General features: G+C 63.6%; 52 protein-coding genes (2 of these 52 running past the window's edge). 17 read left to right on the forward strand and 35 right to left on the reverse strand.

The features are described 5' to 3' along the window. Positions 1-89 carry the final stretch of a DUF2293 domain-containing protein gene (locus FFS37_RS16185; protein WP_137931953.1) on the forward strand. 226 nt of this gene lie to the left of the window's left edge, so 89 of the gene's 315 nt are visible here — the last part of the coding sequence; its start codon lies off the left edge, out of view; its stop codon occupies positions 87-89. 4 nt (positions 90-93) lie between these two features. On the opposite strand, the gene FFS37_RS16190 is transcribed toward FFS37_RS16185, so the two are convergent. Then, positions 94-603, reverse strand: a complete 510-nt coding sequence (locus FFS37_RS16190) for a hypothetical protein (RefSeq protein ID WP_137931954.1) — start codon at positions 601-603, stop codon at positions 94-96. 159 nt (positions 604-762) lie between these two features. Between FFS37_RS16190 and FFS37_RS16195 the strand changes: the two genes are divergently transcribed. Beyond that, a complete protein-coding gene (locus tag FFS37_RS16195) occupies positions 763-1,734 on the forward strand; it encodes a D-amino acid aminotransferase (RefSeq protein WP_408631437.1) in 972 nt (323 codons plus the stop codon). Between the two features lie 131 nt (positions 1,735-1,865). Then, positions 1,866-2,705 (forward strand): SDR family oxidoreductase, encoded by an 840-nt coding sequence (locus tag FFS37_RS16200; RefSeq protein ID WP_137931955.1) that lies wholly within the window; start codon positions 1,866-1,868, stop codon positions 2,703-2,705. 72 nt (positions 2,706-2,777) lie between these two features. Here the strand turns inward: FFS37_RS16200 and FFS37_RS16205 are convergent, their stop codons facing one another. From FFS37_RS16205 to FFS37_RS16215, 3 genes are all read right to left on the reverse strand, one after another. Continuing rightward, positions 2,778-3,872 (reverse strand): serine hydrolase domain-containing protein, encoded by a 1,095-nt coding sequence (locus FFS37_RS16205; RefSeq protein WP_232375687.1) that lies wholly within the window; start codon positions 3,870-3,872, stop codon positions 2,778-2,780. 131 nt (positions 3,873-4,003) lie between these two features. Further along, positions 4,004-4,621: an MOSC domain-containing protein gene (locus tag FFS37_RS16210; protein ID WP_137931956.1), complete on the reverse strand. Its 618-nt coding sequence runs from the start codon at positions 4,619-4,621 to the stop codon at positions 4,004-4,006. A 4-nt stretch (positions 4,622-4,625) separates the two neighbouring features. After that, positions 4,626-5,399, reverse strand: coding sequence for a TetR/AcrR family transcriptional regulator (locus FFS37_RS16215; RefSeq protein ID WP_232375688.1), 774 nt, complete (start codon positions 5,397-5,399; stop codon positions 4,626-4,628). On the opposite strand from FFS37_RS16215, the gene FFS37_RS16220 reads away from it, so the two are divergent. Further along, positions 5,393-5,815 carry a hypothetical protein gene (locus FFS37_RS16220; RefSeq protein WP_137931957.1) on the forward strand — a complete coding sequence of 141 codons (423 nt, stop codon included), beginning with the start codon at positions 5,393-5,395 and terminating at the stop codon, positions 5,813-5,815. The genes FFS37_RS16215 and FFS37_RS16220 overlap by 7 nt on opposite strands. A 114-nt stretch (positions 5,816-5,929) precedes the next feature. After that, positions 5,930-6,496 (forward strand): methyltransferase family protein, encoded by a 567-nt coding sequence (locus tag FFS37_RS16225; protein WP_137931958.1) that lies wholly within the window; start codon positions 5,930-5,932, stop codon positions 6,494-6,496. Between the two features lie 9 nt (positions 6,497-6,505). Here the strand turns inward: FFS37_RS16225 and FFS37_RS16230 are convergent, their stop codons facing one another. From FFS37_RS16230 to ettA, 4 genes are all read right to left on the reverse strand, one after another. Beyond that, entirely contained in the window at positions 6,506-7,627 is a 1,122-nt protein-coding gene (locus FFS37_RS16230) for a beta-ketoacyl-ACP synthase III (RefSeq protein ID WP_137931959.1), read from the reverse strand. Between the two features lie 128 nt (positions 7,628-7,755). Next, positions 7,756-8,088, reverse strand: coding sequence for a hypothetical protein (locus tag FFS37_RS16235; RefSeq protein WP_232375689.1), 333 nt, complete (start codon positions 8,086-8,088; stop codon positions 7,756-7,758). Positions 8,089-8,203: 115 nt separating this feature from the next. After that, complete coding sequence (tam, locus tag FFS37_RS16240; RefSeq protein ID WP_137931961.1) at positions 8,204-8,974, reverse strand: trans-aconitate 2-methyltransferase; 771 nt, start codon at positions 8,972-8,974, stop codon at positions 8,204-8,206. Positions 8,975-9,021: 47 nt separating this feature from the next. Beyond that, positions 9,022-10,671: an energy-dependent translational throttle protein EttA gene (gene ettA / locus FFS37_RS16245; RefSeq protein WP_137931962.1), complete on the reverse strand. Its 1,650-nt coding sequence runs from the start codon at positions 10,669-10,671 to the stop codon at positions 9,022-9,024. A 257-nt stretch (positions 10,672-10,928) separates the two neighbouring features. On the opposite strand from ettA, the gene FFS37_RS16250 reads away from it, so the two are divergent. Continuing rightward, a complete protein-coding gene (locus FFS37_RS16250; RefSeq protein ID WP_137931963.1) occupies positions 10,929-12,215 on the forward strand; it encodes a GGDEF domain-containing protein in 1,287 nt (428 codons plus the stop codon). A 22-nt stretch (positions 12,216-12,237) separates the two neighbouring features. Here FFS37_RS16250 and FFS37_RS16255 read toward each other — a convergent pair whose 3' ends face one another. Further along, positions 12,238-12,849, reverse strand: coding sequence for a hypothetical protein (locus tag FFS37_RS16255; protein WP_137931964.1), 612 nt, complete (start codon positions 12,847-12,849; stop codon positions 12,238-12,240). A gap of 88 nt (positions 12,850-12,937) precedes the next feature. Beyond that, a complete protein-coding gene (locus FFS37_RS16260) occupies positions 12,938-13,945 on the reverse strand; it encodes a ribonuclease T2 family protein (RefSeq protein WP_137931965.1) in 1,008 nt (335 codons plus the stop codon). A 186-nt stretch (positions 13,946-14,131) separates the two neighbouring features. On the opposite strand from FFS37_RS16260, the gene FFS37_RS16265 reads away from it, so the two are divergent. The 3 genes from FFS37_RS16265 (at position 14,132) to FFS37_RS16275 (ending at position 17,979) form a co-directional block, all read left to right on the forward strand. After that, complete coding sequence (locus FFS37_RS16265; protein ID WP_137931966.1) at positions 14,132-15,064, forward strand: alpha/beta fold hydrolase; 933 nt, start codon at positions 14,132-14,134, stop codon at positions 15,062-15,064. A 93-nt stretch (positions 15,065-15,157) separates the two neighbouring features. Then, the gene (locus FFS37_RS16270; RefSeq protein WP_137931967.1) at positions 15,158-16,333 is read left to right on the forward strand and encodes a CaiB/BaiF CoA transferase family protein; all 1,176 of its coding nucleotides are present in this window, start codon (positions 15,158-15,160) and stop codon (positions 16,331-16,333) included. Continuing rightward, complete coding sequence (locus FFS37_RS16275) at positions 16,330-17,979, forward strand: thiamine pyrophosphate-binding protein (RefSeq protein ID WP_137931968.1); 1,650 nt, start codon at positions 16,330-16,332, stop codon at positions 17,977-17,979. Before FFS37_RS16270 ends, FFS37_RS16275 begins: the two co-directional genes overlap by 4 nt. Before the next feature lie 352 nt (positions 17,980-18,331). On the opposite strand, the gene FFS37_RS16280 is transcribed toward FFS37_RS16275, so the two are convergent. From FFS37_RS16280 to FFS37_RS16305, 6 genes are all read right to left on the reverse strand, one after another. Next, positions 18,332-18,787 carry a CHRD domain-containing protein gene (locus FFS37_RS16280; protein WP_137931969.1) on the reverse strand — a complete coding sequence of 152 codons (456 nt, stop codon included), beginning with the start codon at positions 18,785-18,787 and terminating at the stop codon, positions 18,332-18,334. A gap of 170 nt (positions 18,788-18,957) precedes the next feature. Next, a complete protein-coding gene (locus FFS37_RS16285; RefSeq protein WP_137931970.1) occupies positions 18,958-19,929 on the reverse strand; it encodes an ABC transporter substrate-binding protein in 972 nt (323 codons plus the stop codon). 41 nt (positions 19,930-19,970) lie between these two features. Next, a complete protein-coding gene (locus tag FFS37_RS16290) occupies positions 19,971-21,125 on the reverse strand; it encodes an ABC transporter permease (RefSeq protein ID WP_137931971.1) in 1,155 nt (384 codons plus the stop codon). Then, complete coding sequence (locus tag FFS37_RS16295) at positions 21,122-22,000, reverse strand: ABC transporter permease (RefSeq protein ID WP_137931972.1); 879 nt, start codon at positions 21,998-22,000, stop codon at positions 21,122-21,124. The genes FFS37_RS16290 and FFS37_RS16295 overlap by 4 nt, the downstream gene beginning before the upstream one ends. Further along, positions 22,001-22,525, reverse strand: coding sequence for an endonuclease domain-containing protein (locus FFS37_RS16300; protein ID WP_137931973.1), 525 nt, complete (start codon positions 22,523-22,525; stop codon positions 22,001-22,003). Next, positions 22,515-23,306, reverse strand: a complete 792-nt coding sequence (locus FFS37_RS16305; RefSeq protein ID WP_137931974.1) for an ABC transporter ATP-binding protein — start codon at positions 23,304-23,306, stop codon at positions 22,515-22,517. Before FFS37_RS16305 ends, FFS37_RS16300 begins: the two co-directional genes overlap by 11 nt. A gap of 130 nt (positions 23,307-23,436) precedes the next feature. On the opposite strand from FFS37_RS16305, the gene FFS37_RS16310 reads away from it, so the two are divergent. Further along, a complete protein-coding gene (locus FFS37_RS16310; RefSeq protein ID WP_137931975.1) occupies positions 23,437-23,841 on the forward strand; it encodes a cupin domain-containing protein in 405 nt (134 codons plus the stop codon). 23 nt (positions 23,842-23,864) lie between these two features. Here the strand turns inward: FFS37_RS16310 and FFS37_RS16315 are convergent, their stop codons facing one another. The 4 genes from FFS37_RS16315 to FFS37_RS16330 form a co-directional block, all read right to left on the reverse strand. Beyond that, the gene (locus FFS37_RS16315; protein ID WP_171026299.1) at positions 23,865-24,260 is read right to left on the reverse strand and encodes a hypothetical protein; all 396 of its coding nucleotides are present in this window, start codon (positions 24,258-24,260) and stop codon (positions 23,865-23,867) included. Position 24,261: 1 nt separating this feature from the next. Beyond that, on the reverse strand, positions 24,262-25,713 hold the full coding sequence (gene hydA / locus FFS37_RS16320; RefSeq protein WP_137931976.1) for a dihydropyrimidinase: 1,452 nt from the start codon (positions 25,711-25,713) through the stop codon (positions 24,262-24,264). Positions 25,714-25,778: 65 nt separating this feature from the next. Next, entirely contained in the window at positions 25,779-27,029 is a 1,251-nt protein-coding gene (locus FFS37_RS16325) for a Zn-dependent hydrolase (protein ID WP_137931977.1), read from the reverse strand. A gap of 71 nt (positions 27,030-27,100) precedes the next feature. After that, positions 27,101-28,429: an aspartate aminotransferase family protein gene (locus tag FFS37_RS16330; protein WP_137931978.1), complete on the reverse strand. Its 1,329-nt coding sequence runs from the start codon at positions 28,427-28,429 to the stop codon at positions 27,101-27,103. A 209-nt stretch (positions 28,430-28,638) separates the two neighbouring features. Between FFS37_RS16330 and FFS37_RS16335 the strand changes: the two genes are divergently transcribed. Then, positions 28,639-29,292: a TetR family transcriptional regulator C-terminal domain-containing protein gene (locus FFS37_RS16335; RefSeq protein ID WP_232375690.1), complete on the forward strand. Its 654-nt coding sequence runs from the start codon at positions 28,639-28,641 to the stop codon at positions 29,290-29,292. A gap of 121 nt (positions 29,293-29,413) precedes the next feature. Here the strand turns inward: FFS37_RS16335 and FFS37_RS16340 are convergent, their stop codons facing one another. After that, on the reverse strand, positions 29,414-30,286 hold the full coding sequence (locus FFS37_RS16340) for a helix-turn-helix transcriptional regulator (protein WP_137931979.1): 873 nt from the start codon (positions 30,284-30,286) through the stop codon (positions 29,414-29,416). 104 nt (positions 30,287-30,390) lie between these two features. On the opposite strand from FFS37_RS16340, the gene FFS37_RS16345 reads away from it, so the two are divergent. Continuing rightward, complete coding sequence (locus FFS37_RS16345) at positions 30,391-31,266, forward strand: SDR family oxidoreductase (protein ID WP_137931980.1); 876 nt, start codon at positions 30,391-30,393, stop codon at positions 31,264-31,266. After that, positions 31,263-31,985, forward strand: a complete 723-nt coding sequence (locus FFS37_RS16350) for an SDR family oxidoreductase (protein ID WP_137931981.1) — start codon at positions 31,263-31,265, stop codon at positions 31,983-31,985. Before FFS37_RS16345 ends, FFS37_RS16350 begins: the two co-directional genes overlap by 4 nt. A 1,011-nt stretch (positions 31,986-32,996) precedes the next feature. On the opposite strand, the gene FFS37_RS16355 is transcribed toward FFS37_RS16350, so the two are convergent. From FFS37_RS16355 to FFS37_RS16380, 6 genes are all read right to left on the reverse strand, one after another. Then, complete coding sequence (locus FFS37_RS16355) at positions 32,997-33,374, reverse strand: DoxX family protein (protein ID WP_137931982.1); 378 nt, start codon at positions 33,372-33,374, stop codon at positions 32,997-32,999. 70 nt (positions 33,375-33,444) lie between these two features. Then, complete coding sequence (locus FFS37_RS16360) at positions 33,445-33,903, reverse strand: carboxymuconolactone decarboxylase family protein (protein WP_137931983.1); 459 nt, start codon at positions 33,901-33,903, stop codon at positions 33,445-33,447. 12 nt (positions 33,904-33,915) lie between these two features. Then, positions 33,916-34,440 carry an RrF2 family transcriptional regulator gene (locus FFS37_RS16365; RefSeq protein ID WP_137931984.1) on the reverse strand — a complete coding sequence of 175 codons (525 nt, stop codon included), beginning with the start codon at positions 34,438-34,440 and terminating at the stop codon, positions 33,916-33,918. Between the two features lie 360 nt (positions 34,441-34,800). Beyond that, positions 34,801-36,114 carry an NAD-dependent dihydropyrimidine dehydrogenase subunit PreA gene (preA, locus tag FFS37_RS16370; RefSeq protein ID WP_137931985.1) on the reverse strand — a complete coding sequence of 438 codons (1,314 nt, stop codon included), beginning with the start codon at positions 36,112-36,114 and terminating at the stop codon, positions 34,801-34,803. Positions 36,115-36,126: 12 nt separating this feature from the next. Continuing rightward, positions 36,127-36,969 (reverse strand): class I SAM-dependent methyltransferase, encoded by an 843-nt coding sequence (locus FFS37_RS16375; RefSeq protein WP_137931986.1) that lies wholly within the window; start codon positions 36,967-36,969, stop codon positions 36,127-36,129. A 4-nt stretch (positions 36,970-36,973) separates the two neighbouring features. Then, positions 36,974-38,329 carry an NAD(P)-dependent oxidoreductase gene (locus FFS37_RS16380; RefSeq protein WP_137931987.1) on the reverse strand — a complete coding sequence of 452 codons (1,356 nt, stop codon included), beginning with the start codon at positions 38,327-38,329 and terminating at the stop codon, positions 36,974-36,976. Between the two features lie 245 nt (positions 38,330-38,574). Here FFS37_RS16380 and FFS37_RS16385 point away from each other — a divergent pair, with 245 nt between their 5' ends. Further along, positions 38,575-39,351, forward strand: coding sequence for a VOC family protein (locus FFS37_RS16385; RefSeq protein ID WP_137931988.1), 777 nt, complete (start codon positions 38,575-38,577; stop codon positions 39,349-39,351). Between the two features lie 40 nt (positions 39,352-39,391). Here the strand turns inward: FFS37_RS16385 and FFS37_RS16390 are convergent, their stop codons facing one another. Further along, positions 39,392-39,880 carry a hypothetical protein gene (locus tag FFS37_RS16390; RefSeq protein ID WP_171026300.1) on the reverse strand — a complete coding sequence of 163 codons (489 nt, stop codon included), beginning with the start codon at positions 39,878-39,880 and terminating at the stop codon, positions 39,392-39,394. Between the two features lie 201 nt (positions 39,881-40,081). Between FFS37_RS16390 and FFS37_RS16395 the strand changes: the two genes are divergently transcribed. Together FFS37_RS16395 and rsgA are read left to right on the forward strand one after the other, a co-directional pair. After that, positions 40,082-40,474: a DoxX family protein gene (locus tag FFS37_RS16395; protein WP_137932053.1), complete on the forward strand. Its 393-nt coding sequence runs from the start codon at positions 40,082-40,084 to the stop codon at positions 40,472-40,474. A gap of 313 nt (positions 40,475-40,787) precedes the next feature. Next, a complete protein-coding gene (gene rsgA / locus FFS37_RS16400) occupies positions 40,788-41,876 on the forward strand; it encodes a ribosome small subunit-dependent GTPase A (RefSeq protein WP_137931990.1) in 1,089 nt (362 codons plus the stop codon). Between the two features lie 97 nt (positions 41,877-41,973). Here the strand turns inward: rsgA and FFS37_RS16405 are convergent, their stop codons facing one another. Then, positions 41,974-44,400 (reverse strand): GcvT family protein, encoded by a 2,427-nt coding sequence (locus tag FFS37_RS16405; RefSeq protein WP_137931991.1) that lies wholly within the window; start codon positions 44,398-44,400, stop codon positions 41,974-41,976. A 238-nt stretch (positions 44,401-44,638) separates the two neighbouring features. Beyond that, complete coding sequence (locus FFS37_RS16415) at positions 44,639-46,177, reverse strand: trimethylamine methyltransferase family protein (RefSeq protein WP_137931992.1); 1,539 nt, start codon at positions 46,175-46,177, stop codon at positions 44,639-44,641. 217 nt (positions 46,178-46,394) lie between these two features. Between FFS37_RS16415 and FFS37_RS16420 the strand changes: the two genes are divergently transcribed. After that, on the forward strand, positions 46,395-46,985 hold the full coding sequence (locus tag FFS37_RS16420; protein ID WP_137931993.1) for a transglycosylase SLT domain-containing protein: 591 nt from the start codon (positions 46,395-46,397) through the stop codon (positions 46,983-46,985). Positions 46,986-46,998: 13 nt separating this feature from the next. Here the strand turns inward: FFS37_RS16420 and FFS37_RS16425 are convergent, their stop codons facing one another. The 5 genes from FFS37_RS16425 to FFS37_RS16445 form a co-directional block, all read right to left on the reverse strand. Continuing rightward, positions 46,999-49,329, reverse strand: coding sequence for a dipeptide ABC transporter ATP-binding protein (locus tag FFS37_RS16425; protein WP_137931994.1), 2,331 nt, complete (start codon positions 49,327-49,329; stop codon positions 46,999-47,001). 49 nt (positions 49,330-49,378) lie between these two features. After that, positions 49,379-50,536, reverse strand: coding sequence for an ABC transporter permease (locus tag FFS37_RS16430; protein ID WP_137931995.1), 1,158 nt, complete (start codon positions 50,534-50,536; stop codon positions 49,379-49,381). A 13-nt stretch (positions 50,537-50,549) separates the two neighbouring features. Then, positions 50,550-51,584, reverse strand: coding sequence for an ABC transporter permease (locus tag FFS37_RS16435; RefSeq protein ID WP_137931996.1), 1,035 nt, complete (start codon positions 51,582-51,584; stop codon positions 50,550-50,552). A gap of 150 nt (positions 51,585-51,734) precedes the next feature. Further along, positions 51,735-53,393: an ABC transporter substrate-binding protein gene (locus FFS37_RS16440; protein ID WP_137931997.1), complete on the reverse strand. Its 1,659-nt coding sequence runs from the start codon at positions 53,391-53,393 to the stop codon at positions 51,735-51,737. Positions 53,394-53,645: 252 nt separating this feature from the next. Continuing rightward, positions 53,646-56,764 carry the 3' portion of a translocation/assembly module TamB domain-containing protein gene (locus FFS37_RS16445; RefSeq protein WP_137931998.1) on the reverse strand. It continues 2,935 nt past the right edge of the window, so 3,119 of the gene's 6,054 nt are visible here — the last part of the coding sequence; the start codon falls outside the window, past its right edge; it ends in the stop codon at positions 53,646-53,648.

Below are 56,764 nucleotides of genomic sequence, written 5' to 3' on the forward strand. Positions count from 1 at the left end.
CGCGTTTCTTCGTCATCGAGCAAACCAACATCGTGCTCACCCGCTGGCGCGCCACACGCCTGCTCGATGCCGATGACGAGGAGGAATGAGCGACTACTGCCGTGTCAGCACCGCGATCGCATTGTAGGGCTGGCCGTTGGCCTGGCCGACCCAGGTCCAGGACAGGTTTCCCTTGAAAAAGCGCACGGTGATATTGCCGCCGTCGATGCATTTATCCTGGCCGTAGGTGATGTTCTCATGGAATTCGGCGGACGCGTCGTCCCTCGATGTCTGCGACAGCGAACCGCCGCAGCCGAGTGACGGGTAGTCGATCGACGCGCCGTCATCCCTGATCGTCATGGCGATCGACCAGTCGGCGCCGGCATCGCCCGCCGGGCTCTGATGGCCGCTGCCGACCCAGGTGCCGTTCAGGGACGCCGCCGGCGCGTTCACCGTGCAAGGCAGGTTCTGGAAGATCGGCGTCAGTTCGCTGCCGGTCTTCTCGCAACGATAGGTCTGCCCGTTCTGGCAGAGTTCCTCGCCCTCTTTCGCGCATTGAGCGCTCGCCTCGCCCGCGGCGGCGAAAATCGACAAGGCCGCAACGACGATCCCAAATCTGCCCATTTCCCCCTCCCGTTTCGAGCCATTGGATCATAAGGCAACTCTAATCCAATGTATCGGCCAGATCGTCGTGGAGGACGAACGGCGCCTGGCGGCTGGCCCTATGCTTGCTGCCCGGCGCCGCTAGCCTGCCGATCCCGCCTTGTGCGACAGGAGGCCCCTATGAACCAGCCCCCCATGAGCCAGACAATGCAGCAGGCAAGACCCCTGCCGGTGGTCAGCGACCGTCACGTCGATCCCCACGCCTATCCCGATGGCATCGCCTTCCTCGACGGCCAATACCTGCCGATGTCGCAGGCCAAGGTGTCGGTGCTGGATTGGGGGTTCCTGCATTCCGACGCCACCTATGACACCGTGCATGTCTGGAACGGCAGCTTCTTCCGGCTCGACCTGCATCTCGATCGTTTCTTCGGCGGCCTTGAAAAGCTGCGCATGACGATCCCGTTCGATCGCGCCGATGTCAGCGAAATCCTGCACAATTGCGTGGCGTTGTCCGGCCATCGCGCCGCCTATGTCGAAATGCTGTGCACGCGCGGCGCCTCGCCGACCTTCAGCCGTGACCCGCGCCAGGCGGTCAATCGCTTCATGGCCTTCGCCGTGCCGTTCGGCTCTGTCGCCAATCCAGAACAATTGCAGCGCGGCCTGCGCGTCGCCATCAGCGACAAGGTGCGCATTCCGCCGGCCTCGATCGACCCGGCGATCAAGAACTATCACTGGCTCGACCTGGTGCGTGGTCTCTACGACGCCTACGATCGTGGCGCCGAGACCGCGCTCATCCTCGACTTCAACGGCAATGTCGCCGAAGGCCCGGGCTTCAACGTCTTCTGCGTCAAGGACGGCAGACTGTCTACACCGGCCATCGGCGTGCTGCCCGGCATCACAAGGCGCACCGTCTTCGATCTCTGCGCCGAGGCCGGCCTCGCAGCGACAGCCATGGATGTCAGTGTCGCCGCGCTGCGCGGAGCCGACGAGGTCTTCATCACCTCGACCGCCGGCGGCATTATGCCGGTGACGGAAATCGATGGCACTGCAGTCGCCGATGGCAAGGTCGGGCCGGTCACGAGCCGGCTGATGGCGCTCTATTGGAAAAAGCATGACGATCCGGCGTGGACGTCTGAGGTCACCTATCCCTGACCGATCGAGGCGGCCGGCCAAAAAGATTTCCCCTCGCCTCTGGAAAATCGGAGGATCGACCGTATATGCCGAAAGCGGAGAAGCCTCCGCTTCACCAGAAATTGCGCCCGCAGGGGCAAGGATTCCACATAATGACAGCTAAGGTTTGGTTCATCACCGGATCGTCGAAGGGCTTTGGCCGCGTCTGGGCCGAGGCCGCATTGGCGCGCGGCGACCGCGTTGCCGCCACCGCCCGCGATGCCGGCACGCTCGCCGATCTCGTCGACAAATACGGTGACAACGTCGCCGCCATCAAGCTCGACGTCACCGACAAGAAAGCCGTCGACGCGGCAATCGCCGAGGCGCACAAGCGTTTTGGCCGGCTTGACGTCGTCATCAACAATGCCGGCTACGGCCATTTCGGCGCCATCGAGGAGGTCAGCGAACAGGAAGCGCGCGACCAGATCGAGACCAATGTGTTCGGCGCGCTGTGGGTCACCCAGGCGGCGTTGCCGATCATGCGGGCGCAGCGTTCGGGCCACATCATCCAGATCTCGTCGATCGGCGGCGTGAACGCCTTTGCCTCGCTCGGCCTCTACCACGCTTCGAAATGGGCGCTGGAAGCCTTCAGCCAGTCGCTCAGCATCGAGGTGGCGGAATTCGGCATCCATGTCACTCTGGTCGAGCCCGGCGGTTTCTCCACCGACTGGTCCGGAGCCTCCGCCAAGATCTCCAAGCCAATCGAGGCCTATGCGCCCGCCCGCGCCAAGATGGCAGAGCGCCGCGCCAGTTCGGTCGCCGGCGATCCGCAAGCCACCGGCCCGGCGATGCTGGCCATCGTCGACGCGGCCGAGCCGCCGCTTCGGGTGTTCTTCGGTGATGGCGGCCTGCCGATGACCAAGCAGGAATATGCCAACCGCATCGCCACCTGGGAAAAATGGGACCATGTGTCCGTGATGGCGCAAGGCGCCAACAAGAACCGCAAGGGCTGATGCAGCCGCCCGGCCGCGTCGCCTCGGGGCGGCGCGGTTGGACGACCCATGCCGGTTGCGGAATTGGATCGTTCAGCTGCCGGTAAGGCTGGGAAGAAAAACGTTGTACAAGATAGCGGCAGGCGCTCGCCATTGATCGGGGGAATTGTAATTTCCGGTCGTGATGGCGAGAACGAAATCGAGGCCGGGGAAAACAAACAGACGCTGTCCGCCATTGCCGAAGGCCGCGACAAACCGCTCCCCATACGTCCCTGCTTTGTCCGTTATGGCCTCTTCGCCCAGATACCAGAGACAACCATAGTGCATTCCCGGCCAGCCGATGTCGACCAATGCGGTAGGCTGGAAACTCTGCTCAAGCCAGGATTTTGGGACGACCGGGCGGCCTTCCCATTGACCGCCCTGCAGGATCATCTGCCCGATACGGGCCAGCGAACGCGGCGACAGCCGCAGCCCCGATGCGGCTGATGCTTCGCCATCCTGTCCGCGAATCCAGTCCATGGATTTGATCCCAAGCGGATCGAAAAGCGCTCCACGGGCGAATTCAGGCAAGCTCTGCCCGGTGCCTCTCTCGATGATCTTCCCAAGCAGCGCAACGGCTCCACCGCTGTAGATCCACCTCTTTCCCGGTTCAGCAAGGATCGGGCGATTCAGGATGAAGCGATATCGATCCGGCGCCTGCTCCATGGCGATTTCGCTGTTGGCCGGATCGGTGTATGGCGCGTTTTCATTCCACTCCATGCCAAGCGTCATGGTCAGCGCATGCCGAATGCTCAGGCGCTTGCGTTGCGGATCGCCAGCGAGGTCGGGATATTGGGGAAACTGCGCGACCACAGGTTCATCAAGTCCCGGCACCTGCCCGCGGGCGAGCGCTATGCCATAGAGCAGGCCAACGATGCTTTTGGTGACAGACCTGACGTCGTGCAGTGTTTCGGGCCCGAATGCCACATTCTCGAGCGGCTGCCCCCACCTCATGTCGTTACCATCCATGTAACGCTCGAACGCGATACGGCCGCCCCGAAGGGCGACGACACCATGGACACCTGCCAGTTTGCCCGTCTTTGCCAATTCGTCGAAACTCGCCGCAGGGTCGGATTTGAATCCTGCCGCCCCTGGCGCGACAACCTGCCAGTCCGCGGCATTCGCGATGTCCGATGTGTTGCTGACCACGAGGGCTGCTCCCATGAGTTTGAGGATATCTCTGCGGGTGGTTCCGGCAATCATGTGCAGCCTGTGAAAATGGCAAACCTACGAATAAGCTTGCGCTCGTCCTCGATCAGCCCCCGGCAACAGAGCAGGAGCTACGTTCTGTAAATCCACTGCTCCGGCACCCTTACCGAAATCTCTTCGCCGGCCTTGATCGTTCCCGGCTTTTCGACCCAGGCGACGAGACCGCGCAGCCGCTTCGCGGTTTTCGGAAACTGCAGCGCCCCGGCTTCGATGTCGGCCATCCCGGCGTGTTCGGCGATCGAACGGCCGGCGATGCGGCACGGTGCGTTCTGTGCATCGACCTTGATGGTCACGCCTCCCTTGAAGAACAGCAGCGTGCCCGCCGGCAGCATGGACAGGTGCCGCACGCCTTCGATCACCAGATTGGCGCCGATCCACTCCGGCCTGATTTCGGACAGTGCCATCCGTTCGGCGACGATGGCGAGTTCGTCCGCCGCGACTATGGAAAGCTGCCGCTCGTTGCGCATCTCGGTGCCGCGCGGATACCAGGGTTCGCGCCCACCGGAGCGCCGCGTCGGCCCAACATGGAAATCGCCCGATATGCCGTCGAAGCCAAGCTGCAATTCCGCCACCGGGCGCGTCTGGAAATGATCCGACGGCGCGACGTAGAGCGCTGCCGCGCGTGCCGAAAGCTTTTTCGCCGGGATGATGTCGATCGGTTTCTCGGCCTCGGGGAAGAGATCCAGCATGGCGTCATTCCTTGGATGATGCGCCTTGGTTCTGCCCTTGGCCCGGCAACGCCGCAAGAGCGGTTTGAGCCAAAATGCGCAATTCTTCGACCGAGGCGCCGTCCCGCGCCTGGATCGACATGCCGTTCATGACGCCGGCCAGATACTTGGCGAAGCCGTCCACGGAGAGGCCTTCGGGCAGGTCGCCCATCGCCTGCCCCTTGGCGAGCCGCTCCGCGATCGCCGCTTCACTCCCTTTGCGATAGGCCTTGAGCTCATCGGCAATGGCTTGCGCCTGCGGCGAGGCTGCCAGGGCGCCGCTGACGAACAGGCATCCGCCCGGCTTGCCAGGCCTGGAATAGGCCTCCGCCGCCCCCATGAGCAACCGCCGGATCGCCTCCCGCGTCGACACCGGTGCGCTCAGCGCGTCCAGCGCGAAACCGATCTCCGTCTGGTGGTAGCGCGTCAACGCTTTGCGGAACAACGTCTCCTTGTCGGTGAAGGCATTGTAGATCTGCGGCGGTGTCAGCCCCATCGCCTCGCGCAGCATGGCCAGAGATGTCGCCTCATAGCCATGCTCCCAAAACAGATGCATCGCCGCATCCAGCGCCCGATCAAGGTCGAACGCGCGGGGGCGACCGCCTTTAGCCTTTTCCGAATTTTTCATAGCGATCGATACGAAACCTGTTGACTTGCCCAATTCGCATAACGTATCAATTGATACGAAACATGGCAAGCCGGAAGACGATCGACCGGCTAGGCCGTGCAATCCCGAGGACATGGAGAGACCAGATGCCAATCACCGTAACCGCCCCGGAAGGCGTATTGACCGCGACCGGAGAGCGCGAAATCCTGCCGCGGCTCAGCGCTGCCCTCATCGAAGCGTCGGGCGCCAAAGGCAATTCATTCTTCACGTCGATCGTCGGCGGCACCGTCCACATCCTACCGCCCGGCCACATCTATGCAGGCGGCGCCAACCGTCCCGTCGTCATGGTCGAGTTGAAACTGCCCAATATCGGCCTCGGCTCGATCGAGGCCCGCAACGACTTCATTGCCGCCGCAGCCAAAATCGTCGCCGAACTCAGCGTCCCCGGGCACAAGCCCGAAAACACCTGGATCAACATCCTCAACGCGCCCGACGGCGGCTGGGGCATCGGTGACCGGCAGTACACAGGCGATGCGCTTGTCGCCGCCGCGACCGCCGCCGCGCATTGAAGCTGCGGCTCCCCGCCGATCACAATCTTCTGACCGAAGACCGGTGCGGCGCCGCATTGCCGCCGCGCTGCACCGGCTTCATGGTGGCGTCCAGGCGGTCGATGGAGGTTCGTGATGCGTCCCGGAGCGGCAATCGCAGCGCTTTGGCTGATCTGGGTGGTCACATGGATCGCGGCCGCCCTGTGGGCCGATCCGGCTCAAAAACGGGCCACCGTCGGGGAGGAGGTCCGCTACCGCATATTCTGGGCGGCCGGCACCGCCCTGCTACTCGTTCCAGCCCATGGCTATCAGGGCAGATTGAGATTGTGGATTCCGAGCCTCGCCGAGGCCTGGGTCTGCGTCGTGCTGGTCGCCGCGGGCATCATCTTTGCGTGGTGGGCGCGCATCCATCTGGGCAGGCTGTGGTCGGCTTCGGTGACCGCCAAGGCCGATCATCACGTGGTCGACAGCGGGCCCTACGGGCTGGTCCGGCATCCGATCTATACCGGCTTGCTTTTGGCCGTGCTGGCGACTATGGCGGCAAAGGGTACGGTCTGGGGCGTCGCGGGCACGGCCCTGCTCATCATTGGCGTCGTCATCAAGGCAAAGCTGGAGGAGCGCTTCCTGCGCGGCGAACTTGGGCCGGCCTATGACGATTACGCCACGCGGGTGCCCATGCTCGTTCCCTTCGCGCCAGCCTGACGGGCCGGCTCAGAGCATCCTCAGCAGCGCCCCGCCGATCGAATATCCCGCGCCGAACGCGCAGATCAGGCCGAAATCGCCGGGCGCCATGTCGGCATGGTTCTCCGACAGCGCCACGATGGCGCCGGCGCCCGCGGTGTTGCCCAGCTTTTCCAGCACCATCGGCGCGCGGTCGTGGCCGACATCATGACCGAACGCCAGTTTCAGGATCATGGCGTTCATGCGCGCATTGGCCTGGTGCAGCCAGAAACGGCGCACGCCCTCCGGCGTCAGCCCATGCTCGGCCAGGAATTCGACGATGAATTTGTGGCCGGCGACGGTGACTTCCTTGAACACCTTGTTGCCGACCTGCTTGATGAGATTGCCTTCAAGGTCGATCCTGTAGGGGTCGTCCTGGGCGGTGCGGGTGTGATAACCCAGATTGGTGCGGATGTTGTTCGACATCTGCGTCCAGAGACGCGTTTCGAGCACCTCGAAGCGCCCCGGCCTCTTCTCTCCCTGGGCAAGCCCCTCCACCACCATCGACACGGAGGCATCGCCGAAGATGAAGTGCGTTTGCCGGTCGCGGAAATTGAGATGGCCGGTGATGATCTCGGGCGTGGTCACCAGAATGCGCTTGTGCGCACCGGAGCGCACCAGATTGACCGCCATGTGCAGCGCCGCCGCGGCCGACGAGCAGCCGAGCCCCATGTCGAAGCCCGCGCCTGTGGTGCCCAGCGCTTCCTGCATCTCGATGGCGATCGCGGGATAGGGCCGCTGGTGATGCGAGGCCGAGCAGATGATCAGGTCGATCTGCGAAGGCTCGAGCCCGGCATGGTCGAGCGCCTTCCTGGCCGACGCGATGCCGAACTCGGCCTCCAGCGACAGTGCATCGTCGGGCCGCGCCGGAATGCGCGGCGTCATGCGGGCCGGATCGAGGATGCCTTCGCGCTCGATCACATGGCGGCTGCGCACGCCCGAAGCGTGGACGATGAAGTCGGCGTCGGATTTCTGCAGCAGCGCCTCGCCGGTGCCCTGGCGCCGCGCGTTCTCGACGTCGACCCAGCTGTTGAAGCTCTCGACCAGCTCTTCATTCGTGATGACAGGCTCAGGAATTTCAGCGCCGATGCCGCTGATGATGACGCGATGCATGTTTCAGTCCGTCCCATCCGCAGGCGTTGCGGCTTCATGTGGGCGCCGAAACGCTTCGGCGCAACACTTTTCTATCAGGCGAGTTTACGCCGGCTTAAACCAAAGGTTTGAGCCGGCTTGAACCCGGGTCACCAGGCGCACAGTTTTGTGTTGGTCTGCGGATTGCTCCAGCATGCGCCGTCGTCGCGGCTGCGCACATATTGGCCTGGCAGCGGCACATTGCGGCTGCCGAGATTGACATAGCCATAGGCAAAGCCCGGCGCGTCGATCTCCAGCACATAGGTCGGATAGCCAGGCGCCGAGATGCGGAAGCTGCCCGCGTCGTCGATCGCCCTGTATGTGCAGGCGAAATACCCGTCATCCGTCGTGAAGCAGCGCGCCCGCTTGGCCTCGGCCGAAACCGAGAGTGCCAGCAGCGCCGCCGCGCAGACACCGCCGCCATAAAGCAACTTTCTCAACATCACCATTTCCCCCTGCCACGCGGGCCATCATGACCCCACATCACGAATTGCGCATGGCGGCGAAACCGGGTCAAGCGGCGGCGGCAAAGCCCCGGCGAGGCGGTAATTTTCTTGTCTAACCGGCTCGCTTGGCGACGATGAAGATGCGGGGGAAACGCAGCAGCACCTTGCCGTCGGCCATATTCGGATAGGCCTTGGCGATCTTTGCGCCGTAGCTGTCGAGGAACAGCTTGCGCTCGTCGGCCTCCAGCGGATCGAGAAACGGCTTCAACCCGGTCGACTTCACCCACTCCACGATCGCCCCGGCGTCCGCGAGCGGATGATTGTAGACGGTATGCCAGACGTCGAGCCGGGCCGACAGCGGTGAAAGAAGATCGTAGTAGAACGACACCACCGGCAAGGGTGCCCGCGCCGCGTCTTTCAGCTTCGCCGCGAACGGCACTTCTGCCGCGGTTTCCCGCATCAGGCGATGCGAATCCTCACTCATATTGTCGGGCATCTGGACGGCGAGCGCACCACCGGGCGAGAGGAATCCCATCAGGCGCTGGAAGACGGCCGGGTGCGTGGGCAGCCACTGGAAGACCGCATTGGCGAAGATCACGTCGACCGGCTTTTCCGGCTGCCACGTGGCGGCGTCCGCAAGGCCGAAGGTCACATTGGGCAGGCGCGCCCTCGCCTTCTCGATCATGTCGGGCGAAGTATCGAAACCGCTGACCTCGGCATCGGGCCAGCGTTCGACCAGCAATTCGGTCGAATTGCCCGGCCCGCAGCCGATATCGACCACACGGCGCGGGAAATCGACCGGCACTTGCGCGACGAGATCGCGCGCGGGCCGCGTGCGCTCGTCCTCGAACTTCAGATATTGGGCGGCGGACCAGTCAGCCATTGGAGCTCTCCTCGTATCCCCGGGAAATTCGCCGCCCCTTGAAATCCTTACCGCGTCAGCCGCTTGTGCGTCATGCGGTGCGGGGCGGCCGCTTCGGCGCCCAGGCGCCGCAGCTTGTCCTTCTCGTATTCCTCGAAATTGCCCTCGAACCATTCGACATGCGCGTCGCCTTCGAAGGCCAGCATGTGAGTGGCCATGCGGTCGAGGAACATGCGGTCGTGGCTGATGATGACGGCGCAACCGGCATAGGCTTCCAGAGCGTCTTCGAGCGCGCCCAGCGTTTCGGTGTCGAGGTCGTTGGTCGGTTCGTCGAGCAGCAGCACGTTGCCGCCATTCTTCAGCATCTTGGCCAGATGCACGCGGTTGCGCTGGCCACCCGAAAGGTTGCCGACCTTCTGCTGCTGGTCGCCGCCCCGGAAGTTGAAGGACGAGCAATAGGCGCGGCTGTTGATTTCATGCTTGCCGAGCTTGATGATTTCGGCGCCGCCCGAGATTTCTTCCCACACGGTCTTGTTCCCATCCAGCGCGTCGCGGCTCTGGTCGACATAGCCGAGCTTGACCGTCTCGCCGATGCGCACCGAGCCCGCATCGGGCTTCTCCTGGCCGGTGAAGGTCTTGAACAGCGTCGTCTTGCCGGCGCCGTTCGGGCCGATGACGCCGACGATGCCGCCCGGCGGCAGGCGGAATGAAAGGTTCTCGATCAGCAACTCGTCGCCAAAGCCCTTGTTGAGGCCCTCGACCTCGATGACGACATTGCCGAGCCGCTCGCTCGACGGAATGACGATCTGCGTGTCGGTCGGCTTGCGGTTCTGCGACTGCTCGACCAGTTCCTCATAGGCCTTGATGCGAGCCTTGGATTTGGTCTGGCGCGCCTTGGGCGAGGACTGGATCCACTCGCGCTCGCGCCAGATCGATTTCTGGCGGGCGTCGTCCTCGCGGCCTTCCTGGATCAGGCGCTTGGCCTTGGCATCGAGATATCTGGTGTAGTTGCCCTCGTAGGGAATGCCGCGGCCGCGGTCGAGTTCGAGAATCCAGCCGGTGACATTGTCGAGGAAGTAGCGGTCGTGGGTGATGATCAGCACCGAGCCCGGATAGTCGCGCAGGTGCTTTTCCAGCCACGCCGTGGTCTCGGCGTCGAGATGGTTGGTCGGTTCGTCGAGCAGCAGCAGGTCCGGCTGACGCAGCAGAAGCTGGCAAAGCGCCACACGGCGACGCTCACCGCCCGACAGGTTGGTCACTTCCGAATCGCCCGGCGGACACTGCAGCGCATCCATGGCCATCTCGACCTGCTGCTCGAGATCCCACAGGTTCAGCCTGTCCATCTCGTCCTGGAGCTTGCCGGATTCATCGGCCGTCTCGTCGGAATAGTTCATCATCAGCTCGTTGTAGCGCTCGATGATGGCCGTCTTCCGGGCGACGCCTTCCATGACGTTTTCCATCACGGTCTTCTCGGGGTCGAGATGCGGCTCCTGCGGTAGGTAGCCGACGGTGGCGCCCTCGGCGAGCCACGCCTCGCCCTGGAACTCCTTGTCGAGCCCGGCCATGATGCGCAGGATGGTCGACTTACCCGAACCGTTGGGGCCCAGAATGCCGATCTTGGCATCGGGATAGAAGGACAGATGAACGTTATCGAGCACCTTCTTGGTGCCATAGGCCTTCGAGAGGCCTGACATATGATAGATGAACTGGCGTGCCACGCGCGCTTTCCCTGAAAAACTGACTGGATTTGCCGATTTGAATGAGGTTGGCCGCTATGTAGGCGATGCGGCGGCGAACGGCAATCGCTTTTGCCGGATCCGGATGGCCACACGGACATGTGTGCGGGAGCCGCTGAAGTTTTCCACCGCCTTCCGGCCGGCTGAAATCTCTGGTTAACCCTTGCGCGTCAAAACAGGATCGGGGTGGAATCGCCGGCTTGCCGCGATTTCTGGCGCGAGAGAATGGATCGACGGCAGTGTTGAACAGTGTCCTGCTCCTTGCCGAAGCGGTCGTCTACTTCAGCGTCATGGTCACGCTTTTCCGTTTCCGCAAGCGCATCGGCCTCGGCGTCTTCGTCTGCGCGCTCGGCGTCATGCATTTCCTCGAGACCTATCTCGCCAGCGTCTTCTACGTCGCCTTGCCGTTCGGCATGGTCTCGCCAGGCTCGGCGGTGATGTTTTCAGGCAAGCTGGTGATGCTGCTCCTGCTCTACATCAAGGAGGACGCCGCGACCGTGCGCCAGCCGATCTATGGCCTGCTGCTCGGCAATGCGCTGATGATCGGCCTGGTGCTCCTGCTGCGCATGCATGCCATCGCACCGCTCCCCGACGGCAGGTCGCCCGACATCGGCTTCATCGACGAGATGGGCTGGCTCATGGTGTGGGGCACGACACTGCTGTTCGTCGACGCCATCCTGATCATCCTGCTCTACGAAAAACTCGGCCGGTATCTTCGTCAGGCGCAATTCGCGCGCGTCCTGATTTGCGTCGCCTGCGTGCTCACCTTCGATCAGGCCGGCTTCTTCACCGCGCTGCACTTCGTCGCCGGCGCGCCGATCGCCGTGTTCTTCGGCGGCTGGTTCGCCAAGATGGCTGCGGCACTCGCCTTCAGTGCCATGCTGGTCGCCTATCTCAAATGGTTCGAGGCCCGCGACATCCAGGTGCCCCGTGGCCTGACCGACATTTTCGAGACGCTGACTTATCGGGAACGCTATGAAGCGCTGGTCGAGCATGTCGGGCGTGACGGCCTGACCGGCCTGCTGCATCGCGGCCGCTTCGACAGCGACGGCGAGGCCGCGGTCCAGGCCAGCCTGCGCACGGCCAGGCCGCTCAGCCTGCTGATCGTCGACGTCGACCATTTCAAGTCGATAAACGACCGTTTCGGCCATGCCGAGGGCGACAAGGTCCTGAAGGCGGTCGCGTCCGTGCTTGGCGAAGCGGCGAGCGCGCAGGACCAGGTGTTCAGGATCGGCGGCGAGGAGTTCGCCATCCTGAGTTCACGCCCGCATTCGGTCGCCAGGCTGTTTGGCGAAAGCATCCGCCATGCGGTCAAGGCCTCGGCAGCCACCAGCCGCTTCGGCGTTACCGTCAGTGCCGGCGTTTCCACCGTCAGCGAGACGACGCATTGCCTGGCCGACCTGTTCGCACTTGCCGACCAACGTCTCTACAAGGCCAAGTCGAGCGGGCGCGACCGCGTTGTCGGCGAACCGGGCGGCAGCGAGCACGAAGCCGCCATCTCCTGGACAAAACCGGCGCAAATCTAGCGCAACTCAGGCCGGAAATAGTCTAGCCCTGCCGCTGCCTGACTATACCGGTGGCCGTGGATACCGCCATCAGCGCGATCGCCAGCCATTTCAGCGCCGTGATGATCGGACCGGCCTGGATGTCGTAGGCGATGAACAGCAGGATGCCAGGCACCAGCAGGCCGCACATGATCAGCATGATGCGGTTGATCTGCCACGACACTTTCGCGGCCAGGGCTTCGTCGCCTTCGGCCGGAACCAACGCGGCACGCAATGTCTTGCCTCCGACCAGCATCGCCGCGAGGCGCATCGAAACCGGCAGGCCGAGGCCGATGATGAGAAAGGCGCAGGCGGCCAGCAAAAGCGAGAACTTCAACGCGCTGGTTTGCGCCGGTATGGGAAACAGCAATGTCGCCAGCGGCAGGAACACGCCGGCAATGCCCAGGGCGGCAATGGCGATGAAGATCACGGCATTGACCATGGTGAACAACTGGTAGGTGCCGGCGCCGATCGGCTCGGAGAGCGTGCGCATCCGCGCCCACTCGGCCTCGCTATAGGAGAAGCCCGGCCATTCCATGCGGGCATCGTTGATCGAAACCATGCCCTTGGCCCAGAATGCCAGCCGCGCCAGCGCACCGCCCGTGACGCCACTCATTGCAACCCCCGTCCAATGAAGTCAGGTCAGCATAGCCCGTTTCAGGCAAGTGGGACAGTCGCGCCGCGCCTCGCTACGGCTATCGTGCCTATTGGAACCCGATCGGATCGACCACGCCCACCGGGCAACCGGCCTTGTTGGTCGGGACCGAGGCCAGCATCAGATCCTTCAGCGCGCTGTTCGGGCCGATCGGACCGGCGAGGCCGAGGGTCAGTTCGCCGATCATGCGGCGCCCGCTCGACGGATCGATGAGGCAGGAGACGCGCACCCGGTCTCCCGCGCCGGCGCCGAAGGCCTGGTCGAAGGCGCCGCGAATCTGGTCGGCCGTCAGCTTGGCGCCGATGTTCTTTGCGAAGAGATCGCGCACCGGCGAGCCGTTCACCTGGCGCATCAGGTTGAGCGCTTCGGAGAAGTACTCCTGCTGACCCTTGCCGTAGCAGGTGCCGTGCTTGATCCACTCATGCCGCTCGAGCTTCGAGGCCGTGCCGGGCATCACCTTGTCGAGTTCGGCGCGGGTGCCGGCGTCGAGGTTGACCGGCGGCAAATCCTGCCAGTGGGCCGGGTTGTCGTTGGCCTTGTCGCCGGCCGAAACCTGGCAATAGAAATTGCCGTTCGGCTGCGGCCACAGGCCGTGCAAGGTGAAATTGGTGGCGTCGAATTCGTTCGGATTCTGCGCCCTGCATTCCGGCTTGTTCGACTTGGTCTCGCAGAACGCCGGCTGCCAGCTCAACGCGAACACATATTCGGGTTTTCCCGAAGGTGCCGGCTTGCCTTGCCCATCGGGCGCGGCCGGTGCCGCGGCGGCGCTGGCGCCTGACAGATGCCCGCAACTGACCTTGACCCAGCGGCGTTCCGGATCGGCGCCCGGCACCAGGATAAGATAGTGCGTCGGCACGTCCTTGTTGCCCGCCAGAAGCTGGTAGCTCTGCCCGGCGTCGGTCGAGACGTTGCCGGGGTTCTTTCCGTTCTTGATCGCCTGCGTCGCCGGACAGGATGCATCGGCGACGAAACTGCCGCTCATCTTGACCTCGGCATGTGCGACCCCTGCCAGCGATGCCGCCAGACCTGCCAATCCAAAAACAGAAGCAATGCGCATTAAAAATCCCCGCTGAATAAAGTGGGCGACAGACTGCCGCTGTCTCCATGTCAGAATTGCGATATTTTGTTGAACAAAGGCAAGAAACATCGTCGAGGCAAACGAAGCGCAATGGATTGACGCAAAACGGGCGGCAGCGCAAACAAAGCCTACAACAAGAAAATCAGAAGATGGGAGACGAGCGGCATGTCATTCAGCCAGCAGCGCCTGATCCGCTCGCCGACCGGCGCCGACCTCAACCTGTTCGTCAGAACGGCCGAGGCCGGTCAACGGGCGGTCATCCAGATCAACCACGGCCTGGCGGAACACGCCGCGCGCTATGATCGCTTCGCCGACTTCCTGGCCGCGCGCGGTTTTCATGTCTATGTCCACGACCATCGGGGTCATGGCGGCACCAGGGCGCCCGACGCTCCGCTTGGCAGGTTCGCCGACAAGGACGGCCCCGCCAGGGTCATCGCCGACGTCGATGCCGTCCACGACCTGATCGCCGGCGAACATCCGGGCCTGCCTGTCATCCTGTTCGGCCATTCCATGGGCGCATCCGTGGCGCTCAACTACCTTTTGCGCCACGCGCCCCGTATCCATGCCGCCGCCATCTGGAACGGCAATTTTTCGCAAGGCCTGCTTGGCCAGGTGGCCTTGGGCATCCTTGGTTGGGAACGCATGCGGCTGGGGTCGGATGTCCCCTCGCGCCTGCTGCCGAAGCTGACCTTCCAGGCCTGGGGCAAGGCTGTGCCCAACCACCGCACTTTGTTCGACTGGCTGTCGCGCGACGAGGCGGAGGTGGCGAAATACATCGCCGACCCGCTGTGCGGCTGGGACGCCTCCATCTCGATGTGGCGCGATGTGGTCTCGATGGCGCTGAACGGCGGCCGGGATGCCGCCTTCGCCAATGTCCGCCGCGACCTCCCGGTGGCCATCGTCGGCGGTGAGAAGGACCCCGCCTCGGACTATGGCAAGGGCATCGACCATCTCGCCCGGAGGATGCGCGCGATGGGCTTTTCGAATCTCGTTTCAAAGGTTTACGCCGACACCCGCCACGAAAGCCTGAACGAAGTGAACCGGGACGTCATCATGGCTGATTTCGCCGCCTGGGCGGACACTGTGCTGAAATCCTGAGTCTGCGCATCCGGCGCGTGGCCCATTGCAAGGGCCGTGACAGTCGCGGCCGGGCTTGATAGAGCCTCACCTTTCAATCAACCACGGTGATCCATGGCTGAACCCCCGCTGAAAGGCGTCCGCGTCATCGAACTCGCCCGCATCCTTGCCGGGCCGTGGGCCGGGCAGTTGCTCGCCGATCTCGGCGCCGATGTCATCAAGGTCGAGAGCCCCGATGGCGGCGACGATACCCGCAAATGGGGTCCGCCTTTCGTCACGAGCCATGACGGCGAAAACCTGTCGGCCGCCTACTACCATTCCTGCAATCGCGGCAAACGCTCCATCGCCATCGATTTCTCCACGCAGGAGGGCGCCGAAACCGTGCGCCGGCTGGTCGCGACGGCGGATGTGCTGATCGAGAACTTCAAGCTTGGCGGCCTGAAGAAATACGGGCTCGATTACGCCAGCCTGCGCGAGATCAATCCGCGCCTCGTCTATTGCTCGATCACCGGCTTCGGCCAGGACGGGCCGTATGCGCCGCGCGCGGGCTATGATTTCATCATCCAGGCGATGGCCGGCATGATGTCGATCACCGGCGAGCCCGGCCGCGAGCCGCAGAAGGCCGGCGTCGCCATATCAGACATTTTCACCGGCCTCTATTCGGTCATCGCCATCCAGGCGGCACTTCGCCATGCTGGCCAGACCGGCGAAGGCCAGCACATCGACATGGCGCTGTTCGATACCCAGATATCGGCGCTCGGCAACCAGAACCTCAACTACCTCGTCTCCGGCAAGCCGCCCGTGCAGATGGGCAACGCCCACATGAACATCGCGCCCTACGAGGTGCTGCCGGTCCAAGATGGCCACATCATCCTGGCGGTCGGCAATGACGGCCAGTTCACCAAATTCTGCGGCGCCGTCGGGCTGGACGAGCTGCCCGCCAATCCCGATTTCGCCACCAATCCCGCCCGCGTCGCCAACCGGGCGGACCTTCGCGCCCGCATCATCGAAGCGCTGAAGACCAGGGATCGCGACCCGCTGCTGGCCAAGCTCGAGGCCGCCGGCGTGCCGGCCAGCCCGATCAACAATATCGGCCAGATGTTCGCCGACCCGCAGACGGTCGCGCGCGGCATGCGGCTCGACCTCGATGACGGCCATGGCAACCGCCTGCCCTCGGTGCGCGCGCCGATGGTCATGTCAGGCACGCCGCTCGTCTATGAGCGCCCCTCGCCGCGCCTTGGCGAGCACACGCAGGAAATCCTTGCCGAACTGGAGAAAGCTGGAAAATGAAGACCGGCGGACAATTGATTGTCGACGCGCTCGAAGCCAACGGCACCGATCGCATTTTCTGCGTGCCGGGCGAGTCCTATCTCGCCGTGCTCGACGCGCTGCATGACTCCTCGATCCGCACCATCGTCTGCCGCCAGGAAGGCGGTGCCGCCATGATGGCGGACTGCCAGGGTCGGCTGACCGGCAAGCCCGGCATCTGCTTCGTCACCCGTGGCCCCGGCGCCACCAACGCATCCGCCGGCGTCCACATCGCCATGCAGGATTCGGTGCCGATGATCCTGTTCATCGGCCAAGTCGCCAGCCACGCCAAGGAACGCGAAGCCTTCCAGGAAGTCGACTACGTCAGGTTCTTCGGCGACATCGCCAAATGGGTGGTCGAGATCGACGACGCCTCGCGCATTCCGGAATTCGTCACCCGTGCCTTCGCCGTGGCAACCTCGGGCCGCCCCGGCCCGGTCGTCATCTCGCTGCCGGAGGACATGCTGACCAGCGAGGTCGAGGCACCGCAGGCGCTTCCGCACACGCCGGTGGAGACCCGCCCCGGCGAGGCCGAGCTCGATGCGCTGGAAATGCTGCTCGCCAACGCCAAACGCCCCTTTGTCATTCTCGGCGGCACGCGCTGGGACGAGGAAGCCGTGACGGGGATGCAGGCCATATCGGAAGCCTGGTCGCTGCCCGTCGGCTGCTCGTTCCGCCGCCAGATGCTGTTTGACCATCTGCACCAGAACTACGCCGGCGACGTCGGCATCGGCATCAACCCGAAGCTGGCGGCCGCGATCAAGCAAGCCGACGTCGTGCTGCTGATTGGCGGCCGCATGGGTGAGATGCCGTCGTCCGACTACACCTTGCTGAAGAGCCCCTACCCGGACCAGGCGCTGGTGCATGTCCACGCCGATTCCGGCGAACTTGGCCGGGTCTACCGGCCAACGATCGCCATCAACGCTTCGCCTGCCGCCTTCGTCGAAGCGTTCGCGAAACGCAGGCCGGCCGCCACGCCCGCGTGGGCGCAGGAAGCGGCCAGATTGCATGCCGCCTATCTCGACTGGTCGACCCCGCCGCAAACCGGCCCCGGCGCGGTCCAGATGGGACCGATCATGACCTATCTGGAAAAGGTGCTGCCCGAAGACGCCATCCTGACCAATGGCGCCGGCAACTATGCCACCTGGGTCCACCGCTTCCACCGCTTCCGCCGCTTTGCCACGCAGGGAGCGCCGACCTCCGGCTCGATGGGCTACGGCACACCGGCCGCGGTCGCCGCCAAGGCGCTTTATCCCGACCGGACCGTGGTCGCCTTTGCCGGCGATGGCTGCTTCCTGATGAACGGGCAGGAATTCGCCACCGCCGTGCAATACGACCTGCCGATCGTGGTGATCGTCGTCAACAACGGTATCTACGGCACCATCCGCATGCATCAGGAGCGCGAATATCCCGGCCGCGTCGTGGGCACCGATCTGAAGAACCCGGATTTTGCCGCGCTCGCCCGCGCTTATGGCGGCCATGGCGAGACGGTGGAAAAGACGGCGGATTTTGCGCCCGCTTTCGAGCGCGCGCGCGCCAGCGGCAAGCCCGCGATCATCGAAATCCGGCTCGATCCGGAAGCGATCACGCCGACCCGCACGATGACGCAGATCCGCGACAAGGCCTGAAACAGTCAAAAAGAAAAAAACGGGGCTGCCCCTGCCCCGTTGGGGTACTGGAGTTCTGGAGGCCGGCCCCGCGCGAAGCGAGGCCGGCTCCAACTGCTGGCCACGACCTGCCATTGGCAGGAAGGGCCCGTGAACCAGCAGGGTCTGCTTTGCCCGGCCGCCATCATTGCCCGGCATGTCTCCGAAGGCGACGGTCAGCCGCCGCGATCCATGATGCCCCGGCAAACTAGGCGTTCAGGCCTGTCGCCGCAGCGGACAAATAAGGACAATTGAGGACAATTGGCACCATAGCGGCGCGGAGCTGGGCGATCTGTCGCCCTACAGCCCTGCTCTCCGACATCGCCCTGCTCTCCTACATCGCCTTGTCGATCTGCCCGCGGATCTCGCCGTCCTTGTTGGCGGCCGTATGGACATTGACGTAGTACTTGCCGGCCTCCAGGTCGGCGGCCTGCGCGTCGGTCAACGTTGCTGATCCTTTGATCGGGCTCTTGAGTTTACCCTTGAACGGGATGACCGGGCTCGCATTCGCTCCCATCGCCGCCGGACCGTGGATGTGCGCGGCCGTCGCAGGCCCGCTGAGGCCGGAATATTTGACGTCCCAGCTGAGCTTCTTCTTGGCGGTGTCGAAGGTGAACGTGGCTGTGCCCTTGCCCTTTGTGGTGACCGGCGGGCTCTGCTGGCTGCCGTCGAGAGTGGCCTTGTATTTCACCACTTCGGCCAATGCCGGCGAGACGAAAAGCAAAGCGGACGAGACGGCCAGTGCCGAAAACACCGGCAGCAGGGCCGGCGACAGGAATTGTGTGCGCATGAAGAACCTCCGAGTGGCTTTCGCATGCGTCGCGGCTCCCCGACGCGCGCATGCCGCAACCTGAACGATCGGGCGGCACGATGTATCCCGACACACGTTTTTGTGACCGGGCGGCATGAAAAAGGGGCGGTCGCCCGCCCCTTCTCAATGCTTGCGCAAGACCGCTGATACTACTGAATCGCCTTGTCGGTGATCGCGGTCGTATAGGCGCCGGTCGGCTCCTTGGTGATGATCTTCTGGTCGAGCAACGCCTTGGCGGTGCGCTCATAGGCGGCCGGGATCAACTTGCCGTCGGCATTGTCGATCAGCTTGGCCACTTCCTTCATCATGAACTTCTGGTGGTTCTCGTCCTGGCCGCCGCCGTCCACGACAATGCCTGCGGCCTCGTCGGTGTTCTCGGTGGCGTATTTCCAGCCCTTCATCGAGGCGCGCACGAAACGCACCATCTTGTCGGAGAAAGCCGGATCCTTGAGCTTGTCCTCAAGTGTGTAGAGCCCGTCTTCCAACAGGTCGTTGCCCATCGCCGAGTAGTTGAAGACGATCAGGTCTTCCGGCTTGTAGCCGGCATCGAGGACCTGGCCGTATTCGTTGTAGGTCATGACCGAGATGCAGTCCGCCTGCTTCTGGATCAGCGGCTGCACGTCGAAGCTCTGCTTCAGCACGGTGACGCCGTCCGGTCCGCCATCGGTCTTGAGACCGATCTTGTTCATCCAGGCGTAGAATGGATATTCGTTGCCGAAGAACCAGACGCCGAGCGTGTGGCCCTTGAAATCGGCCTCGGTCTTGATCGGCCCGTTCTTGGGGCACACCAGCTCCATGCCGGCCTTCTTGAAAGGCTGGGCGATGTTGACGAGGTTCACGCCCTTGTCGCGGGCCGCGAGCGCACCGCCCATCCAGTCGACAATGACGTCGGCGCCGCCGCCGGCAATGACCTGCTCGGGCGCGATATCCGGGCCGCCCGGCTTGATGTCGACGTCGAGGCCTTCCGCGTCATAGAAGCCCTTGGCCTTGGCGACATAGTAGCCGGCAAACTGGGCCTGCGTGACCCATTTCAGCTGCAAGGTCACCTTGTCGGCGGCCATCGCCTGGAACGCGGCCAGCGACATCGCGCCGGCCAGGACAGGAATAATCAGTTTTTTCATTCTTTTACCCTCTGAAGTTAGTGCCCTTAAACCCACCGCCCCTATCCACCACGGACAGAGGGATGCCAAAACGTGACGGCTCTTTCGACAAGAGCGACCACGCCATAAAAGACCGAACCCGCAAGGGCTGCAACTGCGATTTCGGCCCAGACCATGTCGATGTTCATCCGCCCGACTTCGGTCGAAATACGGAATCCCATGCCCACGACGGGCGTGCCGAAGAACTCGGCGACGATGGCGCCGATCAGCGCCAGCGTCGAATTGATCTTCAGTGCGTTGAAGATGAAGGGCGCGGCGGCCGGCAACCGGAGCTTGACCAGCGTCGGCCAGTAGCCCGACGCATAGGTGCGCATCAGGTCGCGCTCCATGTGGCCGGAGGCGGCAAGGCCGGCGACCGTGTTCACCAGCATCGGGAAGAAGGTCATGATGATGACCACCGCCGCCTTGGACTGCCAGTCGAAGCCGAACCACATCACCATGATCGGCGCCACGCCGATGATGGGCAGCGCCGAGACCATGTTCCCGATCGGCAGCAGCCCGCGCCGCAGGAACGGCACGCGGTCGGCCAGGATCGCGGTGATAAAGCCGGCGCCGCTGCCGACGATGTAGCCGAACAGGACCGCCTTGAGGATTGTCTGCCGCACATCCGCGCCGAGGATCGGCAGGGAGTTGGCAAAGCGTGCGCCGATCGCGCTCGGCGGCGGCAGGAGGATGAAGGGAATGCCGGCGCCACGCGTCACCGCTTCCCAGATGATCAGGATCCAGGCGCCGAAGATCGCGGGGATGACGAGGCGCAGCGCCGTACGGCTGCCCTTGTGCGCCGGCCGGATATCCGACAGCACCGCCACGCATCGCCAGCCCAGAAGCCAGGCAGCGGCAAGGAGAAGGTAATAAGGCGCGAGCGCTGTACCTTCGAAACCTCCTATGCCTGATATCAGCAGCCATGCGGTGAGATGAGCGCCCACGAAAAGCACCCCGGCTTCTATCAGGGGCGCGATCCGGATCATCGAGACCAGCGCCGCCACCACGACCAGGCCCATCATAAGCAACTTCGTTGCGTGATAGGGATAGGCCGCACTTGCCGCCGTGTCCGCCAGCGCGGCCGCTTCCGGTTTGGACATCGCGCCCAGCACGACGGCAACCACGCACAGCGCAATCGCCAGCACGCCTTGCCAGGACGGTTTCAGCCAGTTCATGCCGGCCTCCCGCCCATGGCGCGGTCGACGAGACGACCGGCGACGCCGACAACCATCACCAGCAGCGCCGCCACGATCGAACCGGCGACGAGCGCCGACCAGATGTCGATGGATTGGCTGTAATAGGCGCCGGCGAGCAGCTTTGCGCCGATGCCGGCGACCGCGCCTGTGGGCAGCTCGCCGACGATGGCGCCGACGAGGCTCGCGGCCACGGCCACCTTCATCGAGGTGAACAGGAACGGCACAGAGGCCGGCACGCGCAGCTTCCAGAAGGTCTGCGCGCGGCTGGCATTGTAGGTGTGCATCAGGTCGAGATGCATGATCTCGGGCGAGCGCAACCCCTTCACCATGCCGACCGTCACCGGGAAGAAGGACAGGTAGGTCGAGATCATTGCCTTCGGGACCAGCCCGGTAATGCCGACCGCCGCCAGCACCACGATGATCATCGGCGCCACCGCAAGGATCGGAATGGTCTGCGAGGCGATGATCCACGGCATCAGGCTGCGGTCGAGCGTCGCCACATGCACGATGCCGACCGCAATGACGATGCCGAGCGCGGTGCCGAAGGCAAAGCCAAGCAGCGTCGAGGACAGCGTCACCCAGGCATTGTAGACGAGGCTGCGGTTCGAATTGATGGGCCGCAGAAAGGTGTTTTCGAAGAAGTTCACCGCCACCTGGTGCGGCGCCGGCATGGTCGGCTTGGGCTGCGACAGCGTCTTGCCGACGAATTCCATGGTTCCGGGCGTCGCGTTGGCGCGGCTGTCCATATCGCGCTGGAACGGCGCGTTGAGGATGACGGCGAAGACATACCAGAGCACCACGACGCCGGCGAGGATGGTGGTGACGGGGATGAGTTTGTCGCGGAAGCTATCCATCTAGAGGTGCCCTTCTCCTCTCCCCGCCGGGGAGAGGGTGGCCGGAGCGAAGCGAAGGCCGGGTGAGGGGGAGTGTATCTCACCCTCAAGCACCGCTAATATTGTATCCAAAACCGCCCGCCGCTCCGCCAGAACCTCGTGGTTCCAGAAACGAAGAACAGAATAACCATGGCTGTTCAACCAAGCGGTTCTGCTTTCATCAGTCAGGGACTCGGCATGTTGGCTGCCATCGATTTCAATGATCAAGTTCTTCTCGCGGCAGAGAAAGTCGGCGAAGAACGGGCCTAGCGGCACTTGCCTTACGAACTTGTAGCCGTTGAGGTGACGCCCCCGTAACTCGCCCCAAAGCCGGTATTCGGCTTTGGTTTCGTCAAGCCGCAGCTCTCGGGCGCGCTCCGTGACCCCGGCCTTCCTCTTGGTTGGATGCGTCGGCGCCGCCCCCTCACCCGACCTCCGCTTCGCTCCGGCCACCCTCTCCCCCTGGGGGAGAGGAGGAAGCTCTTCCCCCGCCCGCTCAATCATCATAGCTGTGCCCTGCCCGCAGGCCGTCGCGAACACGCGCCGCGATCGCCAAAAACTCCGGCGTTTCGCGGATGTCGAGCGGCCGCTCCTTCGGCAGCGTCGATTCGATGATGTCGCTGACACGGCCGGGGCGTGGTGACATCACCACAATCCGTGTCGACAGATAGACGGCTTCCGGAATGGAGTGGGTGACGAAGCAGATAGTCCTGTTGGTGCGCGCCCATAGCTGCAGCAATTGCTCGTTGAGGTGATCGCGAACGATCTCGTCCAAAGCCCCGAACGGCTCGTCCATCAACAGGAGGTCGGCGTCGAAGGCCAGCGCGCGCGCGATCGAGGCGCGCTGCTGCATGCCGCCGGAAAGCTGCCAGGGATATTTCTTCTCGAAGCCGGACAGGTTGACCAGATCCATCGTGCGCTTGATGCGTTCCGCCTGCTCGGCCCTGGACAGGCCCATGATCTCGAGCGGCAGCGCGACATTGCGCTCTATGGTGCGCCAAGGAAACAGCGCGGCCGCCTGGAAGACGTAGCCATAGGCGCGTTTCTCGCGCGCCTGCTCCGGCGTCATGCCGTTGACCGAAATCGTTCCCGAGGTCGGTTTCTCCAGATCGGCGATGACGCGCAGCAGGGTTGTCTTGCCGCAGCCCGATGGCCCGATAAAGGAGACGAACTCACCCTTGCCGATGGTGAGGTCGACATTGGACAGCGCCTGTACGGGGCCGTCATTGGTCTGGAAGGTAAGGCCCAGTTTGCTTGCCGCGACGACGGCTGGCGAGGTTCCCGTCATCGGCCGAGGCCTGCCTGTTCCCGCCGCCGCCGCGCCGGCCGGATTCCGATTGCTTTTATCGCGATGTTGTTTTCCACTCGCCCCGTCCCATTGGTCCTGTCCTGTCAGCCCGCCGCCCGGAGTTTCCCCGATGTCGCCCAAACCGACATGTCATCTTATCCGCCCTGAAAGCACTTATGAAGGCAAGCAGGGTTTGACCTATTTCGCCGGCATCGCCACCGAGTCCGTCGGCTCTTCCGGCATCTGCATGCATGTGCTCACCATGCCGCCCGGCGTCCGCGCCAAGGCGCATCTGCACGAGAGCCACGAAACCGCGATCTATGTGCTCTCCGGCGAAGTCCATACCTGGTATGGCGACCGCCTCGAGCACCACATCGTCGTCAAGGCGGGCGACCTCTTCTACATTCCGGCGGGCGTGCCGCATCTGCCGGCCAATCTCAGCGACGCCCCCTCCTCGGCGGTCATTGCCCGCACCGATCCCAACGAACAGGAAAGCGTCGTCCTGCTGCCGGAACTGGATGCGCTGGTCGCCTGATGTGAGTGGGTGGGCTCCCGCCGTCATTTGCACCGGGAGACTTCGCCCATCACATTGCCGTCCTCGTCGACGACAGACAGTTTCTTGGGGTTCTTGGCGCTGCGCTTGATGGTGAAGGTGGCTGGCGACTTGCCATCCTCGCCTTCGGCTTCGCACTCCGCCTTGATGGTCAGCGAACCGTCGGCCTGCGCCTTCTTGTCGGTGAAGGTGCAGGCGCTGGCCGCCGTGATCAGCTCCTTGTCGGTCAGAAGCAGCATCTGGTCGGCGGCGACTTCCTGGCCGTTCTTGTTGATGCAGCCATATTTGTCGCCATAGGGCTTGGACAGGTCGATGGCCTTGGAAAGGTCGATGGCCGTGGCCGACGCGTGGCCGGCGGCAAGAGCCAGGACCGCGGTGAAAACGAAACCCCCGAGACGCATCTCAGACCCCCGTCGCCGGGATGCCCGTCCGCTCCACCTTGCGCGGCGCGGTGATCTCCTTCCAGGCCGACAACGCCCGGTTGACCGCCGCGTTCGGCTCGCGGCCGACGAACTGGCCATGGCCGGGCTTGGCCTTCACATCCGCTTCCTCGATCGACAGTTCGCCGCGCGAGAAGACGAAGCGCGGCAGGCCGGTCACCTCGACGCCCTCGAACACATTGTAGTCGATGACAGACTGCTGTTTCTTGGCCGCGATCGTCTTCTTGCGCTTGGGATCCCACACGATGATGTCGGCATCGGCGCCTTCCACGATCGCGCCTTTCCTCGGATACATGTTGAGGATCTTCGCGATATTGGTTGAGGTCACCGCGACGAACTCGTTCATCGTCAGGCGCCCGGTGTTGACGCCGCGCGTCCACAGCACCGGCATGCGATCCTCAAGACCGCCCGTGCCGTTGGGGATCTTGGTGAAATTGCCGACGCCGAAGCGCTTCTGCTCGGTCGTGAAGGCGCAATGGTCGGTCGCCACCACCTGCAGCGATCCGGCCTGCAGGCCGGCCCACAGCGAGTCCTGGTGCAGCTTGTTGCGGAAGGGCGGGCTCATGACGCGGCGCGCGGCATGGTCCCAATCCTTGTTGAAATATTCGGTCTCGTCGAGCGTCAGGTGCTGGATCAGCGGTTCGCCGAAAACCCGCATGCCCTTCTGGCGGGCGCGGCGGATGGCTTCGTGGCTCTGCTCGCACGAGACATGCACGACATAGAGCGGCACGCCGGCCATGTCGGCGATCATGATGGCGCGGTTGGTCGCCTCGCCTTCCACTTCCGGCGGACGCGAATAGGCGTGGCCCTCGGGACCGTTGTTGCCGGCGGCAAGCAGCTTCTGCGAGAGTGCCGCGACCACATCGCCGTTTTCGGCATGCACCAGCGGCAGCGCGCCAAGGTCGGCGCAGCGCTGGAACGACGCGTACATCTCGTCGTCGTCGACCATCAGCGCGCCCTTGTAGGCCATGAAGTGCTTGAACGAGGTTATGCCCTTGTCGACCACCGTGGCCATCTCGTCGAACACCTGCTTGCCCCACCAGGTGATCGCCATGTGGAAGGAGTAGTCGCAGGAGGCCTTGGAGGTCTTGTTGTCCCACATCTGAAGCGCTTCGAGCAGCGACTGCTGCGGCGCCGGCAAGCAGAAATCGACCACCATCGTGGTGCCGCCGGCAAGGGCGGCGCGGGTGCCGGATTCGAAATCATCCGCCGAATAGGTGCCCATGAACGGCATTTCGAGATGGGTGTGCGGATCGATGCCGCCCGGCATCACATAGCAGCCGGTGGCGTCATACTCATGGTCACCATGCAGGTCCGAGCCGATGGCGACGATCTTGCCGTGGCTGAACAGCACATCGGCTTTCCAGCTGCGGTCGGTGGTGACGACGGTGCCGTTCTTGATGACTTTGGTCATTTTCTTGTTCCCTTGTTGTCTTCGCGCTTCTTTATGAGCGGCGTTTGAAAGGTAGATGTCTGGGGTCACTCCACGATGACAGCCGTCTCCACCACTGCGTGGAACAGCACGTCGGCGCCGGCGCCCGCCCATTCCTTGGTGATTTCCTCGGCCTCGTTGTGGCTCAACCCGTCGACGCAGGGACACATGACCATGGCGGTCGGCGCCACGCGATTGATCCAGCAGGCGTCGTGGCCGGCGCCCGAGACGATGTTGCGGTGGGAATAGCCAAGCCGTTCGGCGGCGTCGCGGATTGCCTTCACACATCCCTTATCGAAGGTCACCGGATCGAAATGGCCGACCTGCTCGATTTTGTATTTGATGTCGAGCGCGTCGCAGATCGTGTCGATGCCCTCGCGGATGCGGCCGTCCATCGCGTCCAGTACTTCTTTTTCCGGCGAGCGGATGTCGATGGTGAAGACGGTGCGCCCGGCGATGATGTTGCGCGAGTTCGGATAGACTTCCATGTGGCCGACAGCACCGACGGCGTCCGGCTGGTAGTCCATGGCGATCTCGTGCACCAGTTCGATGACGCGCGCCATGCCGAGGCCGGCATTGCGGCGCTTGGGCATCGGCGTCGACCCGGTATGGGCTTCCTTGCCGGTCAAGGTCACCTGCAGCCATTTCAGGCCTTGGCCATGGGTGACGACGCCGATGTCGATGTCTTCATCCTCGAGGATCGGCCCCTGCTCGATATGCAGTTCGAAAAAGGCGTGGATCTTGCGGTCGCCGACCTTTTCGGTGCCCTTCCAGCCTATGCGCTCCAGTTCCTCGCCGAACTTCTTGCCGTTCTTGTCCGTGTGCCCGTAGACGTCGGCCTGGTCGAGCACGCCGGCGAACACGCCGGACGCCATCATCGCCGGCGCGAAGCGCGCGCCTTCCTCGTTGGTCCAGTTGGTGACGACGATCGGATGTTTGGTCTTGATGCCAAGATCGTTGAGCGAGCGCACGATCTCCAGGCCGCCGAGTACGCCCAGCACGCCGTCATACTTTCCGCCCGTCGGCTGCGTATCGAGATGGCTGCCGACATAGACCGGCGGCAGGCTGGGATCGGTGCCTTCGCGGCGGGCAAACATGGTGCCCATCTCGTCGACGCCCATTTCGAGCCCGGCCGCATCGCACCAGCGCTTGAACAGGTGCCTTCCCTCGCCGTCCTCGTCGGTCACGGTCTGGCGATTGTTGCCGCCGGCAATGCCGGGGCCGATCTTCGCCATCTCCATCAGCGAATCCCACAAACGGTCGGAATTGATTCGCAGATTCTCGCCGGGTGCGGCCATTCAAAACCCTTCCATTTCATGATCTGGGCGGCTGGCGGTTCCCATCGCCAGCCGCCCAGACAAAAGCAAATCTAGTCTATCGACCTCAGCACATCCCGCACATGGTCGATCAGTTCGTTGATCTGGCCCTTGGTGATGATCAGCGGCGGCGACAGCGCGATGATATCGCCGGTGGTGCGGATCAGCGCGCCGCGCTCGAACGCCTTGACGAAAGCCGAGAAAGCCCGCTTGGTCGGGCTGCCGGCGATGGGCGCCAGCTCGATCGCGCCGATCAGGCCGATATTCCTGACGTCGATGACATGCGGCTCGCCCTTCAGCGAATGCAGCGCGTCTTCCCAATAGGGCGCCAGTTCCTCGCCCCGGGTAAGCAGGCCTTCTTCCTTGTAGGTGTCGAGCGTGCCGAGAGCGGCCGCGCAGGCGATTGGGTTGCCCGAATAGGTATAGCCGTGGAAGAACTCGATCATGTGTTCCGGGCCGGTCATGAAGGCGTCGTGGATTTCCTTCTTCACGAACACCGCGCCCATCGGGATGACGCCGTTGGAGACGCCCTTGGCGGTGGTCATGATGTCGGGGGTGACGCCGAAATAGTCGGCCGCGAACGGCGCGCCGAGACGGCCGAAACCGGTGATGACCTCGTCGAAAATCAACAGGATGCCGTGCTTGGTGCAGATTTCGCGTAGTTTCTGCAAATAGCCCTTCGGCGGCAGGATGACGCCGGTGGAACCGGCGACCGGCTCGACGATGACAGCCGCGATGGTCGATGCGTCGTGCAAGGTGACGAGACGTTCGAGCTCGTTCGCCAGTTCGGCGCCATGTTCCGGCACGCCCTTGGAGAAGGCGTTCTTCTCCGGCAAATGCGTGTGCGGCAGATGGTCGACGCCGCCGAGCAGCGTGCCGAACATCTTGCGGTTGGAGACGATGCCGCCGACCGAGATGCCGCCGAAATTGACGCCGTGATAGCCGCGCTCGCGGCCGATGAGGCGGGTGCGCGAGCCCTCGCCCTTCACGCGATGATAGGCGATCGCCATCTTCAGCGCCGTCTCGACCGACTCCGAGCCGGAATTGGTGAAGAAGACATGGTCCATGCCCTTGGGCGCGATGTCGACCAGCCGGTTGGCCAGTTCGAACACGATCGGATGGCCCATCTGGAAAGCAGGCGCGTAGTCGAGTTCGGCGGCCTGATGCTGGATCGCCTCGGTGATCTTGGGACGGCAATGGCCGGCATTGACGCACCAGAGGCCCGCGGTGCCGTCCAGCACCTTGCGGCCGTCGCTCGTTGTGTAATGCATGTCCTTGGCGGACACGAACATGCGCGGCGCCTGCTTGAACTGCCGGTTTGCCGTGAACGGCATCCAGAATGCGCTGAGATCGTTCGGCGTGACTTTCAGCCGGTTGGACATGACCAAGACTTCCCCTTGTAACCTGTTTCGGTGCGTCCAACGCTTGGTCTTTGCCGCGCTTTCATGCTACGCAAATTTTTGACCGATTGGACAAACGTTAGCACCGCCCTGTCGGCGGTCAAGGGATTACTAGCGGAAATGCGGCACCGGAAGCGCGTTCCACAGGCTGGGGAAAAACTGGTCCAGAGAATTGGTCCAGAGAATGGTCAATGCGAGGGCTGGCAAAGGTGAACACCGGCACGGAGGCCCCTCGCCGCACCCGCATCCAGCAGGAAAAGCGCGAGCTGATCCTGGAGGCGGCGCTCGAAGTGTTCTCCACCAACGGCTTCCGTGGTTCCACCATCGACCAGATCGCCGAAGCGGCCGGCATGTCCAAGCCGAACCTGCTCTATTATTTCCGCCGCAAGGAAGACATTCACGAGACGTTGATGCAGCGCCTGCTCGACACCTGGCTGGCGCCGCTCAGGGAACTCGACGACATCGGCGATCCCCTGACCGAGTTACGCAGCTACATCAGGCGCAAGCTCGAAATGGCGCGTGATTTCCCGCGCGAGAGCCGGCTGTTCGCCAATGAGATCCTGCAGGGCGCGCCGCGCATCATGCCGCTGCTGGCCGGCGAGTTGAAGACGCTGGTCGATGAGAAAGCGGCGGTCATCAAGGGCTGGATGCGGGCCGGCAAGATCGCCCGGACCGATCCCTGGCACCTGATCTTCTCGATCTGGGCAACCACCCAGCACTATGCCGATTTCGACGTCCAGGTGCGCGCGGTGCTCGGCCCGAACCGCGGCGGCGACGGCCGCTTCGAGGACGCGGCCCGGTTCCTGGAGCAGTTGTTCCTGGATGGGTTGAAACCGAAGGGTTAGAGGCGGGTCACGTCTTGGGCCAACTAGCCGGTCGTCGGGCTCTCTGATCGTGGAGATTGGGGGAAAGCACACATTGGTTTCGTCATTCTAGGGCGAAGCGGAGGGGCTGCGGCCACCGTCGTCAGGCGCTGCACCGTTCTCCCGGCAGGTCGTCCAGCAGCTTGCGCATCTTGGCAACCGAGTTCTGCTCGGGCAGCGGCGTGTAGACGATCAGCTTCATGTCCGAGCCGTCGTCGATGGAAAGGCTCATATGCTCGAAGGTCATCGGGCCGGCGATCGGATGCCGCAAATGCTTCAGGCCGGACAGGCGGTGCACCACGTCGCGTTGCGGCCACCATTCGCGGAACTCGGGGCTTGAGCGCATCATCAGCGTGATGAGCCGCTCGAAATCGGGATCGCCAACATATCTGGCGCTTTCGGCGCGGAATGCGGCAAGGGTTGCGCGCGCCAGCTGTTCCCAGTCCACCAGCAGATGGCGCCGGTGCGGATCTGTGAAGACGCCGTGGATGATGTTGCGGGCGTCACCCTCCAGCAGGCCGTAATCACCGAAAATGGCGACCGCCGCTTCGTTCCAGGCCAGCACGTCCCAGCGCGGGCCAACGACATAGGCGGGCTGCAGCACGAGGCTTTGCAGCATATGCAGCAAGGGACCTTCGACCTTTGCCGGCCCGATGCGCCGGCGTTCGGGCTGCTGGCGGCCGGCAAGCGTGAACAGATGCCGCTTCTCGGCGGCGTCGAGGCGCAGCGCCTCGCAAAGCGCCGTCAATACTTCCGCGGAAGGCCGCACATCCCTGCCCTGCTCCAGCCAGGTGTACCAGGTGGTGCCGACACCGGCGACCATCGCCACCTCCTCGCGGCGCAGGCCGGGCGTGCGCCGCCGCGCACCGCAGGCAATGCCTGCGGCCTGTGGCGACAGCCTTTCGCGGCGCGAGCGCAGGAAGGCGCCAAGCTCGCGCCGGCGGCTGTCCTCGGCAGTATCCAGGGAAGCGTCCATGACATCTATTATAGCAGTATTGATACCAGGATAAAGTTTGAACTGTTTGAGGTCCGGCAGCCGCTCCATCTTCTGGCAGGAGCAAGGAAATGGAGGCTCCGGACATGGACCTGAAGAACAAGACAATCCTCATCACCGGCTCGACCGACGGTGTCGGCCGCGTCGTCGCGCGACGACTTGGCGCCGCTGGCGCCCGCGTGCTGCTGCACGGCCGAGACGCGGCGCGCGGCAAGGCGACAGTCGCCGAGATCGAGGCGGCCGGCGGCAAGGCCGAATTCCTCGCCGCCGATCTCGCCTCGCTGGCGGAAGTGCGCCGCCTCGCCGGCGCCGTGCGCGCCCGCACCGACCGGCTCGACATCCTCATCAACAATGCCGGCATCGGCACGTCAGGCCAGAATGCCCGGAGGCAAGTCAGCGTCGATGGCTATGAACTGCGCTTCGCGGTCAACTATCTCGCCGGCTTCCTGCTGACCTCGGAACTTCTTTCCCTGCTGAAGGCGAGCGCGCCGGCGCGGATCCTTAATGTCGCCTCCGCCGGCCAGCAGGCGATCGACTTCGATGACGTCATGCTGACGAAAGGCTATAGCGGCGTGCGCGCCTACTGCCAGAGCAAGCTGGCGCAGATCCTGTTCACCATCGACCTAGCCGAACAGCTGAAAGGCAGCGGCGTCACCGTCAACGCGCTGCATCCGGCGAGCTACATGGACACCACCATGGTGCGACAGGCCGGTGTGACACCTTGGAGTTCGGTCGAGACCGGCGCCGATGCCATCCTCAACCTTGCCGCCTCGCCCACCCTCGAAGGGCGCAGCGGCCTCTATCTTGACGGCCTGCGCGAATCCCGCGCCGACGCCCAGGCCTATGACGCCGGGGCAAGACAGAAATTGCGGGAGCTGAGCCTCGACCTCGGCGGGCCGGCCTCCCCAGAATCGAAGAAGCAAGAATCGAAGAAGCAAGAATCGAAGGAGCACAATTCATGACCGACAGGATCGAACACACAGTCATCATCGGCGGCTCGTCCGGCATCGGCCTGGCGACGGCGCGCAAACTGCTCGGTCCGGGCATGAAGGTGACGATCACCGGGCGCAACCAGGAAAAACTAGTCAGCGCCTGGAAAACCCTCGGCGGCGCCGCCGACAAGGCGGCATTCGATGCGTCCAAGCCCGAAGAGGTGCGCCAGTTCTTCGAGCGCCTCGGTCCGTTCGATCATCTCGTTCTGGCCGCGAGCGGCGGCAAGGGCCTTGGCCCGTTCGAGACCCTCGACCTTGCCGACATCGGCAGCGGCGTCGAAGAAAAGGTGCGACCGCAGCTCTCCTGCCTGCAGGCGGCTCTGCCGACACTAAGCAAGTCCGGCTCGGTGACCTTCATCTCGGCGGTGTCGGCGCAGGTTGCGATGCCCGGTGTCGCCGGCATCGGCGCCATCAACGGCATGCTGCTGACCGTGGCGCCGATCCTGGCGGTCGAGCTGAAGCCACTGCGCGTCAATGTCGTGGCGCCCGGCGTCATCGACACGCCGTGGTGGGACTTTTTGCCCGACGATCAGCGGCAGGCAGTCTTTGCCGAATATGCGGGGAAGACTCCCGTGGGCAGGATCGGCCGCGCCGAGGATGTCGCCTCGGCGATAGCCTTCCTCGTTTCCAACGGCTTCATGACAGGTCAGGTGCTGACCTGCGACGGCGGCCTGCGGTTCGCGGCGTGAGAAATGCTAGGCACCATCCGAGCCGGCAGGTAAGGTTAGCGGAGCATTAACCTATTTATATAAGTTTATTCAATATCTTATCTCGATACGCCGCACGGAGCCGGTATGCACTTTCGTGACAATGTGATTGGGTTTTCTCGGAATAAAATGCCGGCCAAAACTTCCAACGAATGCCTGTCGGCCGAAGCGGCAGCATTGGATGTTTGGCACGGACCCAACCTGTACTCCTCTTTTTTAAGGAAGAATGGCGTCAGACCCGATCGGCACCAAGCTGCAACAATCGGCCTGTTGATGGGAACAAAGGTCCTCGCATCCGACGGCTCACGACAGCCCCGCTCGTACAGCGGTCGCCCGGAAAGGTAGGAAATGTCACCATCCGTCCGCATCTGTCCGTATGCTGTTCATGAAATGTTTTAGCGATTGACGCGGCTATTTGTCGCGCTCAGCCTATGGCGTTATCTGATTCGTGAACAAAGAGGTCGGTAGATGGCTCGTCGGCAAGCGCTGGCAAAGGTACGGAACTTACTCATCGCGAAAGCTAATGAACTGGGAAATCCTGGGGCTTCATCAGACACGGTAATTGCAGCGGTACTCAGAGAGCATGCTGACGCGGTGCTCGAGGCAAGAGATGATCTAGTGAGAATGGCTCTCGGAAGAGAACTCTCACGTGCGCGCGAGAGAGGGCCGACCAGCATAGGAGCGACCCAGCTCACATTGTGGAGCAATTTCAATGTTTCGCCCCAGATCCGAGTACAGAATGAGCAAGGCGAACTAGTCTACAAAAATCTTGATATCTGTACATTTGAAGAAGTGGAGGCGTACGCGGCATCCTTACCCACGCCCAGAAATCGATCCAACAGAAGGGCCAACTTGCTACAAATGGTGGAGACGTTGAAACCCTTTCGATCTACCGAGAAAGACATTATCGCCACAAGTTGGGCCGCGTCGGTCGCCGCGTCGAAGAAAGGTGCGGCGTAGGGTTATCGAGACCTCTGTCTCGCGTTGGATACCCTAAAGCGACTGCGCGATCAACGTCAGGAACCCTCCGGCCAGCGCGACATTGCCGACGAAACCGTTGATGCGCGCTGCCCGGTCCGGCCCCTGATGATCCCAGAAATTGTGGAACATTGGCGTCGCGACGACCAGGAACAGCACCAGCACCGCGCAGGCGATGGCCACCCACAGGCCAGCCATGACCAGGGCGCCGGCGATGACCTGCAGCACGATGCCAGCCCACAAGGCCAGCCTTGCCTGCGGCACGCCGCGCGCGGCCATCAGGCCGGTGAGGAAGGCGGCGTTCTGGATGTTGCGCAGGCCGGCGAAGACGAAGGCGCCACCGAGCAACAGGCGGCCAAGAAACAACAAGGTCGAAGGCAAATCGGCAGGCATCAAACTCTCCCCTGGAAATGACGGGAGCGCCGTCGCATGGGTCGCGCTCCCGGAAAAAACCGTCGGTCGCTCAGGCCGCCCTGGCGGCGGGCATCGGATGAATGGCCTGGAACGGCACGCAGAGCCGGTTCCAGGTGTTGATCATGCCGAGCGCCACCGACAGCTTGACCAGTTCCTCTTCCGTGAAATGCTCCAGAGTCCTGGCGTAGAGTTCGTCCGAGACGCCATTGTTGGCGATCAGGGTCAACGCCTCGGTCCAGGCGAAAGCCGCGCGCTCACGCTCGGAAAACAGCGGCGATTCCTTCCAGGCCGCGACGAGATAGAGCCGCTGCTCGGTTTCGCCATCGTGCCTCGCCTCGCGGCTGTGCATGTCGACGCAGAAGGAACAGCCATTGATCTGGGAAGCCCTGAGCTTGATCAGATGCAGCAGGCTCACCTCCAGCCCGCATTCGTCCACCGCCTTGTTGAGTGCCGACACCGCCTTCATGATCTCGGGCGCCTTGGCGAAGAATTGCAGTCTCTGTTTCATCTTGATGTCCTTTCACGTCTGCTTTGGATTCTGGGAGCCGGATTTCTGCGGCCGCTGATGGCGCGCGACGAAGGCACAGCTCGCGGCAATGGATCTCGGATCGCCCTCCGCCGCGTATTCGGCCACGATGTCGGAAACCTTCACTTCGGCGAGCGCCGCCCGATAGGCGCGCTCCGCCCTGAGCATCGCGGCATTGATGCCGCAGGGTTTGACATAGGCCGACGCATCGAGCTTGACCGGGCCGTTGCGGCGGATCTCGCCGCAGCGGAACGCCGGTTCGCGCCCCTCGATGGCCAGCACGATATCGAGCAGCGTGATGCGTTCCGCCGCTCGCGTCAGCCGGTAGCCGCCGGCAGGTCCGGGCAGAGATTCCAGGATGCGCGCGGCGGTCAGCATATTGAGATGCTTCAGGAGATAGCTCGGCGACAAGCCAAAGGACTCCGCAAGGGCGGCGCCCGGCATGGTGCTGTTGCCCTCGACGCTGGCGAGCGTCGCCACACAATGGATGGCCGCCTCAACCCCCTCGCCCAACTTCATGCTGACGTTCTCCTATTCATGGATAGTTCTTATCGTGGATATATTTTATCTGCAATAGGAAAAGGCGAAAATTCACAGGTCGAGATGGCTTCACAGGACTTGGGTTCCTCGCACCCCGCGAAGCGGGGGAGAGGTGGCCCGGCGAAGCCGGGACGGAGAGGGGGACGACCTCCGTGAGGTCAAAACCGATGAGGAATGAGGCACCAGCAAGATAGACTGGCGAACAGGAGGCTGGGCAAGTTCCCAGTCGTCCCGAAAACCCCTCTCCGTCCCGGCTTCGCCGGGCCACCTCTCCCCACTTTCGTGGGGCGAGGAACCCAAGTTCTGCCAGGTAGCCCCTACTGGTGCTGGAGCAAACCCCTACTCCGCAGCCACCTTGGCCATCGGGTTGTTCGGGTGCGTGGTCCAGTTGGCGTAGACCGGCGACACCGGCTTGCCGGTGCGTTCGTCCAGCGCGCCGGCCGCCAGCGGTTCCATGGTGATGCAATTGTCGACCGGGCAGACATTGACGCACAGATTGCAGCCGACGCATTCGGCCTCGATCACTTCGAAATGCCTCTTCCCGTCAACCATGCTGGTGATCGCCTGGTGCGAGGTGTCCTCGCAGGCGATGTGGCAGCGACCGCACTTGATGCAGGCGTCCTGGTCGATATGCGCCTTGGCGACGTAATTGAGGTTCAGGTACTGCCAGTCGGTGACGTTGGGCGTGGCGCGGCCGATGACGTCGTCGAGCGAGCGGTGGCCCTTCTCGTCCATCCAGTTTTCGAGGCCCGCGATCATCTCCTGCACGATCTTGAAGCCGTAGGTCATCGCCGCCGTGCAGACCTGCACATTGCCCGCGCCGAGCGCCAGGAATTCGGCGGCGTCGCGCCAGGTGGTGATGCCGCCAATGCCCGAGATCGGCAGGCCGCGGGTTTCGGGGTCGCGCGCGATCTCGGCCACCATGTTCATGGCGATCGGCTTCACCGCCGGACCGCAATAGCCGCCATGCGAACCCTTGCCGTCGATGGTCGGCATCGGCGCGAAACTGTCGAGGTCGACGCCGGTGATGGAATTGATCGTGTTGATCAGCGACACCGCGTCCGTTCCGCCTGCGTGCGCGGCCCGCGCGGGCTTGCGGATGTCGGTGATGTTGGGCGTCAGTTTGGTGATGACGGGCATGCGGGTGTACTGCTTGCACCAGCGCACCACCATTTCGATATATTCCGGCACCTGGCCGACGGCGGCGCCCATGCCGCGTTCCGACATGCCGTGCGGGCAGCCGAAATTGAGCTCGATGCCGTCGGCACCGGTTTCCTCGACCAGCGGCAGGATCGCCTTCCAGCTTTCCTCCACGCAGGGAACCATGATCGAGGCGATCAGAGCCCGGTCCGGCCAATCCATCTTGACCTGCTTCATCTCGCGCAGGTTGGTCTGCAAGTCGCGGTCGGTGATCAGCTCGATGTTGTTGAGGCCGAGCAGGCGGCGATCGGCGCCCCAGATCGCGCCATAGCGCGGGCCGTTGACGTTGACGACAGGCGGGCCTTCCTCGCCCAGCGTCTTCCACACCACGCCACCCCAGCCGGCCTTGAAGGCACGGATGACGTTGTAGGCCTTGTCGGTCGGCGGCGCCGAAGCCAGCCAGAACGGATTTGGCGATTTGATGCCGACGAAATTATTTCTGATGTCAGCCATGACAGGTCCCTTTCAACCGAGACGAAGGATCAATTCGACGGGCGCCAGAATGCCGCCTTCAAGCGCGGCGGTGAGATTGGCGATCTTGGTGCGGGCGTTCTCGCCCATGATGAGGTTGACGCCGGGCGGCGGCTTCTTGCCTTCGGCTTGGGCCGCGGCCATGCGAGCGCGCATCGTGGCGAAGAACTCGACCGCGAAGGCGCCGCGCGGGCGTTCGGCGACAACCGAAAATCCCGCCGCCGTGGCGGAGGAACGATAGTCATCGGGCGTTGCGACGAAGGACATGGTCCCGTCCGATGCCCATGGCAGCGGAAACGTCAGCGCGCCGTCCTTCAGGCGCATCAGGTCGTAGACGGCAAAGACGCCGCCGGGCTTCAGCACGCGGGCGGCCTCGCTCATCAGCTTTCTCTTGTCGGGCAGGTTCATGCCGACATGCAGGATCATGGCGGCATCGAAGCTGGCGTTGCCGAATGGCATCTCCAGCGCGCTGCCCTGCACGAACAAAGTCTTGTCGGCCAGTCCCACCCGCTTCGACAGGCTGGACGCGATATCGACATAGCTCTGTGTCAAGTCGATGCCGGTGACATCGACGCCAGCGCTGTTCGCGGCAAACCGCGCGGGACCGCCAACGCCGGAACCAATATCGAGCAGTCTCGTTCCGGGCTTCAAACCCATCTGGCCGATGACTTCCCTGGTGGCGGCGATGCCGCCGATGTGGAATTCGTCGACCGTTTCGAGATCGCTGGCGCGCAAATTGGCAACATCCACGCCGGTATCGGCGAGCACGGCGAGAATATGCTGCTCGAGACCCGATACGTCGTAGTGACGGGCGATGCCCGGTTCCACCGTGGACATGGTCCTATCCCTGCGTCAGACTCCTGTGGATGCTTTCCGCCGCGTCACGCCCCTGCGCCACGGCCGAGACGGTAAGGTCGTCGCCACCAAAGATGCAGTCGCCGCCGGCCCAGACTTTTGTCAGCGATGTCCGCCCTTCCGCATCGACCTTGATGCGGCCGGCTTCGAGATCGATCGAGGCTCCGCTGCCGTTCAGCGCTGCCGGCACAAAACTCTGGCCGATCGCCTTGAACACCTGGTCGGCGACGAGCGTCAGCGTTTCGCCCGTGCCGGCGAGCTTGTCGCCCTTGAGCGCGGTGTATTCCAGTTCGATGCCGCTGACCTTGCCGCCCGCGGCAATGACCCGCTTCGGCTGCAGCCAGTGGCGGATGGTGACGCCATTGGCGGCCGCCAGATCCTGCTCGAATTCGGAAGCGTTCATGTGCTCCTGGCCGCGCCGGTAGCAGATCGTCACTTCCTCGGCGCCGAGCAGTTTCGACTGCACGGCGGCGTCGATCGCCGTCATGCCGCCGCCGATGACGACGACACGGCGGCCGACCGGCAGGCCGGAGAGATCGCTGGCCTGACGCAGTTCGGAAATGAATTCCACCGCATTGGTCACGCCGGCGGCATCCTCGCCATCGGCGCGCAGCGCGTTGACGCCGCCCAGCCCCATGCCGAGGAAGACCGCGTCGTAATTACGGATCAGGTCGGAGAGCTGGTAGTCGCGGCCGAGCGCCTTGCCGTTCTGGATGTCGATGCCGCCGATCGCGGTGACATAGTCGACCTCGGCCTGGGCGAAATTGTCGACGCTCTTGTAGGCGGCGATGCCGTATTCATTGAGGCCGCCGGCTTTCGGGCGGGCTTCCAGGATCGTGACGTCATGGCCATGACGCGCCAGACGATGCGCGGCGGCAAGACCGGCGGGGCCGGCGCCGACCACGGCGACCGTTTTCCCGGTCGGCTCGGCGCGCGGATAAAACTGCTTGTTCTCGGCCATCGCCACATCCGTGGCGTAGCGCTGGAGGCGACCGATCTGCACCGGCTTGCCTTCCGCGACCTCACGTACGCAGACCTCCTCGCACAGCGTCTCGGTCGGGCAGACGCGGGCGCACATGCCGCCCAGGATGTTCTGGTCGAAGATGGTCTTGGCCGACCCGACCGGATTGCCGGTCGAAATCTGACGGATGAACAGCGGAATGTCGATCGAGGTCGGACATGCGTTCATGCATGGCGCATCGTAGCAGAAGTAGCAGCGATCGGATTCGACCAGCGCCTCATGATGGTCGAGCGGGGGATGCAGATCGGAGAAATTGTCCGCGTACTGGTCGGGCGAGAGCCTCCCCCCGGCAATACCTTCCTTGAACTGGCCTTCTGGCATCGTCAGTTCCCCATGTTTTCGTTTTGGGGAAGGCTAGCACGTTTTATTTTTTTATCAATTGGTCAATTTTCGACACAAGTGATTGAAAGGTATGAATAAAAACATGATTTTTTTACTCATCTTATCCCCGGCGAACAACGTCTCGCTTCCCGAAAAAAATTCCGAGTCTGTCGGATTTCCTTCCCGAGGATCGTCCTAGGCTGGATCGGACGACGATCGATGCCTGAACGATGAGGAGACCGACAATGCCCAGAACCCCGATGCCCTTCTTCTGGTACGAGTTGATGACATCAGACCTCGACGCCGCCGAGGCATTCTATACCGAGGTTGTCGGCTGGAGGGCCGAACCGTTCGGCAAGGCGCCCGGCATGCCGCGCTACGTCGTGGTGAACTCCGCCGAACGCGGCGTCGGCGGGCTGATGACGATGCCGCCGGACGCCGCCAAGATGGGCATGCCGCCGGCCTGGGTCGGCTATATCCACACCAGGGACACGGATGCGTCGACCAAGGCATTGAGGGCGGCAGGCGGCGCCGTGCACCGCGAGCCTGACGATATCCCCGGCGTCGGCCGGTTCTCGGTCGTGGCCGACCCGCAAGGCGCGAGTTTCATGTTCCTGCAGCCCAATCTCGCCGACCAGCCCGTCCTTCCGGCCACGACCCCAGGTCATGTCGGCTGGCACGAACTCTTTGCCTCGGATCGTCAGGCGGCATTCGATTTCTATGCCTCGCAATTCGGCTGGACCCATGCGGGAGATTTCGACATGGGCGAGATGGGAATCTACCAGACCTTCGCGGCGGGCCCGGAATCGGGCGGCGGCATCATGAACAAGCCGCCGCAAATGGCTGTTCCCGCATGGCTGTTCTACTTCAACGTCGCCGCCATCAACGCGGCCGCAAGGCGCGTCACCGACAATGGCGGCAAGATCGTCATGGGTCCGATGGCGGTGCCGACGGGCCAATGGATCGTGCAATGTCAGGACCCGCAGGGCGCATATTTTGCGCTGCTGGCGCCGGCACGGTAGGCGACCACCCCCTGCCCGGGATGTCTGAGCTGGCGCCGGCCTATTCCGGCGTCAGCACCGCCACCTTGAGCCCGGCCTTCTTCGCGCCGCTGAACTGGACCGTCGCCGGGCCGGCCGCCAACTTGAAGCGCACGCTCTTGCGGATGCCCGGGCAGGTTTTGACGCCGCTATAGGCCGACGATTTCACGGCCTTGCCGTCCTGGATGACATCGATCCACGCCTCCTCCGACAGGCTGATCTGGATGGCGCCGCCAGATGGTATGGCGACACTGGCGACGGCGCCGAACGTACCCGCCGCCGGCGCGCGTTCCGGCGGTTGCGTGAAACCGGCCTTCTCGACCGGCACCAGCGCCAGGTCCGCGGCCGCGCCCACTGCCAGGGGAGCACCCGATGGCGTGGCCGGCGCAGCAGGAAACAGGGCCTGCTCGCGCGTCACGGGCCACTTGAAGGCTTCGCAGCCGGCGTCCTCGGCCATGGCCAAGGTGGTGGCTGCAAGGAGTGCGGACAGGCTAAGGACGACTTTTCTCATGGCAAGGGAATCCACATGTTCTGAATGCTCAGATCAATACAACCATAACGATATAAATACAACCCTTGCGGGCATAATATGAAAGGCGATAGCGGGCAAAATTTCCAATCACCGATTGTTGATGCCACGTCGTTGGAAGTGAGTGGTCCGGCGGCGGGCGATCCTCTATCGCCGGCCCGGGAGGGCAAAATGGAGTTTCAGATGAAGCTTTTCGACGGCCTTACCAGATTTCAGCCGCAGGCGCTCGGCGTCCTGCGCATCATGACCGCCCTGCAATTCATCGAGCACGGCAGCCAGAAGCTGTTCAACTTCCCCGTCAGCGCGCAACCCCATGCCCTCAATGGTCTGACGACGACCGCCGGCATCCTGGAATTCGCCGGCGGCATCCTTCTGGCGCTCGGCCTGTTCACGCGGCCTGTCGCCTTCCTGCTGGCGGGCGAGATGGCGATCGCCTATTTCATGGCGCACTATCCGCGCGACTTCTTCCCCGTCAACAACAGCGGCGACGCGGCGATCTCCTTCTGCTTCATCTTCCTCTATCTGGTGTTCGCCGGCGCCGGCGCGTTTGCGCTCGACAACCGCGGCCGCGCCTGAACAGCGCTGCGTCAAGCCGGCAGCACACACAGACAATGGAGCGGCTGAGGGGTGCAGGCCGCTCCACCCGCCAGGCTGAAGATCGCCTTGGCGCTGGTCATCGGGAAAGCCGTCCCGCTTGACGACTGTTGGCGGTCCCCTTATCAGTGAAGCCATCCAAAACGGTTCCGGAAGGAGGGTTGAGCAATGATTGTCGCTGTTTGCGCGCTTCGCGCCCCCCTTTGCCGCGCCGCCGTCTGGTCTTCCCGCTAGGACATTCGAGGAAGAGTCCATCGGCCGGCGCCTGACAGGCATTCCGACCGAGGATTCAACAATGATCGACGACTATGGCTGGAGCCAGGCGCTCCGGCAGCAATTCCAAACCTATAGTGATGCCCATGTCCAAGCCGATCGGGATCTGAGCCCCGCACGCGTGACGGTACAGCAGCGTGGCGCATACCAGATCGTCACCCCGCTGGGAGAGATGACGGCACACCTCTCCGGCCGGTTCGGCCACACCGCCGTGGATGGCGGCTATCCGGTGACGGGCGACTGGGTCGCCGCCGCACTGCGGCCCGGGGAAGGCAGCGCCACGATCCACTGGGTGCTGCCACGACGCAGCGCCTTCACCCGCAAGGCGGCCGGGCCCGGCCGGCCGGTCGGGCAAGTGGTGGCCGCCAATGCCGACCTGGCCTTCCTGGTCTCTTCGCTGAATGCCGATTTCAATGCCAGGCGGATCGAGCGCTACCTGGCAACGGCATGGGAGAGCGGCGCCTCACCGGCCGTGGTCTTGACCAAGGCCGATCTGTGCGCCGATCGGGAGGGGCCGCTGATGGAGGTCGAAGCCGTTGCCCGCGGCGTTCCGATCCATGTCGTCTCCGCCGTCACCGGCGAGGGTATTGAAGGCCTGCGCAACAGCTTCGCGCCGGGACAGACAGCGGTTCTGCTCGGCAGCTCGGGCGTTGGCAAGTCCAGCCTGGTCAACGCGCTGGCCGGCGCCGAATTGATGGCGACGGGCGAGATCCGCGAGGACGATGCCCGTGGCCGGCATACCACCACGCATCGCGAATTGCTGCTACTGCCGAACGGCCGGTTGGTGCTCGACACGCCAGGCATGCGCGAACTCGGTCTGTGGCAGGCCGAAAGCGGCCTGGCCACCGCCTTCGCCGATATGGAAACGCTGGCCACCGAATGCCGGTTTACCGATTGCCGGCACGAGACGGAACCGGGGTGCGCCGTGCAGGCGGCCATAGCGGAAGGCAGATTGAGCGAGGACCGTTGGGACAGTTGGAAGAAGCTGCAGCGGGAACTGGCCTATTTCGACCGCAAGGACGACCCGGCTCTGCAGGCGCAAAACCGCAAGATGTGGATTCAGCGCAACAAACAGTACCGCGCCGGCAAGAAGCGCGGCGATTGGGACTGACATCGGTCTGGTCTGCGACGCCCAGGCGCCCTTGGTCCCGACGGATCCGGGCCGCCTGGACGCGACCAGTCGCGGCGTCAGACAAGACCTAGCCGGATCACCCCCGCATCCGTTCGAAATTCGCATCGAACAGCGGCGCTGCCTGGATACGCGCCGCGTGGCGTTTGCCCAGCAGTTCGATCTCGAAGCCGTCGCTCTCCTCGGCGATCTCCTTCGGCACATAGCCGACAGCGACCGATTTCTTCGAATGGTGCGCGTAGCCGCCTGATGTCACCCAGCCGCGCACGGCGCCACCGAACCAGATCGGCTCGTCGCCGATGACATCGGCGTCGACAGCATCGACGATGAAGGCGCGCAGCCGGAGCTTGCCTCCCTGCTTGCGCTCGGCCAGCGCAGCCGCCTTGCCAATGAAATCGGCTTCCTTGCCATAGGCCACGAAACGATCGAGTCCTGCTTCCAGCGGCCCGTAGATCGGCCGGTATTCGCGGCCCCATGAGCCATAGTTCTTTTCGAGCCGCAGCGCGTTGAGCGCGCGCGAACCGAACAGGCCGATGCCGAACTCCGCGCCGGCCGCCATCAGCGCCTGCCAGGCAGCACGCTGGTATTCCGGCGCCACCCAGATCTCATAGCCGAGATCGCCGGTGTAGCTCACGCGGCCGACCAGGCATGGCGCCATGCCGATATCCATCCGGCCGATAGCCATGAACGGAAAGGCGGCGTTCGACACATCGGCCCGGCTGACCTTCTCCAGCACATCGCGTGCCTTCGGTCCGGCGATCGAAAGGCCGGTAAGGCTGGAGCCAAGCGCCTCGATGCGAACCGAGCCATCGTGTGGCAGATGCTTTTCGAACCAGCGCATATGATATTGCTCGGCAATTCCCGAACCGGCGAGGAACCAGCCCTCGTCGCCGAGATTGGCAAGCGTGAAGTCACCGATCAGCTTGCCGTCTTCCTTCAGCATCGGCGCCAACGTCATGCGGCCCGGTTTCGGCAGTTTGCAGGCAAGCATGCGGTCGAGCCATTCAGCCGCGCCCTCGCCCGTCACCTTGTATTTGGCGAAGCTCGAAATCTCCGACAGGCCGACGCCGTCGCGGACAGCCGCCACCTCCTTGGCGACATGGGAAAAATCGCTGGAGCGGCGCCACGAAAACTCATCCCTGACGCCGTCCGGCGCGTACCAGAGCGGCACTTCCAGCCCATAGGCGACACCCCACTGCGCCCCTTTCGCCGACAGCAGGTCGTAGACCGGCGTCGTCTTCAGCGGCCGCCCGGCGGGCAGTTCCTCATTGGGGAAGCGGATCGAAAAACGCCTGGAATAATTTTCACGCACCTTGGCGTTGGTGTAGGCCATGCCAGCCCAGTCGCCGTAGCGCGCCACATCCATGGCCCAGATGTCAGCGCCCGGATCGCCCTCGATCATCCAGTTGGACAGGGCCAGGCCGACGCCGCCGCCTTGCGAAAAGCCGGCCATGACGCCGCAGGCGACCCAGAAGCCCGGCAGGCCGCGCACCGGCCCGACCAGCGGGTTGCCGTCCGGCGCGAAGGTGAAGGGCCCATTGATGATCTGCTTGATGCCGGTGTTCTGGAAGGCCGGGAAATGCCGGAAGCCAACCTCCAGCGACGGCGCGATGCGGTCGATGTCGGGCGCCAGCAATTCATGGCCGAAATTCCAGGGCGTGGAGAATTCCGACCACGGCTTGTTGGCCTTCTCATAGGTGCCCATCAGCATGCCGCCGCGCTCCTGGCGCAGATAGAGCTCGCCGTCGAAATCCACGGCGTGCATGATCTCGGTGCCGGTCTTGGCGTTCCAGGCGGCGACCTCCGGCATGTCCTCGGTGATCAGGTACATGTGCTCCATGGCCAGCACCGGCAGTTCCAGCCCGACCATGCGGCCGACCTCGCGCGCCCACAGGCCGCCGGCATTGACGACATGCTCGGCCACCACCTCGCCCTTGTTGGTGATGACGCGCCACATGCCGTCGGGCCGCCGCACGATGTCCTCGACCTTGGTGAAGCGCTCGACCTCGGCGCCGAGTTTTCGCGCCGCCTTGGCATAGGCGTGGGTGACGCCGGAAGGGTCGAGATGGCCGTCCTCGGTGTTTCTGACAGCGCCGACGAACTGCTTGGGGTCGAGCAGCGGCATCAGCTCTGCCGCTTCCTTCGGCGAGATCACTTCGAGGTCGATGCCGAGATAGCGGCCCTTGGCGACGACGCCGCGCAGCCAGTCGAGCCGCGCCTCGGTCGCCGCCAGCAGGACGCCGCCGGTAAGATGCACGCCGGTCGCCTGGCCGGAAAGCTCCTCGATCTCCTTGTAGAGGTTGATCGTGTATTTCTGCAGCTTGGCGACATTGGGGTCGCCATTGATCGTGTGCATGCCCCCGGCCGCATGCCATGTCGAACCGGAGGTCAGCTCATCACGCTCCAGCAGCACCACATCGGTCCAGCCATGACGGGCGAGATGGAACAGCACCGAGCACCCGACGACACCGCCGCCAATGACCACGACCTTTGCATGCGATTTCATGAGTTTTTCTCTGATATCAGTGAGTTGGGGAGATAAAGTGAATCAGAAGGGCAGCGCCAGGCACCCCCCTCTGGCCTGCCGGCCATCTCCCCCTCAAGGGGGGAGATCAGCATCGGGAATGGCGCCGTCTTCTTTTCAACGTTGATGATTGGCGAAGGCAGATATGAGGGCCAATCTCCCCCCTTGAGGGGGAGATGCCCGGCAGGGCAGAGGGAGGTGCCTCGCGCCGACGTCAAAATCACGGCTCGCCCTGCCCGATCGCTTCCTTGCGCCGGGCGACGTAGGCTTCGAGCGCCTCGCGTATCGCCGGGTCCAGGACCGGCTCGACATAGTCTTCCAGCGCCTTCTTCCACAGCCGCGTCGCGCGCGCGGTCGTGTCCAGCCCGCCGGCCTCCTGCCAGGCTTCGAAATTCTGCCAGTTGGAGAGCATCGGCTGGTAAAAGGCGGTGGCGTAGCGCTCCAGCGTATGCGGCTCGCCGAAGAAATGGCCACCTGTCGGCACAGCCCCCAGCGCCTCGACGGCCAATTCGGCCTCGTCGACCACGATCGGGCGCAGAAACTCCATCATGTGCTGGATCATTTCGACATCGATGATGAATTTCTCGAACGACGCCGTCAGCCCGCCCTCCTGCCAGCCGGCGGCATGGTAGACAAGATTGCCGTGGCCGAGCACCGCGCCCCACAGCGCCATCAGCGTCTCATAGGCGCCCTGGGCATCGGCGGCGTTCGAGGCCGAGCCGGGTGTCGTGCGGTAAGGCAGCCCGTATCGCCGCGCCAGTTGCCCCGAAGCGACGTTGGCCTTGGTGTTCTCCGGCGTGCCGAAGGCCGGCGCGCCCGATTTCATGTCGACATTGGAGGTGAAGGCGCCGTACATGACCGGCGCGCCCGGCCGCACCAGCTGCGTCAGCACCACGCCGAACAGCGCCTCCGCGTTCTGCTGCGCCAGGGCGCCTGCCAGCGTCACCGGGCTCATCGCCCCCATCAGCGTGAACGGCGTCACCGCCACCGACTGGCCGAACTCGGCCATGGTCATCAGCCCTTCGGCCATCATCTCGTCGAAACGGCGCGGCGAGTTGACCGAGATGATGGTGGCGATGCCGGGGTCGTCGCGCATCTGCTCCAGGGTCAGCCCGCGCGCGATCGCCATCATCTCGATGCCGTCCAGCGCCCTGCCCCGGCCGATCGCCGAGACATGGAAACTCTTGTCGGTCAGCGTCAGATTGGTGAAATAGGTGTCGAGGTGGCGGGAATTCGCCGGCAGCTCGATCGGCGCGCAGACCTGGTTGCCGAGCATGTGGACGCAGTTGAAATGCTGCGCCAGCCGGGTCAGGTCCGCATAGTCGCCGAGATTGCCGGCGCGGCGGCCACGCTCCATGTCATGCACATTGGGCGGCCCGGCAACGAGCGTGAAGTTGATGGTGTCGCCGCCGAGATGCACTGTATTGGCCGGGTTGCGCGGTGTCAGCGTATAGGCCGAGCGCGTCGTCTTCAGCGCCTCCTCGACCATGCCGCGATCGACGCGGACATTGCCCGAGGCATGATCGACTTTCGCGCCTGCCTTCTCGAACAGTGACAGCGCCCGCCCGCTCATCACCTCGATGCCGAAATTCTCCAGTATATGCATCGACGCCTGATGGATCGCCTCGATCTGATCGGCGGACAGCAGCGCCATGGGCGGATAGGGATTTCTGACGCGCCGGGGCGGCAGCTGCGGTATGGGCGCTGGTCCCCGGTTTCTGGTGCGCTCGGCGCCGCGCTTGCGTCTTGGCTCGGTCATCCCGGCATCAAAGCCCCGGCGATGAGGTCTAGCTGTCAGAAATACGCCATCTGCGGGCGTGATTTTAGCCAAGGCGGCATTTCTATCATGTGATTTTATAAAAAACGACAGATTGTGTCGGATTATCAGCGTCGGATACTGCGCGTGCATTCGCCACGCCGAAGCGTTAACGGGCTCGGCAAGATTCCTTTTATGATTTCGGCCTATTGCTCATCCAATGCGTAGGTCGAGTTTTAGTAAAATTGTAGCGGTTGGTCTGCTGCTGGCGCTTTCGGCCTGCGCGACGGCGCCCAGTCATATCAACAATGTCTGCGCCGTCTTCGACCAGAACGACGGCTGGTTCGACAACTGGCAGTCGGCCGCCCAGCACACCGAGCAGAAATACGGCGTGCCGGTTTCCGTGCTGATGGCGACGGTGCGCAAGGAATCCGGATTCAAGAGCAATGCCCGGCCGCCGCGCACCAAACTGCTCGGCTTTATCCCGTGGAAGCACGTTTCCTCGGCCACCGGCTTCTCGCAGGCGCTGGACGGGACGTGGTCGCAATATCAACGGGAAACCGGCAACTGGACGGCGCGCCGCACGAAATTCGCGGACGCCATCGACTTCGTCGGCTGGTATCATTCCAAGACAGCCGACACATACGGCGTCGCGCGCAACGACACCTACAATCTCTACCTCGCCTATTATCTCGGCTGGACCGCCTATGGCCGCGGCAACCGCGGCGACGCCGGCGTCCAGAGCTATGCCCGGGCGACGGACAAGATGGCGCGAGACTATGATGCGCAGCTAAGGCAGTGCGGCAACTGACGCACGGCCTGCGTCAGTGCCGCCTTGTCGTATCCTTTGGCTTTGACACACCGGTTTCTGAGACCTCGTCGCGGACTTCGTGGCGACGAGCTCGCATGCCAGCTTCGCCCTGCTCCACGGCGTCTCCGATCTGGTCGGCTTCCGCGCTGCTCGTTTTGCCATGCGGCCGGTTGGGCTGCGTCCCGGCCAAACCCGGCGTGGTGCCGTGCGCATCACCAGGCACGCCCTCATGCGCGGCATGGTCCTTGTCGAACTTGATCACCGGCTCCATCTTGGCCAGCACGTCGTCGGCCAGCCAGCACAGGCTCATATGGCCGTCGCCGAGGTTCTTCACCGGCGGCACCTTGGTCTCGCACAGATTGTCCGGCACCAGCTTCTTGTAGCCGCAGCGTGTCTGGAACGGGCAGCCGGAGGGCGGGTTCATCGCCGACGGGATGTCACCTTCGAGCACGATATGCTTCTTGACCACGCTGGTGTCGGCGATCGGGATCGCCGACAGGAGTGCCTCGGTATAGGGATGATAAGGCGGCGCGAAAATCTGGTCAGTCGTGCCCTGTTCGACGATATAGCCGAGATACATGACGACGACGCGGTCGGCGATGTAGCGGACGACAGACAGATCGTGGCTGATGAACAGCATCGTTGTCTTGTTCTTGCGCTGGATGTCCATCAGGAGTTCGGTGACAGCCGCCTGCACCGACACATCGAGCGCCGAGACCGGCTCGTCCGCCACCACAACCTTGGCATCGCCGGCGAAGGCGCGCGCCACGCCGATGCGCTGCTTCTGGCCGCCCGACAGCTGGCGTGGCTTGCGCGTCTCGAACGCCCTGGGCAGCTTCACCAGATCGAGCAGTTCCAGCATGCGCTTGCGCCGGTCGGCGACCGTCTTGCCGACATTGAACTTCTCCAGCGTGCGGATGATCTGCGAGCCGACCGAATGGCTGGGGTTCAGCGTATCGAACGGGTTCTGGAACACCATCTGGATTGACGACACGGTGTCGACGCTGCGGCTTTCGATGCCGGTCGACTGGATCTCCTTGTTGGCGAGCGTCACGCTGCCGGAACTCGCGGTCTCGAGCCCGAGCAGCACCTTGGCCAGTGTCGACTTTCCGCAGCCGGATTCGCCGACGATGGCGACCGTTTCGGATTCGCGCGCCGTGAACGAGATCGTCTCGTTGGCTTTGACGACGCGGCCCTCGCTCGATCCGAACACCTCGCTGCCGCCGACCCTGTAGTATTTCCGCAGATCCTCGATCTTGAGCACCGGCGCGCCGGGAAGCACCTTCTCGTTGACCTTCTTGGCACCGGGCGGCAGCGCCTCCCAGTCGATCTCGTTGAAGCGCACGCAGCGCGAGAAGTGACCTTCATGGCCGGCGACTTCGACCATCGGGATCTCGGCGGCGTTGCAGACGCCCTCGACGAAATGGTGGCAGCGCGGACCGAAATTGCAGCCCTTGGGCCGCTCGTGCGGCAGCGGCAGCTGCCCCGGGATCGAGATCAGCGGCCGCGAATTCTTGTCCGCGCCCGGCAGCGGGATCGAGCGGAACAGCCCTTGCGTGTAGGGATGGCGCATCCGGTCGAAGACATCCTTGATCTTGCCCGTCTCCACCGCCTCGCCCGAATACATCACGGTGATGCGGTCGCAGGTCTCCAGGATGAGGCCGAGATTGTGCGACACGAAGATCATCGAGGTGCCGAACTTCTCGCCAAGCCCCTTGACCAGTTCGACGATGCCCGCCTCCACCGTCACGTCGAGCGCCGTGGTCGGCTCGTCGAGCAGAAGCAATGCCGGCTTCGACAGCAGCGCCATGGCGATGACGATGCGCTGCTGCTGGCCGCCTGAGAGCTGGTGCGGATAGGAACGCATCATGCGCTCGGGATCGGGCAGCTTGACCGAGCGCACCATTTCGAGCGCGCGTTTGTAGGCCTCTTCCTTCGACACCTTGTCGTGGATCAGCGGCACTTCCATCAGCTGCTGGCCGATCTTCATCGCCGGGTTCAGGCTCGCCATCGGCTCCTGGTAGATCATGGCGATCTTGTTGCCGCGGATGGAGCGAAGCTCGTCCTCGGACAGTTCGCCCATGTCCTTGCCCTGGAACTTGATCTTGCCGCCGACGATCTTCCCGATGTTGGAGAGGTCGCGCATGATGCCGAGCGACACGGTCGACTTGCCGCAGCCGGACTCACCGACGATGCCCATCGCCTCGCCCGGCATGACCGTGCAGGAAAAATCCATCACCGCCGGTATCTCGCCCTTGCGGGTGAAGAAGGAGATCGACAGGTTCTCGATCTCGATGATCGGCGCATTGGCCGGGTTTGCCGGATTTCGAACTGCCTCGTTCATGGGTCGCTCCAATCCTTGTTCTTTCGGCCGCCGGGTCGAAACCCGCGGATCAGTCCTTCATCGATTGCTCACGCAGCGAGTCGGCGAGCAGGTTCAGTCCCAGCACGAAGCTCATCAGCGCGATCGTCGGCGGCAGCGCCGGATGGATGAAGGAGCGCAGCAGACGGCTGGCGTCCTTGATCGCCGTGCCCCAGTCCGGGCTCTCTGGCGCCAGGCCGAGGCCGAAATAGCCCAGCGTGCCGAGCAGGATGGTGGTGTAGCCGATGCGCAGGCAGGCATCGACGATGAGCGGACCGCGCGCATTGGGCAGGATCTCCCACAGCATGATGTACCAGGGCGATTCCCCGCGCGTCTGCGCCGCCGCCACATAGTCGCGCGTCTTGATGTCCATCGTCAGGCCGCGCACGATGCGGAACACGCCGGGACTGGAGGCGAAAACCACCGCCACGAAGATGTTGAGCTGGTTGGGATCGATATGGACGATCTTCAGCGGGTCCTTGTCGAACACCAGGCCGAGATAGATCCAGCCACCGATCAGCAGCGTCAGCCCGAGCAGGATGTAGATGCGGTCCGGCCGGTTCTTGTAGCGCGTCCAGAACAGCACGCAGAAGAAGATGATCGGGAAGAGGAAGAAGACGCCGGCCAGCGCGTAGGGGATGGGCGTGTCCATGATCCCCGGCGTGACCAGCAGGTAGAACAGCAGGATGACCGGGAAAGCCAGCACCAGGTTGGCCAGGAACGACAGGATGGAATCGATCTTGCCGCCATAATAGCCGGCCGGCAGGCCGAGCGTGATGCCGACCATCAGCGCAAAGCCGGTCGCGGCCGGCGCGATGATCAGCACGATCTGGCTGCCATAGACCATGCGCGAAAAGACATCGCGCGCCAGCTTGTCGCCGCCGAAGAGATAAGCGAGACCCGATTGCGGCTCGATGGCGCCGGGCAGCGTGTCCTTCATGATCGGGATCTGGCCGAGCGGATCGAAGGGCGAGATGGTGGAGGCAAAGATCGCGGTGAACAGCCAGAACAGGCAGATGAAGACGCCTGCAATGCCGACGCCGCTGTCGAACAGCTGCCCATAGAGCGCGAGCTTCTTCTTGTAGATGAAGCTCGATCCCATGACGATGGCGAGCGCGACCCAGACCGGCCAGAAGCGCCAGAGCACTTCGAGGATGATGGCGGAGGCGCCGATATATTGAGCTTGCATACCCCGTCTCCCCCTACTGGACCCTAATGCGCGGATTGAGGAACGCGTAGCCGACGTCGGAAATGAGCTGCGTGATGAGCACGATGAACACCGAGACCAGCGAACAGCCCAGCAGAAGATCGATGTCGTTGTTGCCGGCCGCCTCGACCAGCGTGTAGCCGAAACCCTGGTAGCGGAACATGACTTCGACGATGACGACGCCGGTGAGCAGCCAGGGGAACTGCAGCATGATGACGGTGAACGGCGCGATCAGCGCATTGCGAAGCGCGTGCTTGACCACGACGTTGCCGAACGAAAGTCCCTTCAGCCGCGCGGTGCGGATATATTGCTGCGTCATCACCTCGACCATGGAGGCGCGCGTCATGCGCGCGATATAGCCGATGCCGTAGATGGCGAGCGTGATCACCGGCAGCGTGAAATTGTAGAAGGTGATGCCTTGGCTGGCCGACGCGGCCGACCCGTTAAGCCACCCGAGCCACGAAGCGAAGATGACGGTGAAGATAACGCCCGACACGTATTCAGGCGTCGCTGTCGAAGCGATCGAGGCGACCGACAGCACGCGGTCGGTGCGCGAACCCTCGCGCATGCCGGCCAGAATCCCGATCAGCAGCGAGACCGGCACCATCACCCCCAGCACGCAGAGCATGAGGATGCCGGTGGCGCCGAGCGCCGGGAACAGCTTGGCGGCCACGGTAGTCTTGAATTTGGTCGAACAGCCGAAATCGCCCTCGAGCACGCCCGAGAATGTCGGCGTCGTCGGGTCGTTGCAGAAGGAGAACCGCTGCGCCGGCTTGCCGGTCGCCGGATCCGTCACCGGCTGCTTGGGCAGGACGCCAAGCCACTGGCCGTAGCGGGCGAAGAAGTTCTGGCGATAGCCATGGTCGACCAGCCAGCTTTCGAGCTGTTCGGCCGATGTGTGCATTTCGGTCTGGCTGATCGCCAGCTTCTTCAGATTGGGTTCGAGATTGACGAGGAAGAAGACGACCAGCGTCAGGCACAGCATCGTAAGCAGTATCGTGCCGATGCGTCTGATGATGAATGTGAACATTGTGCCCCCCTGCCGGCCGGGTTGGGGTCAGATATGGTCAACCCTGTTTCGAAAAGCTTGTGACGTCACGCCGCCGCTGCATCTGTTGCAACGGCGACGATCCTTGCGGATACGAAGGGTTTGCACCCTTCGTATCCGTCAAGCCGTGGGTCACGCCTGGTCGAGCCAGACCTTGCCGAAATCATGCTCGTAGGTGGGGTGCATCGAGTGGTTCTTCACCTCGGGCTTGATGTTGATGTAGAGCTTGCGCCAGTACGGCTGGATGATGATGCCGGATTCCTGCAGCATCGTCTCGATATCCTTCATCACCACCTTGCGCTTTTCCGCATCGGCGATGCCAAGCGCCTCGTTGACCTTCTTGTCGAAGTCCGGATTGGCGTAGGCCGTCTCGTTCCAGGCTTCGCCGGAGCGGTAGGCGATGGCGATGACCTGGATGCCCAGTGGACGCATGTTCCAGTTGGTTTCCGAGAACGGATACTTCGTCCAGTCGTTCCAGAAGGTCGAGCTCGGCAGCACGGTGCGCTTCACCTTGATGCCGGCCTCGCGCAGCTGGGCCGCGATCGCGTCCGTGGTGTTCTTGTGGTAGTCCTCGTCATTGCTGATCAGCTCGTGTTCGAAGTCGATCACGCCGGCTTCCGTCAGCATCTGCTTGGCCTTGGCGATATCGCGCTTGACCTCCGGCAGCTTGACATATTCCGGATGGATCGGCGCGACATGGTGGTTTTCGGCCGCTGTGCCGGCATTGCCGTAGCCGAGCTGCAGCACCACCGAATTGTCGACGGCCAGGCACATCGCCTGACGCACCTTCTGATCGCCATAGGGCTTGGCATTGACGTTGAAGCGCGAAACCACGGTGGCGGCCGTCACCACCTCGGAAACCGGCGCGCCGACGCCTTCGATGATCTTGACGTAGTCGGCGGTCGTCTCGTGGTTGGTCTGCACTTCGCCCGATTCGAAGGCCGACACCGTCGCGGCCGGATCGGTGCCGTAGTCGATGAACTCGACGCCGTCGAGGAAGGCTTCGCCCTGCCACCACTTGCCGGTGGTACGGCGCTTGTAGACCACCTTCTGGCCGACATCGTAGGAGACGAGTTCGAACGGTCCGGTGCCGATCGGGCAGTTCTTGAAGTTGGCGCCCTTCTCGTCGAAGGTCTTGTGCACGACCAGCGCCGGATAGTCGGTCAGGTTGGCGATGAGCGCGATGTCGGGCTTGGCGAGCTTCAGCTTGACCGTCATGTCGTCGACCTTGACGATCGAGCCCTCGCTCAGTTTCTTGGTCTTCTCGTCGACCAGGCTGCCGAGGCGGCCGGGCATCGAATTGCCCGCCGCGTTCTTGTCGGCCCAGCGGGTGAAATTGTAGATGACGTCGTCGGCGGTGAACTTGTCGCCATTGTTCCATTCGACGCCCGGCCGCACATGCAGCGTGTATTCGGTGGCGTCGTCGTTGATGTCCCAGCTCTCCAGGAGATAGGGCGCGAACGTATACTGGTGGGTGTACTTCACCAGCGGCTCAAGCGCCTGGCGTTCAGCATTGGCGATCTCAGACCAGTCGGCTGTGCGCGGATCCTTGGGGTCCTTGACGGACATCGCCACTTTCAGCACGCCGCCTTTCTTGCCCTGGACATCCTCGGCCTTGGCCGGGGTCGGGGCGGCAAGGCCGAGCAGGCCGTAAGCCATGGCCGTCGACGCGCCGAAGATGCTGGCGAGCGCCAGGAATTCGCGGCGATCGACCTTACCCGACTTGGCTTCTTCGGCCATGGCCAGGATGTGATTCGGAACGCTGTCGCCATTACTCTTGTAGATTGTCATGACTAACTCCCATTGTTGGCTTTCCGCCGATTAACATTCCGCATCCAGGCCATGATGTCAAAGACGACATGGATTGGGAACATGTTAGCGAATGTGCAACTTTGGAAGGGGGGCGGTTCGCGTGATAGCGACAGTCTTGGCGCAAAATTGCTAGTGCGCCCAGATTCCGCCAGAATCTCGCCAAGCGATTAAATTGATACATTTACGGAGGTTACGACAGCGCCAGCCCGGGCCATGGTGAGGGCCAGCCGGTCAATATTCCTTCTCGTAGAAGATGCCGCCCTTGGCCTCGCCAGCGTCGTTCGCCTCGCCGCGCAGCTTCACGCCCTTGCCGACATTGAGGTCGATCGTCGCCTTGCCCGATCCCGGCTTGTCGCCTTTCTGGATCGTCACATAGGTGCGGTCGTTGAGATATTTTCCGGCAGAGACCGCCGTGCCGCCCTGGTCGTCGGTGGTGACATCGAGGTCGTCGACGCCGATGGCACTGCGCAGGTTCTCCAGCAGCGACGTCGAGCCGCCGACGCCGGCCAGTTGCCCGGCCGCTTCGGCCAGCTGCGCGATCTGCAGCGGCGACAGATTCGACATCGAGCGCCCGAAGATCAGCTGCGCCAGCACCTCGTCCTCGGGCAGCGCCGGCACCGAGCTGAAGGTGAATTTCGGATTGGTCGCCTCGCCCGACACCACGATGGTGACCGTCGCGCTGGTGGTGGTCGTCGTCGCCGTCAGGTTGAGATAGGGCACCAGCGAGCCGGAGAAGCCGACCGTGCCTTCGGTGAAGGTCAGCCGCTTGCCCAGGATCGACAGCCGCCCGCGCTGCAGGGTGAAGGTGCCGACCGCCTGCGGCGACGAGGCTGGGCCGGTCAGCCGGAGCGAGCCGCCGAGCTCGGCGTCGACGCCCCTGCCCTGGATGAAGATCTGGTTCGGCGCGTTGACGGTCACGTCCAGCGCCAGGCCACTGCCGCCGCCCTTGCCGCTGGTCGTCGCCGGGCGCAGAGCCTTGTCCTGCGCGCGCACGGACGCCGGCGCGTTCTTGTGCTTGACGTCGAGCGCCGAAAGCGAGCCGGGCAACTTGTCCGGAACGGTGACGACGGTCTTGGCGAGGTTGACGGTGCCGGAAATTGCCGGCGCCGACGCAAGCGGCCCCTTGATGGTCAGGTCGCCGCCCAGATTGGCCGTCACCACGCGCCCATCCGTATAGCGGCCGTCGGTGAGCTTGATGGACAGGTCCGCCGGAAAGCCCTGCGCCGGGTTGATCCCGACCGTGCCGCTGGCCGAAAGGCTGCCGCGCGTCGACAGCGTCCCGGTCAGCCGGTTGAGCCGCGCGACCCCGCCGCCGATCGAGACGTCGGCGGCGATATCGTTGACGGCAAGCCCGGAATTCGCGTCGACCAGCCGCGCGCCCGAGGTTTTGACGCTGCCGCCGATGACGGGCGACGTTGCCGGCCCGCGCACCTGGACATTGACATTGGCGGTTCCCGTCAGTGACAGGCCTTGCGCGGCGAGCTTGTCGGCGAGAAGACCGAAAGGCACCGCGCCATTGAAATCGAGCACCAGCGCAGGCGTACCCGCCATCGTCACGGTGCCGCCGCCCTTGAGGCCAAGTCCCGCCCCATCGCTCACATTGGCGTTGAAGGTCAGTTTGTTGGCGGCGAAAGTGCCTGAAGACGATACGTTGACCGCCCCGACGCCCGCTCCCCTGGTTTGCGACGTCTGGACACCGGACGCATCTATGTTGAAGGCCACCGACGGATTGGCCGGCGCGCCGGTCACTTTGGCCGTGCCGGAAATGGAACCGGCGGCGTCGAGCCCTGGGGAGAAACCATTGGCGAGCGACATCGGCACGCGCGCCAGCGTCGCATTGATGTCGAGCGCCTGCCCGACCTTGCCGGTCACCGTCGCCGTACCACCGCCAAGGTTCAACACCAGCCGGTCGAGGGTGGTCGTGCCGTTGGCAATGCTGATCGTCGAGGCCTGGGCGATCGCCGCCTTGATGCCCTGCACGGTCGCATCCCCGGAGGCGAGCTCGATGGTCGTCGTACCGTTGGCCACCTTGACGCGGCCAGCCGCCCTGGCCGGAATGCCCTTGACTGTTGCGCCGCCGGAAAAGCCCGTCCAGTCGCCGTCGCGCTTGAGGTCGACGTCGATGCCGCGAATATCCGTGCCGCCCGATGTGACGGTGTCCGCGCGCACCTTGCCGGAGATCACGGGCGCGACGAGATAGTTGGCGATCAACGCATCGACCGAAACGGCTTTCGCCTGGAGGTCGCCACGCGTGATCGAAGCGGTGGTCGCCTTGACCGCAACCTGCGGGGCCTCACCATTCCTGATGAAGGCAATCGTGCCGCGCACATCACCTTCGGCCTTCTCCAGCGCCAGCGCGGCGAGCGGCCCGATGTCGGGCAGATCGAGCGCTATAGTGCCCTCGGGCACGAATTTTTCGTCCAGCGCCAGGTCGCCCGAGATCTTGTTCTTGCCAAGCGACAGAAGCAGCCCGTTGATGGCGCTCTTGCCGTTCGCCGTCGCAAGCACCGCATTGCCCTGGAGGGGCTGCCCCGCGACATTGCCGGTCAGTTGCACATTCGCGGCCGGGTTGGCTACGTCCGCCTTGCCGGTAGCGGTAAGCTTCAGGCCGGTGATCTCGCGTTCCGCCACCAGCAGCCGATCGCTGTTGACCGTCAGCGACAGGTCCGGCGCCATGGCTGGCCCCTGGGCGTTCAGCGCAAAGGCGATGGCGCCCTTGGCGTCCTTCGACAGCACCGAGATGTCGCCGAGCGCGCCAGTAACATCAGCCGCCACCTTGTTGTCGGCGAGGCTCGCCTGACCAGCCGCGTTCAGCGCTCCGGAAGCGAGTTTGAGGTCGTCGACCGTGATGCCGCCCTTGGGGTCGCGTTTCAGCGTGGCACTGATCTGGGCGCGTTCGCCCAGCATGCCGCGCACCGCGCCCGGCAAGGCTGACGAGGGCGCGTCCGCGTTCAGCTTGAGGTCGATGGTGCCGTCGCTCAGCGAGACATTGCCGGCAACCTGGCTGCTCAGCGCATCGCTCTTCAGCGAGCCGCTGTCGATGGCGACGCCGTCCGGGCTCAGCCTGGCGCTGAGCGCCGCCGTCACCTTGCCGGCGATCAGCGGCGCGATGGCGGGATTGTCGAGCCCGACCTTGTCCACCGACACCGTGCCCGAGACCGGGCCGGCGCGGTTCTTCAGGTCGAACGCATCCGAATGCAGGGCGAGGACCAGACCGTCCACCTTGGCCGGGCTGGTGGAGATCGACGGAAGGATGGCGGAGAGGTCGAGGCGGGCCTGCGTGCTTTCGCCCGACACTTTCGCCGACAGCGACTGGACCTTCAGCCGAACCGGGCTTTCGGCACTGCCGA

Origin of the sequence: Mesorhizobium comanense (assembly GCF_005503535.1) — a bacterium.
In the GTDB taxonomy this organism is placed as follows: domain Bacteria; phylum Pseudomonadota; class Alphaproteobacteria; order Rhizobiales; family Rhizobiaceae; genus Mesorhizobium; species Mesorhizobium comanense.

Excerpts from the sequence above, each read along its gene's own strand:
- FFS37_RS16190 (WP_137931954.1), bottom strand. The coding sequence starts at position 603 with ATGGGCAGATTTGGGATCGTCGTTGCGGCCTTGTCGATTTTCGCCGCC.
- FFS37_RS16195 (WP_408631437.1), top strand. The coding sequence starts at position 763 with ATGAACCAGCCCCCCATGAGCCAGACAATGCAGCAGGCAAGACCCCTG.
- FFS37_RS16200 (WP_137931955.1), top strand. The coding sequence starts at position 1,866 with ATGACAGCTAAGGTTTGGTTCATCACCGGATCGTCGAAGGGCTTTGGC.
- FFS37_RS16210 (WP_137931956.1), bottom strand. The coding sequence starts at position 4,621 with ATGCTGGATCTCTTCCCCGAGGCCGAGAAACCGATCGACATCATCCCG.
- FFS37_RS16220 (WP_137931957.1), top strand. The coding sequence starts at position 5,393 with ATGCCAATCACCGTAACCGCCCCGGAAGGCGTATTGACCGCGACCGGA.
- FFS37_RS16225 (WP_137931958.1), top strand. The coding sequence starts at position 5,930 with ATGCGTCCCGGAGCGGCAATCGCAGCGCTTTGGCTGATCTGGGTGGTC.
- FFS37_RS16230 (WP_137931959.1), bottom strand. The coding sequence starts at position 7,627 with ATGCATCGCGTCATCATCAGCGGCATCGGCGCTGAAATTCCTGAGCCT.
- FFS37_RS16235 (WP_232375689.1), bottom strand. The coding sequence starts at position 8,088 with ATGTTGAGAAAGTTGCTTTATGGCGGCGGTGTCTGCGCGGCGGCGCTG.
- tam (WP_137931961.1), bottom strand. The coding sequence starts at position 8,974 with ATGGCTGACTGGTCCGCCGCCCAATATCTGAAGTTCGAGGACGAGCGC.
- FFS37_RS16255 (WP_137931964.1), bottom strand. The coding sequence starts at position 12,849 with ATGAGTGGCGTCACGGGCGGTGCGCTGGCGCGGCTGGCATTCTGGGCC.
- FFS37_RS16260 (WP_137931965.1), bottom strand. The coding sequence starts at position 13,945 with ATGCGCATTGCTTCTGTTTTTGGATTGGCAGGTCTGGCGGCATCGCTG.
- FFS37_RS16265 (WP_137931966.1), top strand. The coding sequence starts at position 14,132 with ATGTCATTCAGCCAGCAGCGCCTGATCCGCTCGCCGACCGGCGCCGAC.
- FFS37_RS16270 (WP_137931967.1), top strand. The coding sequence starts at position 15,158 with ATGGCTGAACCCCCGCTGAAAGGCGTCCGCGTCATCGAACTCGCCCGC.
- FFS37_RS16275 (WP_137931968.1), top strand. The coding sequence starts at position 16,330 with ATGAAGACCGGCGGACAATTGATTGTCGACGCGCTCGAAGCCAACGGC.
- FFS37_RS16280 (WP_137931969.1), bottom strand. The coding sequence starts at position 18,787 with ATGCGCACACAATTCCTGTCGCCGGCCCTGCTGCCGGTGTTTTCGGCA.
- FFS37_RS16285 (WP_137931970.1), bottom strand. The coding sequence starts at position 19,929 with ATGAAAAAACTGATTATTCCTGTCCTGGCCGGCGCGATGTCGCTGGCC.
- FFS37_RS16290 (WP_137931971.1), bottom strand. The coding sequence starts at position 21,125 with ATGAACTGGCTGAAACCGTCCTGGCAAGGCGTGCTGGCGATTGCGCTG.
- FFS37_RS16295 (WP_137931972.1), bottom strand. The coding sequence starts at position 22,000 with ATGGATAGCTTCCGCGACAAACTCATCCCCGTCACCACCATCCTCGCC.
- FFS37_RS16300 (WP_137931973.1), bottom strand. The coding sequence starts at position 22,525 with ATGATGATTGAGCGGGCGGGGGAAGAGCTTCCTCCTCTCCCCCAGGGG.
- FFS37_RS16305 (WP_137931974.1), bottom strand. The coding sequence starts at position 23,306 with ATGACGGGAACCTCGCCAGCCGTCGTCGCGGCAAGCAAACTGGGCCTT.
- FFS37_RS16310 (WP_137931975.1), top strand. The coding sequence starts at position 23,437 with ATGTCGCCCAAACCGACATGTCATCTTATCCGCCCTGAAAGCACTTAT.
- FFS37_RS16315 (WP_171026299.1), bottom strand. The coding sequence starts at position 24,260 with ATGCGTCTCGGGGGTTTCGTTTTCACCGCGGTCCTGGCTCTTGCCGCC.
- hydA (WP_137931976.1), bottom strand. The coding sequence starts at position 25,713 with ATGACCAAAGTCATCAAGAACGGCACCGTCGTCACCACCGACCGCAGC.
- FFS37_RS16325 (WP_137931977.1), bottom strand. The coding sequence starts at position 27,029 with ATGGCCGCACCCGGCGAGAATCTGCGAATCAATTCCGACCGTTTGTGG.
- FFS37_RS16330 (WP_137931978.1), bottom strand. The coding sequence starts at position 28,429 with ATGTCCAACCGGCTGAAAGTCACGCCGAACGATCTCAGCGCATTCTGG.
- FFS37_RS16335 (WP_232375690.1), top strand. The coding sequence starts at position 28,639 with ATGCGAGGGCTGGCAAAGGTGAACACCGGCACGGAGGCCCCTCGCCGC.
- FFS37_RS16340 (WP_137931979.1), bottom strand. The coding sequence starts at position 30,286 with ATGGACGCTTCCCTGGATACTGCCGAGGACAGCCGCCGGCGCGAGCTT.
- FFS37_RS16345 (WP_137931980.1), top strand. The coding sequence starts at position 30,391 with ATGGACCTGAAGAACAAGACAATCCTCATCACCGGCTCGACCGACGGT.
- FFS37_RS16350 (WP_137931981.1), top strand. The coding sequence starts at position 31,263 with ATGACCGACAGGATCGAACACACAGTCATCATCGGCGGCTCGTCCGGC.
- FFS37_RS16355 (WP_137931982.1), bottom strand. The coding sequence starts at position 33,374 with ATGCCTGCCGATTTGCCTTCGACCTTGTTGTTTCTTGGCCGCCTGTTG.
- FFS37_RS16360 (WP_137931983.1), bottom strand. The coding sequence starts at position 33,903 with ATGAAACAGAGACTGCAATTCTTCGCCAAGGCGCCCGAGATCATGAAG.
- FFS37_RS16365 (WP_137931984.1), bottom strand. The coding sequence starts at position 34,440 with ATGAAGTTGGGCGAGGGGGTTGAGGCGGCCATCCATTGTGTGGCGACG.
- preA (WP_137931985.1), bottom strand. The coding sequence starts at position 36,114 with ATGGCTGACATCAGAAATAATTTCGTCGGCATCAAATCGCCAAATCCG.
- FFS37_RS16375 (WP_137931986.1), bottom strand. The coding sequence starts at position 36,969 with ATGTCCACGGTGGAACCGGGCATCGCCCGTCACTACGACGTATCGGGT.
- FFS37_RS16380 (WP_137931987.1), bottom strand. The coding sequence starts at position 38,329 with ATGCCAGAAGGCCAGTTCAAGGAAGGTATTGCCGGGGGGAGGCTCTCG.
- FFS37_RS16385 (WP_137931988.1), top strand. The coding sequence starts at position 38,575 with ATGCCCAGAACCCCGATGCCCTTCTTCTGGTACGAGTTGATGACATCA.
- FFS37_RS16390 (WP_171026300.1), bottom strand. The coding sequence starts at position 39,880 with ATGAGAAAAGTCGTCCTTAGCCTGTCCGCACTCCTTGCAGCCACCACC.
- FFS37_RS16395 (WP_137932053.1), top strand. The coding sequence starts at position 40,082 with ATGAAGCTTTTCGACGGCCTTACCAGATTTCAGCCGCAGGCGCTCGGC.
- rsgA (WP_137931990.1), top strand. The coding sequence starts at position 40,788 with ATGATCGACGACTATGGCTGGAGCCAGGCGCTCCGGCAGCAATTCCAA.
- FFS37_RS16405 (WP_137931991.1), bottom strand. The coding sequence starts at position 44,400 with ATGAAATCGCATGCAAAGGTCGTGGTCATTGGCGGCGGTGTCGTCGGG.
- FFS37_RS16415 (WP_137931992.1), bottom strand. The coding sequence starts at position 46,177 with ATGACCGAGCCAAGACGCAAGCGCGGCGCCGAGCGCACCAGAAACCGG.
- FFS37_RS16420 (WP_137931993.1), top strand. The coding sequence starts at position 46,395 with ATGCGTAGGTCGAGTTTTAGTAAAATTGTAGCGGTTGGTCTGCTGCTG.
- FFS37_RS16425 (WP_137931994.1), bottom strand. The coding sequence starts at position 49,329 with ATGAACGAGGCAGTTCGAAATCCGGCAAACCCGGCCAATGCGCCGATC.
- FFS37_RS16430 (WP_137931995.1), bottom strand. The coding sequence starts at position 50,536 with ATGCAAGCTCAATATATCGGCGCCTCCGCCATCATCCTCGAAGTGCTC.
- FFS37_RS16435 (WP_137931996.1), bottom strand. The coding sequence starts at position 51,584 with ATGTTCACATTCATCATCAGACGCATCGGCACGATACTGCTTACGATG.
- FFS37_RS16440 (WP_137931997.1), bottom strand. The coding sequence starts at position 53,393 with ATGACAATCTACAAGAGTAATGGCGACAGCGTTCCGAATCACATCCTG.